Origin of the sequence: Amycolatopsis sp. NPDC058986 (assembly GCF_042741125.1) — a bacterium.
Classification (GTDB): domain Bacteria; phylum Actinomycetota; class Actinomycetes; order Mycobacteriales; family Pseudonocardiaceae; genus Amycolatopsis.
Genome location: NZ_JBHYJW010000074.1, coordinates 1 through 41,201, shown reverse-complemented (window position 1 = coordinate 41,201; position 41,201 = coordinate 1). Strand labels below are relative to the sequence as shown.

43 protein-coding genes are annotated in these 41,201 nt (G+C 70.8%); 22 read left to right on the top strand and 21 right to left on the bottom strand.

The annotated features are described in order from the left end of the window. Positions 1-42: 42 nt before the first annotated feature. The 3 genes from ACFW0G_RS39980 to ACFW0G_RS39970 all read right to left on the bottom strand — a co-directional run bounded on the left by ACFW0G_RS39980 (position 43) and on the right by ACFW0G_RS39970 (position 2,284). Entirely contained in the window at positions 43-498 is a 456-nt protein-coding gene (locus tag ACFW0G_RS39980) for a methyltransferase domain-containing protein (RefSeq protein ID WP_378330741.1), read from the bottom strand. A gap of 131 nt (positions 499-629) precedes the next feature. After that, positions 630-1,658 (bottom strand): L-glyceraldehyde 3-phosphate reductase, encoded by a 1,029-nt coding sequence (mgrA, locus tag ACFW0G_RS39975; protein WP_378330740.1) that lies wholly within the window; start codon positions 1,656-1,658, stop codon positions 630-632. Next, complete coding sequence (locus ACFW0G_RS39970; RefSeq protein WP_378330739.1) at positions 1,655-2,284, bottom strand: maleylpyruvate isomerase family mycothiol-dependent enzyme; 630 nt, start codon at positions 2,282-2,284, stop codon at positions 1,655-1,657. Before ACFW0G_RS39970 ends, mgrA begins: the two co-directional genes overlap by 4 nt. A gap of 137 nt (positions 2,285-2,421) precedes the next feature. Here ACFW0G_RS39970 and ACFW0G_RS39965 point away from each other — a divergent pair, with 137 nt between their 5' ends. From ACFW0G_RS39965 to dmpI, 4 genes are all read left to right on the top strand, one after another. Beyond that, positions 2,422-3,306: an AAA family ATPase gene (locus tag ACFW0G_RS39965; protein ID WP_378330738.1), complete on the top strand. Its 885-nt coding sequence runs from the start codon at positions 2,422-2,424 to the stop codon at positions 3,304-3,306. Between the two features lie 69 nt (positions 3,307-3,375). Further along, a complete protein-coding gene (locus tag ACFW0G_RS39960) occupies positions 3,376-4,746 on the top strand; it encodes a VWA domain-containing protein (RefSeq protein ID WP_378330737.1) in 1,371 nt (456 codons plus the stop codon). A 10-nt stretch (positions 4,747-4,756) separates the two neighbouring features. Then, complete coding sequence (locus tag ACFW0G_RS39955; RefSeq protein ID WP_378330736.1) at positions 4,757-5,650, top strand: LysR substrate-binding domain-containing protein; 894 nt, start codon at positions 4,757-4,759, stop codon at positions 5,648-5,650. A 100-nt stretch (positions 5,651-5,750) separates the two neighbouring features. Further along, on the top strand, positions 5,751-5,933 hold the full coding sequence (dmpI, locus tag ACFW0G_RS39950; protein ID WP_378330735.1) for a 4-oxalocrotonate tautomerase DmpI: 183 nt from the start codon (positions 5,751-5,753) through the stop codon (positions 5,931-5,933). A gap of 104 nt (positions 5,934-6,037) precedes the next feature. Here dmpI and add read toward each other — a convergent pair whose 3' ends face one another. Next, the gene (gene add / locus ACFW0G_RS39945) at positions 6,038-7,018 is read right to left on the bottom strand and encodes an adenosine deaminase (RefSeq protein WP_378330734.1); all 981 of its coding nucleotides are present in this window, start codon (positions 7,016-7,018) and stop codon (positions 6,038-6,040) included. Between the two features lie 129 nt (positions 7,019-7,147). On the opposite strand from add, the gene ACFW0G_RS39940 reads away from it, so the two are divergent. The 3 genes from ACFW0G_RS39940 to ACFW0G_RS39930 are packed head-to-tail and all read left to right on the top strand — an operon-like array spanning position 7,148 to position 8,217. Continuing rightward, a complete protein-coding gene (locus tag ACFW0G_RS39940) occupies positions 7,148-7,603 on the top strand; it encodes an SRPBCC family protein (RefSeq protein WP_378330733.1) in 456 nt (151 codons plus the stop codon). Then, positions 7,600-7,932, top strand: coding sequence for an ArsR/SmtB family transcription factor (locus ACFW0G_RS39935; protein ID WP_378330732.1), 333 nt, complete (start codon positions 7,600-7,602; stop codon positions 7,930-7,932). The genes ACFW0G_RS39940 and ACFW0G_RS39935 overlap by 4 nt, the downstream gene beginning before the upstream one ends. Positions 7,933-7,986: 54 nt before the next feature. Next, positions 7,987-8,217 (top strand): antitoxin, encoded by a 231-nt coding sequence (locus tag ACFW0G_RS39930; protein WP_378330731.1) that lies wholly within the window; start codon positions 7,987-7,989, stop codon positions 8,215-8,217. Positions 8,218-8,321: 104 nt separating this feature from the next. Here ACFW0G_RS39930 and recQ read toward each other — a convergent pair whose 3' ends face one another. Both recQ and ACFW0G_RS39920 read right to left on the bottom strand, forming a co-directional pair. Next, positions 8,322-10,151, bottom strand: a complete 1,830-nt coding sequence (recQ, locus tag ACFW0G_RS39925) for a DNA helicase RecQ (RefSeq protein WP_378330730.1) — start codon at positions 10,149-10,151, stop codon at positions 8,322-8,324. A gap of 60 nt (positions 10,152-10,211) precedes the next feature. Continuing rightward, the gene (locus ACFW0G_RS39920; protein WP_378330729.1) at positions 10,212-11,060 is read right to left on the bottom strand and encodes an SMI1/KNR4 family protein; all 849 of its coding nucleotides are present in this window, start codon (positions 11,058-11,060) and stop codon (positions 10,212-10,214) included. Between the two features lie 44 nt (positions 11,061-11,104). Between ACFW0G_RS39920 and ACFW0G_RS39915 the strand changes: the two genes are divergently transcribed. Further along, complete coding sequence (locus ACFW0G_RS39915) at positions 11,105-11,539, top strand: DUF6314 family protein (protein ID WP_378330728.1); 435 nt, start codon at positions 11,105-11,107, stop codon at positions 11,537-11,539. A 3-nt stretch (positions 11,540-11,542) separates the two neighbouring features. On the opposite strand, the gene ACFW0G_RS39910 is transcribed toward ACFW0G_RS39915, so the two are convergent. Both ACFW0G_RS39910 and soxR read right to left on the bottom strand, forming a co-directional pair. Further along, a complete protein-coding gene (locus tag ACFW0G_RS39910) occupies positions 11,543-11,914 on the bottom strand; it encodes an ArsR/SmtB family transcription factor (protein ID WP_378330727.1) in 372 nt (123 codons plus the stop codon). Between the two features lie 67 nt (positions 11,915-11,981). Then, positions 11,982-12,455 (bottom strand): redox-sensitive transcriptional activator SoxR, encoded by a 474-nt coding sequence (gene soxR, locus ACFW0G_RS39905; RefSeq protein WP_378330726.1) that lies wholly within the window; start codon positions 12,453-12,455, stop codon positions 11,982-11,984. A gap of 99 nt (positions 12,456-12,554) precedes the next feature. Here soxR and ACFW0G_RS39900 point away from each other — a divergent pair, with 99 nt between their 5' ends. Next, a complete protein-coding gene (locus tag ACFW0G_RS39900; protein ID WP_378330725.1) occupies positions 12,555-13,148 on the top strand; it encodes an NADPH-dependent FMN reductase in 594 nt (197 codons plus the stop codon). 108 nt (positions 13,149-13,256) lie between these two features. Here ACFW0G_RS39900 and ACFW0G_RS39895 read toward each other — a convergent pair whose 3' ends face one another. Then, positions 13,257-13,829: a TetR/AcrR family transcriptional regulator gene (locus tag ACFW0G_RS39895; protein ID WP_378330724.1), complete on the bottom strand. Its 573-nt coding sequence runs from the start codon at positions 13,827-13,829 to the stop codon at positions 13,257-13,259. 80 nt (positions 13,830-13,909) lie between these two features. On the opposite strand from ACFW0G_RS39895, the gene ACFW0G_RS39890 reads away from it, so the two are divergent. After that, positions 13,910-14,827, top strand: a complete 918-nt coding sequence (locus ACFW0G_RS39890) for an SDR family NAD(P)-dependent oxidoreductase (protein ID WP_378330723.1) — start codon at positions 13,910-13,912, stop codon at positions 14,825-14,827. Position 14,828: 1 nt separating this feature from the next. Here ACFW0G_RS39890 and ACFW0G_RS39885 read toward each other — a convergent pair whose 3' ends face one another. Continuing rightward, positions 14,829-16,091 carry an FAD-dependent oxidoreductase gene (locus ACFW0G_RS39885; protein ID WP_378330722.1) on the bottom strand — a complete coding sequence of 421 codons (1,263 nt, stop codon included), beginning with the start codon at positions 16,089-16,091 and terminating at the stop codon, positions 14,829-14,831. Between the two features lie 66 nt (positions 16,092-16,157). On the opposite strand from ACFW0G_RS39885, the gene ACFW0G_RS39880 reads away from it, so the two are divergent. Then, positions 16,158-16,796 carry a TetR/AcrR family transcriptional regulator gene (locus tag ACFW0G_RS39880; protein ID WP_378330721.1) on the top strand — a complete coding sequence of 213 codons (639 nt, stop codon included), beginning with the start codon at positions 16,158-16,160 and terminating at the stop codon, positions 16,794-16,796. On the opposite strand, the gene ACFW0G_RS39875 is transcribed toward ACFW0G_RS39880, so the two are convergent. From ACFW0G_RS39875 to ACFW0G_RS39865, 3 genes are read right to left on the bottom strand one after another with little or no spacing between them, the layout of a single operon-like run. Continuing rightward, the gene (locus tag ACFW0G_RS39875) at positions 16,744-17,244 is read right to left on the bottom strand and encodes a hypothetical protein (RefSeq protein ID WP_378330720.1); all 501 of its coding nucleotides are present in this window, start codon (positions 17,242-17,244) and stop codon (positions 16,744-16,746) included. The two genes, ACFW0G_RS39880 and ACFW0G_RS39875, sit on opposite strands and share 53 nt — an antisense overlap. Beyond that, positions 17,241-18,689 (bottom strand): ATP-binding protein, encoded by a 1,449-nt coding sequence (locus tag ACFW0G_RS39870; RefSeq protein ID WP_378330719.1) that lies wholly within the window; start codon positions 18,687-18,689, stop codon positions 17,241-17,243. Before ACFW0G_RS39870 ends, ACFW0G_RS39875 begins: the two co-directional genes overlap by 4 nt. Then, positions 18,686-19,369, bottom strand: coding sequence for a response regulator (locus ACFW0G_RS39865; RefSeq protein WP_378330718.1), 684 nt, complete (start codon positions 19,367-19,369; stop codon positions 18,686-18,688). The genes ACFW0G_RS39870 and ACFW0G_RS39865 overlap by 4 nt, the downstream gene beginning before the upstream one ends. Before the next feature lie 123 nt (positions 19,370-19,492). On the opposite strand from ACFW0G_RS39865, the gene ACFW0G_RS39860 reads away from it, so the two are divergent. From ACFW0G_RS39860 to ACFW0G_RS39850, 3 genes are all read left to right on the top strand, one after another. Beyond that, entirely contained in the window at positions 19,493-20,425 is a 933-nt protein-coding gene (locus tag ACFW0G_RS39860) for a phosphatase PAP2 family protein (protein ID WP_378330717.1), read from the top strand. A gap of 417 nt (positions 20,426-20,842) precedes the next feature. Then, the gene (locus ACFW0G_RS39855; protein ID WP_378330716.1) at positions 20,843-22,258 is read left to right on the top strand and encodes an APC family permease; all 1,416 of its coding nucleotides are present in this window, start codon (positions 20,843-20,845) and stop codon (positions 22,256-22,258) included. Positions 22,259-22,288: 30 nt separating this feature from the next. Continuing rightward, the gene (locus tag ACFW0G_RS39850) at positions 22,289-23,737 is read left to right on the top strand and encodes a gamma-aminobutyraldehyde dehydrogenase (RefSeq protein ID WP_378330715.1); all 1,449 of its coding nucleotides are present in this window, start codon (positions 22,289-22,291) and stop codon (positions 23,735-23,737) included. A 369-nt stretch (positions 23,738-24,106) separates the two neighbouring features. Here the strand turns inward: ACFW0G_RS39850 and aspS are convergent, their stop codons facing one another. The 3 genes from aspS to ACFW0G_RS39835 form a co-directional block, all read right to left on the bottom strand. Beyond that, positions 24,107-25,399, bottom strand: coding sequence for an aspartate--tRNA(Asn) ligase (gene aspS / locus ACFW0G_RS39845; RefSeq protein WP_378330714.1), 1,293 nt, complete (start codon positions 25,397-25,399; stop codon positions 24,107-24,109). A gap of 311 nt (positions 25,400-25,710) precedes the next feature. Next, positions 25,711-26,859, bottom strand: a complete 1,149-nt coding sequence (locus ACFW0G_RS39840) for a S8 family peptidase (RefSeq protein WP_378330713.1) — start codon at positions 26,857-26,859, stop codon at positions 25,711-25,713. A 189-nt stretch (positions 26,860-27,048) separates the two neighbouring features. Continuing rightward, on the bottom strand, positions 27,049-27,792 hold the full coding sequence (locus tag ACFW0G_RS39835) for an ABC transporter ATP-binding protein (RefSeq protein WP_378330712.1): 744 nt from the start codon (positions 27,790-27,792) through the stop codon (positions 27,049-27,051). Between the two features lie 95 nt (positions 27,793-27,887). Here ACFW0G_RS39835 and ACFW0G_RS39830 point away from each other — a divergent pair, with 95 nt between their 5' ends. The 5 genes from ACFW0G_RS39830 (at position 27,888) to ACFW0G_RS39810 (ending at position 33,487) form a co-directional block, all read left to right on the top strand. Further along, entirely contained in the window at positions 27,888-28,562 is a 675-nt protein-coding gene (locus ACFW0G_RS39830) for a TetR/AcrR family transcriptional regulator (protein WP_378330711.1), read from the top strand. 51 nt (positions 28,563-28,613) lie between these two features. Next, entirely contained in the window at positions 28,614-30,419 is a 1,806-nt protein-coding gene (murJ, locus tag ACFW0G_RS39825; RefSeq protein WP_378330710.1) for a murein biosynthesis integral membrane protein MurJ, read from the top strand. Positions 30,420-30,543: 124 nt separating this feature from the next. Then, positions 30,544-31,536, top strand: a complete 993-nt coding sequence (locus tag ACFW0G_RS39820; protein WP_378330709.1) for an aldo/keto reductase — start codon at positions 30,544-30,546, stop codon at positions 31,534-31,536. A 71-nt stretch (positions 31,537-31,607) separates the two neighbouring features. Next, positions 31,608-32,183: a cadmium resistance transporter gene (locus ACFW0G_RS39815; RefSeq protein WP_378330708.1), complete on the top strand. Its 576-nt coding sequence runs from the start codon at positions 31,608-31,610 to the stop codon at positions 32,181-32,183. 128 nt (positions 32,184-32,311) lie between these two features. Further along, entirely contained in the window at positions 32,312-33,487 is a 1,176-nt protein-coding gene (locus ACFW0G_RS39810; RefSeq protein ID WP_378330707.1) for a fumarylacetoacetate hydrolase family protein, read from the top strand. Positions 33,488-33,490: 3 nt separating this feature from the next. Here ACFW0G_RS39810 and ACFW0G_RS39805 read toward each other — a convergent pair whose 3' ends face one another. From ACFW0G_RS39805 to dinB, 3 genes are all read right to left on the bottom strand, one after another. Further along, entirely contained in the window at positions 33,491-34,330 is an 840-nt protein-coding gene (locus ACFW0G_RS39805) for an alpha/beta hydrolase (protein WP_378330706.1), read from the bottom strand. Between the two features lie 18 nt (positions 34,331-34,348). Further along, complete coding sequence (locus ACFW0G_RS39800; protein ID WP_378330705.1) at positions 34,349-34,645, bottom strand: hypothetical protein; 297 nt, start codon at positions 34,643-34,645, stop codon at positions 34,349-34,351. 122 nt (positions 34,646-34,767) lie between these two features. Then, complete coding sequence (dinB, locus tag ACFW0G_RS39795) at positions 34,768-35,964, bottom strand: DNA polymerase IV (RefSeq protein WP_378330704.1); 1,197 nt, start codon at positions 35,962-35,964, stop codon at positions 34,768-34,770. A 147-nt stretch (positions 35,965-36,111) separates the two neighbouring features. Between dinB and ACFW0G_RS39790 the strand changes: the two genes are divergently transcribed. Further along, positions 36,112-36,306, top strand: a complete 195-nt coding sequence (locus tag ACFW0G_RS39790) for a hypothetical protein (RefSeq protein WP_378330703.1) — start codon at positions 36,112-36,114, stop codon at positions 36,304-36,306. A gap of 146 nt (positions 36,307-36,452) precedes the next feature. On the opposite strand, the gene ACFW0G_RS39785 is transcribed toward ACFW0G_RS39790, so the two are convergent. After that, positions 36,453-38,000, bottom strand: a complete 1,548-nt coding sequence (locus ACFW0G_RS39785; protein ID WP_378330702.1) for a long-chain fatty acid--CoA ligase — start codon at positions 37,998-38,000, stop codon at positions 36,453-36,455. A 135-nt stretch (positions 38,001-38,135) separates the two neighbouring features. Here ACFW0G_RS39785 and ACFW0G_RS39780 point away from each other — a divergent pair, with 135 nt between their 5' ends. After that, positions 38,136-39,305 carry a TetR/AcrR family transcriptional regulator gene (locus ACFW0G_RS39780; RefSeq protein WP_378330701.1) on the top strand — a complete coding sequence of 390 codons (1,170 nt, stop codon included), beginning with the start codon at positions 38,136-38,138 and terminating at the stop codon, positions 39,303-39,305. A gap of 71 nt (positions 39,306-39,376) precedes the next feature. On the opposite strand, the gene ACFW0G_RS39775 is transcribed toward ACFW0G_RS39780, so the two are convergent. Next, complete coding sequence (locus ACFW0G_RS39775) at positions 39,377-40,279, bottom strand: hypothetical protein (RefSeq protein ID WP_378330700.1); 903 nt, start codon at positions 40,277-40,279, stop codon at positions 39,377-39,379. Positions 40,280-40,461: 182 nt separating this feature from the next. On the opposite strand from ACFW0G_RS39775, the gene ACFW0G_RS39770 reads away from it, so the two are divergent. Beyond that, a complete protein-coding gene (locus tag ACFW0G_RS39770) occupies positions 40,462-41,094 on the top strand; it encodes a maleylpyruvate isomerase N-terminal domain-containing protein (protein WP_378330699.1) in 633 nt (210 codons plus the stop codon). Positions 41,095-41,201: the final 107 nt, after the last annotated feature.

Sequence of the window (41,201 nt, the reverse complement as noted above, 5' to 3'; positions counted from 1 at the left end):
CCAAAGGGCTACGCCACATGACCCGAGACATCAACCGACCACTCACCCTGCTCGGCATCCACCCCTAACCCCACAACGACTTTGCCGGAACCCTGGCCTGAGCACCCGGGCGACCTCCGGCCAGGGGACGAACGTCGGATGGCGGGTCGTGACGAGGTCGAACGCGGCGTCGGGAAACGGCAGCGCGGCGTCGTTCGGGACCTCGTGGACCTCGCCGCCGAGCGGGGCCAGCGTCTCCCGCGCGCGGGAGACGTTCGGCGGCCAGCCCTCGGTGGCGGCGAGGACCGGCGGCGGCTTCGGGATCTCCGCCAGCACCTCGCCGCCACCGGTCTGCAGGTCGAGCGCCGCCGCCGCCCTCGCCATCCGCTCGCCGAGCAGCCGGGAGAACCCCCACGGCGGCCGTTCCTCGGTGGCGCGACCGGCGAACCAGGAGAAGTCCCAGCCCTCGGTCGGCTGTGCGGCCCCTTCGGCGATGAGGTCCTCGAACGTCGTGCTCACGCGATCGCCTCGCTTCGCGAGACAGTGTTGAATCCTTTTTGGCGCGCGATATCCATGATTCGCTCGCAAGCATCGCTCATGGCGTCATCGTCGACGCGGTGGCGACGACTCGCAACGGATTTCCGGGCGCTTCAGCCGTCGGTGGACCGCTTCCACAGGTTGATGCCGCTTTCGGTGGCGTACCGGTCGATTTCGGCCAGTTCCCCGGCGGTGAACTCGAGGTTCGCGAGCGCGCCGACGTTGTCCTCCAGTTGCTTGACGCTGCTGGCTCCGATCAGCACCGACGTCATCCGCGGATCCCGCAGCGCCCACGCGAGCGCGAGCTGGGCGAGCGTCTGTCCACGTCGGACGGCGATCTCGTTCAGCGCGCGCACCTTGGCGAGCGCCTCCTCGGTCAGCGTGTCCGGGTTGAGGGATTTTCCTTGCGCGGCACGGGAATCCGCTGGGATGCCGGCGAGGTAGCGGCCGGTGAGCACGCCCTGGGCGAGCGGCGAGAACGCGATGCAGCCCGCGCCGGCGGTCTCCAGCGTGTCGAGCAGCTTGTCGGTTTCGAGCCAGCGGTTGAGCATCGAGTACGACGGCTGGTGGATGAGCAGCGGCGTGCCCAGCTCGCGCAGCAGCCGCGCGGCCTCGGCCGTCCGCTCGGAGTTGTACGAGGAGATGCCGACGTAAAGCGCTTTCCCGGAGCGGACGGCCCGGTCCAGCGCGCCGACGGTCTCTTCGAGCGGGGTTTCCGGGTCGAAGCGGTGCGAGTAGAAGATGTCGACGTAGTCCAGCCCGAGCCTGCCCAGCGACTGGTCGAGCGAGGCGAGCAGGTACTTGCGCGAACCCCATTCGCCGTACGGGCCCGGCCACATGTCGTAGCCGGCCTTGGTGGAGATCACCAGCTCGTCGCGGTACGGCCGGAAGTCGGTGGCCAGCAGCCGTCCGAAGTTCTCCTCCGCCGAGCCGTACGGCGGGCCGTAGTTGTTCGCCAGGTCGAAGTGGGTGATGCCGAGGTCGAACGCGCGGCGCGCGATGTCGCGCTGCGTCTGCAAGGGACGGTCGTGGCCGAAGTTGTGCCACAGGCCCAGTGAGATCGCGGGCAGCTTCAGCCCGGAGCGTCCGCAGCGTCGGTAGGGGATCGATTGGTATCGGCCGGGAGCCGCAACGTAGGTCACGCGGCCGATGCTAACCCGGCACTTCCCGGCCCGGAGAGCTGCCCGACCAGTGCCTTCCGGCCGGTCACAAGCAGGAGCAGTGCCGAGATCGGGCCTTCGACCAGCGCACCCTCGCCGCCCGACCAGTCGACGTCGGTCGCCCGCAGCCGGTACCCGGCCAGCTTCCGCTGCGGATGGAAGGGAAAGCCCCGGGTCCACGCGCGCTCGGTCGCGGCCCGTGCCGCGGCCGGGGGCATCGCACGGGGCCTGCCGAGCGGGATCGCGATGTCCTGGCCGTGCACGAGCATGTCCATCAACCGGTCGAGGGGGACGGTGCTGGGCGGGCAGCGTCGTTGTCCGACCGTGCCGCGCAGCTGAGTGAGCAGTTCGGCCGGTGCCCGGCGCGCGTAGCGGACCGCCGAATCGCGGATCGCCCGGTTGAAGTTGCCCCGGGCACGGACGAACGCACCAAGGACGAAAGGCAGGCTGCCCTCGGTCGCGAGGACCACGTGCGCCACGACGTCTCGCACCCGCCAGCCGTCGCAGAGCGAGGCCTGCTCCCATTCGGCGTCGGAGAGCGTCTCCAGCAGTTCGATCAGGCTGCGGCGTTCCACGTCGACGGCCTGCCAGATCTCTTCGGCTTCCATCGTGCCCTCCTCCGGGAGGGCTCAACTATAGAACCGGGAGTCCCGTGGCAGCGGACAGTGACGCTCCCGATGTTGCGCAGGAGGGTGTTCATCGGCGAGTCTCGCAGGACAGGCGCTTGCGACAGGGTGGTGTGCACGTGACGGGGACGGGCTGTTTCGAATCGGTCGACGACGTGTCGGCGAAGCTGGCCGAGGTGGGTTATCTGGCCTCGCCCGCCGTGGCGACCACGGTGTTCCTCGCCGACCGGCTCGGCAAGCCGCTGCTCGTCGAGGGCCCGGCAGGCGTCGGCAAGACCGAGCTGGCCAAGGCTGTCGCCGAGGTCAGCGGCTCGCGGCTGGTGCGGTTGCAGTGTTACGAGGGCATCGACGAGGCCCGCGCGCTGTACGAGTGGAACCACGCGAAGCAGCTGCTGCGGATCACCGCGGGCCGGGACGAGACGTGGGAGCAGGCCCGCACGGACATCTTCGGCGAGGAGTTCCTGCTGCGCCGTCCGCTGCTGACGGCGATCTCCGGGACCGAGCCGACCGTCCTGCTCATCGACGAGACCGACAAGGCCGACATGGAGGTCGAGGGCCTGCTGCTGGAGGTGCTCGGCGATTTCCAGGTGACCGTCCCCGAGCTGGGCACCATCACCGCGACCCGCCGCCCGTTCGCGGTGCTGACCTCGAACGCGACGCGGGAGCTGTCCGAGGCGTTGCGGCGGCGGTGCCTGTTCCTGCACATCGACTTCCCGGACGAGGAGCTGGAACGCGACATCGTCCGGCTCAAGGTGCCGGGGATCAACGACGTCCTCGCCGATTCGGTCGTCCGGGTCGTCGCCGCGCTGCGGGCGATGGACCTGCGCAAACTGCCCTCGGTGGCGGAAACCATCGACTGGGCGCGCACGTTGCTCGCGCTCGGTGCGGACACGCTCGACGACAAGGTCGTCCGCGAGAGTCTCGGCGTGGTGCTCAAGCACCAGGACGACATCGCGAAGGCGGGCGCCGGGTTGCGGCTCGACGAGGTGGTGGAGGCATCATGAGCGACAATGGCGAAGCCCGCTCATGAATGCCGACCGGGCGCGGGTGTCCCGCAAGACACTGGACGCGTCGTGACCGCGGGTGTTCCGGAGCGGCTGACGGCGTTCGTGCGGGCGCTGCGGGGCCAGGGCATCCCGGCGGGGCCCAGCGAGACGATCGACGCGGCCGCCGCGCTGGAGGTGCTCGGCTTCGCCGACCGGGAGCTCATGCGGGAAGGCCTCGCGGCCGCGCTGGTCCGCCGCGGCGGGCAGCGCTCGGTGTTCGACGCGACCTTCGACGTCTACTTCCCGGCCGGGGTCGGCGTGCCCGAACGGGCTCGCGAGGACCGGCCCGAAAACCTCGAAGAGCTGCGTGACCAGCTTGCCGCCGCGCTCGCCGAGGACGACCGGCAGACCCTGGCGCAGCTGGCGGGCGTCGCCGTCGACATGCTGGGTTCCTACGGCGTCGCGTCCGGCCCCGGTGGTGGCTGGTCGGCGCACCAGACGCTGGACCGGCTCCAGCCGCAGACGCTGATCGTGCGCGTGCTCGCCGCGATCCGGGCGGGCGTCGCTCCCGGTGACGCGTTCACCGACCGGCTGGAGCGAGACGAGGTCCGGCGGCGGGTCGATGGGTTCCGCGGTCAGGTCCGCACCGAGGCGCGCCGTCGCGCGGCGGAGGTCCGCGGCCGCGAGCGGGTCGCGAAACACGCGATCCCGCCCGCCGCAGACCGCGTCGACTTCCTCATCGCCAGCCGCAGCCAGCTCGCCGAACTGCGTCGCACGATCCAGCCGTTGTCCCGCAAACTCGCGACGCGGCTGGCCGCGCGGCGGCGGGCGGCCGGCCGCGGGCAGATCGACCTGCGGCGCACACTGCGCCGTTCGCTGTCCACCGGGGGCGTGCCGGTGCGCCCCGCGTTCCGGCACCGGCGCCCGGTCCGGCCGGAAATCGTGCTGCTGTGCGACATTTCCGGTTCCGTGGCGGGCTTCGCGAACTTCACCATGTTGCTCGTGCAGGCGCTGCGCGACCAGTTCAGCAAGGTCCGCGTGTTCGCCTTCGTCAACTGCACCGACGAGGTCACCGGGCTGGTCACCGGCGGAGACGCGGATCCGGAACAGCTCGGCATGCGCATCCTCACCGAGGCCGAGGTCGCCCGCTGGGACGGGCACAGCGACTACGGCGACGCGCTGCAGCAGTTCGAGGAGGACTGGGCGGAGGCCGTCGGGCCGCGGACGTCGGTGCTGATCCTCGGCGACGCCCGCACGAACGGCGGCGACCCGAACCTCGACGCCCTCCGCCGGATCCGCGGCCGCGCGCGGCACGTGTTCTGGCTGAATCCGGAGCGGCGTGCACTGTGGTCCACAGGGGACTCGGCGGCGCTGGAATACGCCGAACTGGTGGAAATGCACGAGTGCCGGACCGTGCAGCAACTGTCCACTTTGGTCACCCGGTTGCTGCCGGTCTAGGCGGCGCGGCGTGGAACTGCGGCAGCTCAGGTACTTCGTCACGGTTGCCGAGGAGCTGCACTTCGGCCGGGCCGCCGAACGGCTGCACGTCGTCCAGCCCGCGGTGAGCCAGCAGATCCGGCGGCTGGAACGGGAACTCGGCACCGAACTGCTGGACCGCTCGCCCCGGCGCGTGCGGCTCACCGAGGCGGGGCGGGTGTTCCTGCCCGAGGCGCGGGCGGTGCTCGCGGCCGAGGAACGCGCGAAGGCCGTCGTCGCCGAGCTGACCGGCGGCCGCACCGCGACCGTCCGCCTGGGTACCAGTACCGGCCTCGGCGATCACCTGGACCGGGTGCTCGACGCGCTCGCCGAGCTGGCACCGGGGACCGGCGTCGAGCTGGTGTCCGCGGCGACGCAGGCCCGCCTGGATCGTGTCGCGAATGGACAGCTCGACGCGGCCTTGATCCGTGGTGCGCGGGAACATCCCGGCGTGCGGCTGATCCCGGTGTGGCAGGATCCGCTGGTGGTCGCGATTTCCGCCCGGCATCCCCTCGCCGCCGGTCCGGACGTGGCGCTGGCCGACCTGGCCGGTCTGCCGCTGCGGCTGGTTTCGCGGCGCGACAACGCCCCGCTCGTCGACCTCGTCGTTTCCGCCTGTCACGAAGCCGGGTTCACGCCCGCGTTCGACGGGCGGACGAGCAGCCTGCAGGACACGCACGCCGCGATCGGTGCCGGCGAGCCACTGTGGACGGTCATCTACGCCGCGCACGCGCGGCAGCTCGCCACCGGGCGGGTGGCGTTCCGGCCCGTGCGGGACGCGCGGCTGGTGATGCCGACCTCGCTGGCGGTGCGCGCGGACGACCCCACCCCGCACCTCGACGTGCTGCTCGCGGCCTGCGCCGCGCTGGACGATCACGATCGCTGATCGCTGCGCGTACGGACTGGATCTTGGTCGCGTGGCGGAATTCGGGTGGACTGGGGTCAGCCCGGCGAAGACCGGGGAACGATCAGGAAGTGACCCGATCATGCCCATCGTGACCGTCCAGCAGGGACCCCGCGACGTCGAACTCAAGCGGGAACTGGTCCGCCGTGTCACCGACGCGTTCGTCGACGCGCTGAAGGTCCCGGCCGAAAGCGTGCACGTGTGGATCCAGGAGGTGCCCGCCGACAGCTGGGGCGTCGGGGGCACGCTCACCGCGGACAAGTAGCGCCCCGCGCCGTCCTGGGGGCGGCGCGGCGGCGTCGCGAACGCTCCGTTGCCGACGATGAACGTCCCGAACGGAGCGTTCGCGACACGACTTCGAAGTGGCTGTCACGGTGTCGCGAGCCAGGCGTCGATGTCCGCGTGGGCGGCTTTTTTCGTTGCCGCAGGGGCGAAAGAGGCGTCGAAACTCGCTCGTGCCAGGTGCGCCAGCGTGGCGTCGTCATAGCCGAACGTGGTGCGGGCGCGGGCGTACTCGTCGGTGAGCGTGGTGCCGGTGACCGAGGGGACGTCGGTGTTGAGCGTGACCGTGAGACCCGCGTCGATCAGCCGGGGGAGCGGATGCTCGGCGAGCGACGGGACGAGCCCGAGCGTCACGTTCGAGGACGGGCAGACTTCCAGCGCGATGCCCTCGTCCCGGACGCGGGCGACCAGTTCGGGGTCCTCGAGGATCCGGATGCCGTGGCCGAGCCGTTCGGAGTGGCCGACGTCGAGCGCTTCGCGGATCGAGTCCGGACCGGCGTCCTCGCCCGCGTGGTGGACGAGGTGCAGCCCGGCCTCGTGCGCTTGGTCGCACACCGCGGCGAACGGGGCTATCGGGTACTTTTCCTCGCCCGCCATGCCGATGCCGAACACTCCTTCGTCCGCGTGGCGCAGCGCGAGATCGAGAGTGCGCTGTGCCCGCTCGACCGAGCGACGACGCGAGTGGTCCAGCAGGACCCGCCATTCCAGACCGTGCTCGGCACCGCCCTTGGACAGTCCTTTGAGGACGGACGCGAGGGGCATGTCCGGCTCGCCCAGACGTTCCGTGTGCGACGCGGCGGTGAACGTCACCTCGGCGTAGCGGGTGCCCTGCGCGGCCTCGTCCTCGCAGAACTCGCGGGCGATCCGCTCGAAGTCTTCCGGGCGGCACAGACATTCGCGCAGCAGCGCGTTGTAGTCGGCGAAATCACGGAAGCCGGTGAACGCCGGAGCTTCCCGGGGGACGTCGATGCCGTTGGCCGTTCCGATCTCCCACAGGGTCTCCGGCCGGATGGTGCTTTCGAGGTGGATGTGCAGATGAGCCTTGGGCAAGGTCGCGAGATCCCGCATGGCCGTGATCCTGCCCGATCGGGGCGGACGGGCGCGCGGGATTATCCGAGGCGCAACCCTGAGGTTGCGCCTCGTCCTCGTATGTGCAACTCTGGGGTTGCACTCGAACGTCGCAACGGAAGGAACGTCATGGTCAAGGACCGGATCGAGCAGGAGATCGTCATCGACGCGCCCGTGGAGCGGGTGTGGGCGGTGCTGACCGAGCCGGAGCACGTCGGGCAGTGGTTCGGGCACGGCGAGCCCCCGCCGATCGACCTGCGCCCCGGCGGTGTCATGCGGCTGGACCACGGGGAGCACGGCCAGTTCCCCACCGTGTTCGTCGAGGTCGAGCCGCCGCGGTACCTGTCCTACCGCTGGGCGAGCGGATTCCCCGGCGAGATGGCGACGGAGTCGAATTCGACGCTCGTGGAGTTCACGCTGTCGCCGGAAGGGGACGGGACCCGGCTGAACGTGGTGGAGAGCGGCTTCGCCCAGCGGCCACAGGCCGCCAACCCCACGCGGAACGACTCCTACGAGAGTCACGAGGGCGGCTGGTCGGAGGTCCTCGCCGCGGTACGGAAGCGGTCCGAGAAACTGGCGGTATGACGCGTCATCCCGGTACCGGCTCCGTCGAGGAGGTGCTCGCCGCGCTGGCCGACCCCACCCGGCGGCAGCTCCTCGACCGGCTCGCCGCGCACACCTCGGCGACGGCGACGCAGCTGGCCGGGGAGTTGCCGGTGAGCAGGCAAGCCGTGGTCAAGCACCTGGCGGTGCTCGACCAGGCCGGTCTCGTCACCGGACATCGCGACGGCCGTGAACGCCGCTACCAGGTCCGGCCGGACGCGCTCGCCGACACCGCGCGCTGGCTCGACCACCTCGCGGCGCGGTGGGCGAAGCGGCTGGACGCCATCAAGCGGATCGCCGAGTCCGGCTGAACCCACGCCGGGAACCCCGGACACCCCGCTTCGCGTTGGAGAGGGTGAGACGCGATGCAGGAGGAGACGATCACCGTGGGATTTCTGAAGAAGCTGACCGTCGTGGCGGGTGCGGCCACCGCGGCACGCGCGTATGCGAAGAAGAACCCGGAGAAGGTGAACCAGTTCGTCGGCAAGGCGGCCAAGTTCGTCGACGAGAAGACCAACGGCAAGTACCACGACCAGATCGGCGGCGCCGTCCGCAAGGTCAACGGCGTCACCGGCAAACCCGCGCACGAAGCCTGACCGCCTTCCCGAGGGTCGGCTCGCGTACCGGAAAGGTCGGCTCGCGTACCCCGGGAGTCGGATGACGAGCCGACTCCCGGGGTACGCGGACCGACCCCCGAGCCTCAGTCGGCGAGGGTGTCGAGGACCTGCTGGCCGTATTTGGCGAGCTTGTTCTCGCCGACGCCGTTGACCGTGCCGAGTTCGGCCAGGGTGGTGGGGCGGTCGGTCGCGATCTGGCGCAGGGTCGCGTCGTGGAAGATGACGTACGCGGGCACGCCCTGCTCCTTCGCGGCGGCGGCCCGCCAGGCACGCAGCCGTTCGAACAGCGGGGCGGCCTCGGCGGGCATCTCGACGGCCGCGGCGGCGCGGCGAGCCGGTTTCGCGGCCTTCGCGGCGCGCTCCGGCTCGCGGCGCAACAGCACCTCGCGTTCGCGGTTCAGCACCGACGCGCTGGCCTCGGTGAGCACCAGCGAACCGTAGTCGCCCTCGACCGCGAGCAGGCCCTGCGCCAGCAACTGCCGCACGACCGCGCGCCACTCCGGCTCCCGCAGTTCCGTGCCGATCCCGAACACCTTCAGCGTGTTGTGCTGGAACTGCTGGACCTTCGGGGTCTCCTTGCCGAGCAGGATGTCGATGATCTGGCCGGCGCCGAACTTCTGCCGCCGTTCGTTGCGCAGCCGCACCACCGTGGACAGCAGTTTCTGCGCGGGGACCGTGCCGTCCCACTTCTCCGGCGGGGCGAGGCAGGTGTCGCAGTTGCCGCACGGCCCGGCCTTTTCCCCGAAATAGCCGAGAATCTGCACCCGGCGGCATTCCACCGTCTCGCACAGCGCGAGCATCGCGTTGAGATGCGCGCCGAGCTTGCGCCGATGCGCGTCGTCGCCCTCGGAGGTGTCGATCATCTTGCGCTGCTGCACGACGTCCTGCAGGCCGTAGGCCAGCCACGCGGTGGACGGCAGCCCGTCGCGCCCGGCGCGGCCGGTCTCCTGGTAGTAGCCCTCGACCGACTTCGGCAGGTCCAGATGCGCGACGAACCGGACGTCCGGTTTGTCGATGCCCATGCCGAACGCGATGGTGGCGACCACGACCAGCCCGTCCTCGCGCAGGAACCGCGCCTGGTTGCGCGCGCGGGTTCGCGCGTCCAGCCCGGCGTGATAGGGCACCGCGGGAATTCCGTTGGCCACCAGGAAGTCCGCGGTCTTCTCCACCGAGTTCCGGGACAGGCAGTAGACGATCCCGGCGTCGCCCTTGTGCTCGGTGCGCAGCAGCTCCAGCAGCTGCCGCTGCGGCGAGTTCTTGCCGACGATCCGGTACTGGATGTTGGGCCGGTCGAAGCTCGCGACGAAGTGGCGGGCGTTCTCGAGCTTGAGCCGGGTGGAGATCTCCTGGTGCGTGGCCTCGGTCGCGGTGGCGGTCAGCGCGATGCGCGGCACGTCCGGCCAGCGCTCGTGCAGTGCGGACAGCGACAGGTACTCCGGGCGGAAGTCGTGGCCCCACTGGGACACGCAGTGCGCCTCGTCGATGGCGAACAGCGAGATCTTGCCGCGGTCGAACAGCCGCGCCGTCGACTCCATCGCGAGCCGCTCCGGCGCCAGGTACAGCAGGTCGAGCTCGCCGTTGACGAACGCGTCCTCCACCTGCTGGCGCTGGGTGAAATCCTGCGTGGAGTTGAGGAATCCCGCGCGCACGCCGAGGTTGCGCAGCGCGTCGACCTGGTCCTGCATCAGCGCGATGAGCGGGGAGACCACCACGCCGACGCCGGGGCGCACCAGCGCGGGGATCTGGTAGCACAGCGATTTCCCGCCACCGGTGGGCATCAGGACGAGCGCGTCGCCGCCGGCGACCACGTGCTCGACGATCGCGGCCTGGTCGCCGCGGAACGCGTCGTAGCCGAACACCCGGTGCAGGGTGTCCAGCGCTTCACTCGGGGGAGCCGTCTCGGGGAGAGCCACCCGGCAGATTCTAGGCCCGGGGCCCGACAAGGCGGCCCAGCCGGGTGCGGCGCGCCGCGTTCAGCGCGGGATTTCCCAGTCCAGCACGCCTTTTTCCACTTTCGGCGGGTAGCGGCCGAACGCGGGCCCGCCGGTTTCGAGCGCGGTGGCGGTCTGGTCGAGCAGGTCGGTCAGGCTGGCCGGCCAGCGATCGAAGTTCGCCGAGCCCTCGTTGTCGTGTTCGCCGAGCCGCCCGGCATGGCCCCGCTGGTCCAGGAACAGCGAGTTGCCGCCGCCGTCCTCGGCGAACGGCAGCCACTGGCCGTGCCACCACGAGCCGACGCCGGAATCGACGACCGGTTCGGCGAGCACGGTGCAGAGCGTTTTCGCGTTGCGGGCGATCTCGTCGATCGAACTCGGCGCGTAGAACGGCGGAAAAGTGAAAGTGCCACTGCCGATCTGCTCGAAACCACTGTGCCGACGCAATGACGCGACGAGTTCCGCGGGAAACGGCACCCCGATCTCCCGCTGCGCCGAGGCGAGACGGGTGAGATCCGCGGGCGGGCCGAGCCGGGTCGCGGGAGCGTGCGCGCCGAGCCAGCGCTCGATCCGTGCCCACGCCGCGTCCACCTTCGCCGACACGGCGGCGGGAACTTCGGGGAGCCGGTCCGGCCCCTGCCCGGCGTGGCAGCCGGTGTCCTGCGGGACCCGCGGCGGCGTCCGGATCGGCGCCGTCGGTACGCCGCTGGACGGATACCGCGTCGGTGACGGGGGTCCGGCTATCGCGCTCCGGACCGGTACCAGCAGGCCCTGCCCCGAACCGCCCGCGTGCCGTGTCGCGTTCTGCCGGACCACCGCGTACACGAGCCCGCCCGCGATCACCAGGCTCGCCGTGACCACGACGATGGCCTGTCCCCGCCCCCTGCGCATGGGCACCGACTATGCCGCGCCACGGCACCCCGCACAATGGCCGGGTGGACACCTCTCTTCCGGTCCCCGACCTGGCCGCCTACCTCACCGGGACCTGGCGGCTGACGCGGGACATCGTCACCACCGGCGGCGCGGACGCCGGTGCGGTCACCGGCACGGCCACGTTCACCCTGGCCGAAGACGTCCTGGTCTATGACGAAGAGGGCGAGTTGCGGCTCGGCGGCTTCGTCGGCCCCGTGACCCGCACGCTGCACTACCGCCTGACCCGGCCGGAGCGTGCCGACGTGCATTTCGACCACGGCGGGTTCTTCCACGATCTCGACCTGAGCGAGGGCCGGTGGTCGACCGACCACCCGTGCCGCGCCGATCGCTACCACGGCGAGTTCCACGTTTCCGACGGCGGGCACTGGCGCCAGGAATGGACCGTGACCGGACCGGCGAAGGACCACGTGATCGTCACCCGGTTCGCCCGGCTGTGACGCTTATCCGGCCTCTTCCGCGCCGGTGCTCCCGGCGTTTTCGGCGGCCAGCCTGCGCTCACGTTTGCCGCGGGCCAGTTCGGTCGCCAATGCGTCGAGCGGACCGGTCCAGAACCGCCGGTACCGGTCCAGCCAGCCGTCGATTTCCCGCAGTGGCGCGGGATCGACCGCGTACAGCCGCCGGGTGCCCTCGGCCCGCACAGTGGTGAAGCCGTTCTCCCGCAGCACGCGCAGATGCTGGGACACCGCGGGCTGGGAGATCCCGAACTCGGCCCGCACCACCGCGGTGACGTCGCCCGAACTCAGCTCGCCGTCGGCGAGCAGGTCGAGGATCCGGCGGCGGACCGGATCACCGAGGACGTCGAAAGCGTGCATCGGGCAATTCTAAAAGCCCGCGCTTATGTAAGTCAACGCCGTGGTGTCGTGAATCCACTGTGGACGGTCAGGTGTAGCCGTCGGTGCGGTGGTCGGGCAGTCGCTGCGGACCCGGCCCCTGCGTCCCGAGTTCGTCGCCGGGATTGGCGAGGCGGCAGCGGTTCAGCGACATGCAACCACAGCCGATGCAGTCGGTCAGCTGATCGCGCAGCTGCTCCATCGCCCGGATCCGCGCGGTGAGGTCCTTCTTCCAGCACTGGGAGATCCGGGCCCAGTCGGCGCGGTTCGGGGTGCGGTCCTCGGGCAGCAGCCCGAGCACCTCCCGGATGGCGGACAGTGGCATGCCCACGCGCTGGGACATCCGGATGAAGGTCACCCGGCGCAGCGTGTCCCGGCGGTAGCGGCGCTGGTTGCCCGCCGTTCGCTTGCTGCGGATGAGTCCTTCGTCCTCGTAGAACCGCAGCGCCGACGCCGGGACACCGCTGCGCCGGGAGAGTTCGCCGACGGTGAGGTCGGGCAGCTGGACGGTCGCGTTCGCCATGGGTCAGAGGATAACCCGGACCCGGGGCTTGACTTCAAGGGAGCTTGAAGTTCCACGCTGATGTGCAGATCGAGTTCCCTTGAGATTCAGGAGGTTCGTGTGTCCGAGGTTCCCGTCCGGCTCGCCGTCATCGTCGGCAGTGTCCGGGAAGGACGGTTCGCCCCGGTGGTCGCCGACTGGTTCGCCGCCGAAGCGGGCGCGCACGGCCGGTTCGAGGTCGACGTGGTCGATCTGGCCGAGCCGGATCTGCCCATGGTGCTGCCCGCGTTCGGCGCCGCGCCCACTCCCGAGGTTGTCGCCGAGGTCGCCAAGGTGACCACGCGGCTCGCCGCCGCCGACGCCTTCGTCGTCATCACGCCCGAGTACAACCACAGCTATCCGGCGTCGCTGAAGAACGCCATCGACTGGCACAACGCCGAATGGCACGCCAAGCCGATCGCGTTCGTCTCCTACGGCGGGATGTCCGGCGGGCTGCGCGCGGTCGAACATCTGCGTGGCGTCTTCGCCGAACTGAACGCGGTGACGATCCGCGAAACCGTCAGTTTCCACGGCGTGCACGGCCAGTTCGGGGCCGACGGCAGGCCGAAGGACGCCGAGACGACGTCGGTGGCCGCGAAGACGCTCCTCGACCAGCTGGAGTGGTGGGCGAGGACGTTGTCGGCGGGCCGCGCCGAACGGTCCTACCCGGCCTGATCGCCCGCCGTGTCCGCGCGGGCTGAAGGGGACCTTCGTCTCGTCGCATGCGAGAAAGGTCCCCTTCAGCTCGTCCTGCGCGAGGAAAGTCCCCTTCAGCTCACGGCGTCAGAGATCCGGCCAGCCGCGGCGCAGATGGGCGAAAGCGGTGTCCAGCGCCGCGACCGGGTCCGGCTCCAGCGCGGCGAGGTCGGGGATTTCGAGGACGAAGCGGGCCAGCACCCGCAACGAAAGGTCGTTCTCCTTGTGCCCGGTCTCCTCGGCGATGACGCGGGCGAGCGCCGGCTCGTTGTCCGCCCACAACGCCCTCGCGTGGGCGCGCAACGCCGGAGTGGCGAGCACGAGTTCGGTCCGGCGCCGGAATTCCGGTGCGGGGTCGGGGTCGAACGGACCGCGAGTGGCCAGGAAGTCGCGCAGCGCGCCGAGGATCGACATCCCTTCCGCGCGCTCCCGCACCGCCGCGATCAGCGCCGCCTCGCGTTCGCCGCCGTCACCGAGGACGAGGGCCTCCTTGCCGCCGGGGAAGTGGGCGAACAGTGTCGACACCGCCGTGTCCGCGGCCTCGGCGATCTCCGCGACCGTGACGTTGTCGAACCCTCGTGCCAGGAACAGCTTCAGTGCCGCGTCGGACAGTGCCTTGCGGGTCGCGGCCTTCTTGCGCTCCCTCCGTCCAGTCGTCATGTCCGCAGCCTACCTGAGTCGAGAGGGGTTCCGAAATCGGAATGATTGCGACTTCGGAGTCATTATGGCAATCTGGTGTCATGACATGGGACGTACGACGGCTGCCCGGCGCCGAGGGAAAGACCTTCCTGGTCACCGGGGGCAACGCGGGGATCGGGTATTTCGTCGCGGAACAGCTCGCGGGCACCGGCGCGACCGTCGTGCTCGGCAGCCGCGACGCGGCGAAGGCGGAGACGGCGCGAGGGGCGATCGAGGCGAGGGTGCCCGGCGCGCGGATCCGGCACGTCCGGCTGGACCTCGCCGATCTGTCGTCGCTCAAGGCGGCCGTGGACGCGCTGGAACTGAACACCCTCGACGCGGTCGTCCTCAACGCCGGGGTGCTGCTCGACGCACCGCCGCGCCGCGAGACCGGGGACGGTCACGAAATGATGTTCGGCACCAACCACCTCGGGCACTTCGCGCTGACGCGGTGGCTCATGCCGCTGCTGTCGGCCGCGCCGGGCGCCCGGATCGTCACCACCGGGAGCTTCGCGGCCAAGTCGGAGCACCTGGACCTCGACGACCTCCAGAGCACGCGGGACTACCGGCCGAAGCGCACCTACGGGCGGTCGAAACTGGCGCAGATGCTCTTCGGCCTCGAACTCGACCGTCGCCTGCGCGCGGCGGGGAGCGCGACGTCGAGTGTGGTGTGCCATCCCGGCGGCGCGCTCGACTCGCTCACCCCGGCGCGCCCGCCGGTGCACGCGCGGACGGCGGGGGAGCGGCTGCGCGGCCTGCCGCTCGCCCTTTTCGTGCAGGGCAAGGAAGCCGGCGCGTGGCCCGCGGTCAGGGCGGTCCTCGATCCGGCGGTGACCGGTGGGCAGCTGTGGGGTCCTCGGGTGTTCGGCCTGCGTGGCGAGCCGCGGCTCGAACCGGTCTGGGACAACCTCGGCGACCCCGAAGTCGCTGCGCGCCTGTGGACGGCCAGCGCCGAGCTGACCGGAACCGAGCCGGCCTGATCTACAAAGGACTGTCCACAGGAGACGCCGGACGGCGGGCGAACGGCGGCGCGTGCTCGGGCCGGAGCCCGATTCCGCCCAGGTAGGCGGTGAGCCCGGCCAGGAACGGCATCCGGCGCAGCAGGCGCAGCGGCAGAGGCAGCCGGTTCCCGTCGAGGGTGCCGTCGAGGGCGGGCTTGATGATCATCGCGTGTTCGCCCGCCTGGGACCGCTGGACCGCGGCCATCGGCAGCCACCGGCGCCGCCGGACGGCGGCCAGCTCGCGGGTGGTGACCCTGCCGCGCAGCAACGGTCCCGCGAGCAGCGCGGCGGTCGCGACGGCGTCCTGCACGGCGAGGTTGACCCCGACCCCGCCCACCGGCGACATCGGATGGGCCGCGTCCCCGATGCACAGCGCGCCGTCGACGTGCCACCGGGCCAGCCGTCCCATCCGCACGTCGAGGAACTTCACGTCGTCCCACGACTCGATCGCGGCCAGCTGCCCGGCGTCCCAGCCGAACAGCTCGCCGATCCTGGTCCGGAAGTCCGCCAGGCTTTCCTTGCGCAGCAAGGCGTCCTGGCCCTTCGGGATCAGGTACGAGGTCTGGTAGTAGTCGTCGCGGTCCATCGTGACCGCGGCGTGCCCGCCGCCGAACCGGCCGAAGACCCCCTTGTCCTGCTGGGGGTTCGTGCCCTTCGGTACCCGGACCTGCCAGACGTCCATCGGCACGTCGAGCTCGCGTAGCCGCAGGCCCATCGCCTCGCGCACCGTCGACCAGCGGCCGTCACAGCCGACCGTGAGCGTCGCGCGCAGCTCGTGAAGCTCACCGTCCTGATCGCGGTAGCGCACGCCGGTGACCCGGTCGCCTTCGCGGAGCAAATCCACGACGGCGCAGCCCATCCGCAGGTCGAAGGCCGGTTCGGCGGGCCCCGCCTCGGCGAGCAGGCCGAGCAGGTCCGCCTGCGGGACCATCGCGATGTGCTTGTGGCGCCCGGGAATCCGGCGGAAGTCGGCCACCGTGACCTCGGCGATCTCGGCCCCGCCGAGCCGCAGGTGCATCTGTTCGAGGATCCCGCGGGGGAGCCGGGCGAACCGCTCGCCCAGCCCCAGCTCGTCGAGCAGCCGCAGAGTGGAGGGATGCACGGTGTCGCCACGGAAATCGCGCAGGAAGTCCCGGTGCTTCTCCAGCACCACGACGTCGACGCCCGCTCGCGCGAGCAGCAGGCCCAACATGACGCCCGCCGGGCCGCCCCCGGCGACGCAGCAGCGCACTCGTTCTGTCATGGTCCCGACGCTAGCACAAACTTAGAGTCTCTCTAAGTTTAGAGTGACTGTAGTAACCTGACCGGTATGGCGGGACTGCGCGAGGCGAAGAAGGAACAGACCCGGCGTTCGCTCATCGGGGCGGCGCTGCGGTTGTTCGACGCACACGGCTACGAGCAGACCACCGTCGCCGACATCGCCGGGGCAGCCGGTGTTTCCCCGGCGACGTTCTTCAACTACTTCGCCACGAAGGAGGACGTCGTCTTCGCCGACCAGCACCGCTACGACGAAGTGCTGCACGAGATCTTCGCCACCGCGGACGGTTCGGAGCCGATCGCGGATCTCGTACCGCGCACCGTCCGGGCACTCGCGACGGCACCGGTGTGGAGCTTCCCGCTCGACGATCCGCTGACCGCTGTCCGTGCCCGGCTCATCGCGTCGGTTCCCGCGTTGCGGGCGGGTTTCCTGCTGCGCAACGCCGTCTTCGCCGACGGCTGGGCCCGCATGTTGCACAAGGTCTACCCGGACGTGCTCACCGAGGCCATGGCCGCGACGCTGACCGGTGCGGTGATGGGCGCGCTGCAGAGCGGGTTCGCCGTCTATTCCGGCGGAGAGCCACTGGCGGACGTCGTGACGCGGGCGGCCGAATACGTCGTGAGCGGGTTTCCGGCGGTCAGGACAGGCAGCCGCGCGAAGCGATCTGGCCGTCGGGGCCGATCAGGGTGACGTCGGTCCCGTAGTAGCTCGGCGACCTGGCCTGCTTCGCCGCGATGGTCGCGGTGCAGACCAGCTGGTTGACCGCGGTGGACGACAGCGTCGTCACCGCGAAAGGCAAGCTGATCACCATCCGGTCGGAGCCGGGGTCACTGCCGATCAGGCCCGGACCAGGCGGAGGCAGTTCGGTGCCGTAGCCGCGAGCGCGATCGTCCGGGTCGGGGCCCCGCAACAGGATCGAGAGCGCCGTGTTGACCGACACCGGGCCGCCCACCGAGCGGGCCACCGCGGCCGGGTGGCCGTCGAGGACGAAATACAGGATCAGCGTGCCCGACTCGGCTCCGGGGGTGGGCAGCGTCGGTGCCGGGCCGGCCGGGACGGCTCCATCGGTCGGCTGCACCCCGCACGCCGCGGTCAGCAGCAGGAGCCCGAGTGCGCACAGCCTCGCGAAACGCTTCATGACGATGCTCCCGTCGCCGCGTACCGGGGCAGCCACAGGGTGAACCGGGCCCCGGCGGAGGTGTTCGACGCGGTGATGTCGCCGCCGTGCAGCCGGGCGTTCTCGCGCGCGATCGACAAGCCGAGCCCGCTGCCCTCGGATCGCGCGCGGGACGTGTCGGCCTTGGTGAACCGGTCGAACACCCGGGGAAGCGTCTCCTCGGGAATACCGGGACCGTGGTCGGTGACGGTGAGTACCACGAGGTCCCGTCCCGCACTGTCCACTTCGGACCGTAGGCGGATCTCGACCGGCGGGGCGCCGTGCCGCAGCGCGTTGCCGACGAGGTTCGCCACGACGATGTCGAACCGCCGCCGGTCCAGCGTCGCGGTGAGCCCGTCCGGCAGATCGGCGACCAGATCCTCGCCCACCTGCCAGCCCCGCGCCGCGAGGCAGTCGGTGACCGCGGTGGCCAGGTCCCATTCCTCGAGCCGGAGTTCCGCCCGGCCCGCGTCGAAGCGGGAGATCTCGACCAGATCCTGCACGAGCCGGGTCAGCCGCTTCGTCTCGGCGGACACCAGGCGGGCGGCCACGGCGGTGTCGGCGGGCAGTTGCCCGGCGTCCTCGTCGAGCACGTCGGTGACGGCGTTCATCGCGGCCAGCGGGGTCCGCAGCTCGTGCGAGACGTCGGCGACGAACCGGCGCGCGTCGGCCTCCATCTCCCGCAGTGTGCCGACCGTGCGTTCCAGCTCCGCCGCGGTGTTGTTGAACGTGGTGACGAGCTGGGCCAGTTCGTCGGAGCCCTTGGCCCTGAGCCGGACATCGAGCTGGCCGTGCCCGAGCTGGCTCGCGGCCGTGTTCAGCGCGCGGACGGGCCGGAGCACCTGGCGCGCGGCGAGCAGGGCCAGCGCGATCGCGAACGGCAGGACCCACGCGGCGGTCCGCCAGGCCGACGTCGCGAGTTCGGCGATGGCGGCCTGCTGCTGGTACAGGGGCGCTGTGGCGTAGACCTCGACGCCACTGTGGACGGTCCGGCCGTCGGCGCCCTTCGTCATCAACGGAAACCCGACCGCGAACCGCGGCCCGCTGGGGGTCGCGACCCGCTGGAACTGGATGACGTTCTCGGCGGCGACGGCGGCACGGAGTTCGGGCGGGATTTCGCTCAGCTGCGGGCCGGTGGGGGAGCGCAGGTCCCGGTAGACCGCCACGGTGCCGGACGGCAACGTGTTCGCGAACGTGGTCAGCGACTTCTGGGTGGGTGGGGTGCTCAGGATGATCATGTTCGCCCTGACCCGTTCGAGCAGGGAGTCCATGGTCTGGTTCTGGACCCCTTCGAGGATGGTGTTGCGGCTCGTGACGTAGGTCGCCCCGGACGCCGCCGCGGCGCCGACGATGGTCACCAGTGCGAACGCGGCGGCCAGCCGGGGCCGCAGCCCGGCCAGCCACGACCGCAACCGGGGACGTTTCACGAGCGGCCGAACCGGTAGCCGAACCCGCGTACCGTCTGGATGTGCTCGGGTTTGGCCGGCACGTCCTCGATCTTCGCGCGCAGCCGCTGTACGCACGCGTCGACCAGCCGCGAGTCGCCGAGATAGTCGTGGTCCCACACTGCGGAGAGGATCTGCTGGCGGCTGTAGACCTGGCCCGGCGTGCGGGACAGCTCCAGCAGCAGCTTCAGCTCGGTCGGGGTCAGCGAGACCCGCTCGCCGTGTTTGGCGACCTCCATGGCGGCGCGGTCGATCACCAGGTCGCCGTGGCGCTCGGCGGAACCGGTGTCGCCGCGTTCGCTGACCACGCGGCGCAGCACCGCGCGGATCCGCGCGTCGAGAACGCGCGGTTCGACCGGTTTGACCACGTAGTCGTCGGCGCCCGCTTCGAGCCCGGCGACGATGTCGAAGTCGTCGCTGCGCGCGGTGAGCATGATGATCGGGATCTCGCCCGCCGCGCGCATCCGGCGGCAGGTCTCGAAACCGTCCATTCCGGGCAGCATGAGATCGAGGACCACCAGGTCCGGCTGCCGTTCCTTGAGCACGTCGATGCCGCGTTCGCCGGAATCCCCGGTGTACACCTCGTGTCCCTGCCTGCGCAGGGCCAGTTCGAGCCCTTCCCGCACGGACGCGTCGTCCTCGACCACCAACACCTTCGCCACCTCGGTCATTATTCGCGACAGGAGGGGGTGAGTGCGAATTCAGGCAACCCGGCGGGGCAGTTGTAGCAAAACCATGACATCACGCTGACGGAACGACGAAATCCCGAGCCGAGACTCGGGGACATGGCAGTGACGTTCTTCGAGGCACCCTTGACCACCCGGCCCGCGGCGGCGCGGCACGCACTCGCGGTGCGTGCCGCGTCACGCACCGCCGTGCTCGTGGCGAGCGCGGCGGGGTTCGCCATCGCCTTCGTGGTGGCGTACCTGCTGTTCGTCCGCACCGAGGCCGGGCAGCGCGCGGAGAACGGCGTCGTCCGCAGCGCCCATTCGATCGCGAAGTCCACTGTGGACTGGGCGACGCCGTTGCGGTCGACCGACCTCGTCGTGATCCTCGGCGGCACCGCGATCGCGCTCGTCGTGGTGGCGCTGGTGCGCCGCCGGTTCACCGTGGGGGTGTCCGCGCTGCTCCTGCTCGCCGCGCCGCTGGCGCTGGCCCAGCTGCTCAAGCTGTACGTGCTCGAACGGCCGGAGATCCGCGACGGGCTCGGTGTCGCCGGCCACAACAGCTTCCCCAGCGGGCACGTCAGCGCCGCCATGGCCGTGCTGTTCGCGATCGCCGTCGTGCTGCCGCGCAAGGCCCGGCTCCCGGTGTTGCTGGCAGGCGCGTTCGGCGCCGCGTGGGTGTCCGCGTCGACGATCGCGCTCGGCTGGCACCGGCTCAGCGACACGCTCGGCGGATGCACGCTCGTCGCCGCCGCGGTGTGCGCGGGGGCCGCGCTGATCTCCTCGCGGCGGCCGGACGGCACCCGGATCCCCGTGGTCCCGGTGCTGATCGGGCTCGTCACGCCGGTGGCGCTGGTGCTCGGCGGTTTCGCGGTGCTGAGCAGCGCGACCTCGGAGGCTGCCCGGTTCGTGGCCGCGATGGTGCTGGCGGCGGTCTCGGCGATCGTCGTGGTCGTGCTCGTCGCCGCTCCGCTGCACAAGGTCGGTTTCGACCGCAGGATCGGCGCGTCGGCACGGGACCGGGCGCTGATCGCCTCGGCCACCCGGCGGTAGCCCCGCGCCCTCCGCGGACCGTGAGTCCGCCTCGCGGGGGGTGCCTGAGTCCTTTGTGGACTGTGCTGCGACCTTGTCGCTTGAGTGCCTGACAGGAGGCGTCCCTCGACGCGATCGTATAACGACCTATACGGCGCGTCTCGCGGCGAGCGGATTCCGGCGCCGCTGTCAGGAAATTCCTCGAATCCGGCCGCGGCGTGCTGCGGATTTCGCACCGCGCGGAGCGAACCCGAGCGCCAGCCGCCGGTCGCGCCTGGCCACCCATGACCGTGGCGACCGTCGCATTCGGACATCAAATCCGGCCGCATGATCGCGTTTTGACAACGGATTTCGTTGCGAAGTGCCGGTTGACGACGCCGAATCCGTGCTGTTTCATGCGTCACAACCTGCGTCGGACCGGATCGATGGGAGCGCCCCATGGCGATGACAGCCGACCCGCCTCCGGCCGCCTCCGCAGCCGAGGGTGCGCGCTCGCCGGGCATCGAAACCGGGCCGGGCCCGCGGAAGCTGCCGCGCTCGATCGGCGTGTTCGGCGGGACGTTGCTGACGCTCAGCTGCCTGACGCCGGCGTCCTCGTTGTTCGTCGTCGTCCCGCCACTGCTCGCGCTCACCGGCACCGGCGCCGCGCTGACGATCGTGCTCGCCGGCGTGCTGTGTGTCGCGGTTGCCTTCTGCTACGCGGAAATGGGCACGCTCGTGCCGAGCGCGGGTGGCGAGTACGCGATGGTGGGCACGGTCGCCGGGCGGTTTTCCGGCTGGCTGATGTTCGCGCTGTCCTTCGTCGTCGTCCTGGTCATCCCGCCGATCTTCGCGGTCGGCACGGCCGACTATCTCGCGCCCGTCCTCGACGTCGACAAACGTGTCGTCGGTGTCGTGGTGATGCTGCTGGGCACGGTGATGGGCCTGCTCAACCTGCGCGCCAACGCCTGGATCACCGGGGTCTTCCTGTGTCTGGAGGTCGTCGCCGCCGGGGTCGTGGCCTTCCTCGGCTTCGCACACACCCAGCGTCCCGCGTCGGTGCTGGTCCAGCCGACGCTGGCCGAGCCGGGCCAGGGGAGCGTGCTCGGCCCGGTCACGATCATCGCCGGGCTCGCGGTCGCCCTGTTCGTGCTGCAGGGCTTCACCACCGCGATCTACCTCTCCGAGGAGATGCGCACGCCGCGCCGGACCGTGGTCCGGACGGTGCTGTGGACGCTGGCCGCGGGCGCGCTGGTGGTGCTCGTGCCGGTGGTCGCGATCGTCCTCGGGGCTCCGGACGCCGCCACGCTCGCCGCCGGTGACGTGGCGGCGATGGTGACCGGCTGGAGCAACTCGGCGGTCGGTGTGTTCGTCAGCCTTTCCATCGCGATCGCCATCGTCAACGCGGTCGTGGTGATGGTCATCCAGAACTCGCGCGTGCTCTATGCCTCGGCCCGCGATCGCGCCTGGCCGGACGGGGTGAACCGCGTGCTCGGCACGATCGGCGCGCGGTTTTCGTCGCCGTGGCCCGCCACCCTGGTGGTCGGCGTTTCCGGCGCCGTGCTGTGCCTGGTGCCGATCGCCACGCTCAACGGGGTGACCAGCGTGGTGGTCGCCGCGCTCTACTTCGGGGTGGTCGCGGCGACGCTGGCGGCGCGGCGCGGGAAGCACCGCCAGGCCGCGGCGTGGCGGATGTGGGGCTGGCCGGTGCTGCCGGTGCTGACCGCCGTCGTCCTGCTTTACGTGCTGTCCCAGCAGAAAGCGTCCGATCTGGTGATCACGCTCGCGGTCGTGGTGCTGGCCGCCGGATACTGGCGGTGCTACCTCCGGCCGCGCGCGGGCGAGCGTTGGGTGGTGACCGTTCCCGAGAACTAGCACCGCACCGCGCATCAGCACCCTTCGACCATGGAGAAAACACCAGTGAGTGACAAGGAAGTCTTCCGTAACTTCGTCAACGGGGAGTTCGCCGACGCCGCCGACGGACGCACCCTCGACATCGTGAACCCGGCGACCGGCACCGTCTACGCCACATCGCCGCTCGCCGGTGAGTCCGATGTGGACAGCGCGGTTTCCGCCGCCGCCAAAGCCTTCGAGACCTGGCGGGACACCACGCCCGCCGAGCGCCAGCTCGCGCTGCTGAAGATCGCCGATGCGCTGGAGAAGCGCGCCGACGAGTTCGTCGCGGCGGAGTCGGCCAACACCGGGAAGCCGCTGGCGCTGACCAAGAGCGAGGAGCTGACCGCGTCCGTCGACCAGCTGCGGTTCTTCGCGGGCGCGGCGCGCGTGCTGGAGGGCAAGTCGGCCGGTGAGTACATGCGGGGCTTCACCTCCTACGTCCGGCGCGAGCCGATCGGCGTCTGCGCACAGGTGACGCCGTGGAACTACCCGCTGATGATGGCGATCTGGAAGATCGCGCCCGCGCTCGCGGCCGGGAACACGATCGTGCTCAAACCGTCCGACACCACCCCGGCCTCCACCGTGCTGCTCGCCGAACTGGCCGGGGAGTTCCTGCCGCCTGGCGTGTTCAACGTCGTCTGCGGCGACCGGGACACCGGGCGCTCGCTGGTCTCGCACCGGATCCCGCAGCTCGCGGCGATCACCGGCTCGGTCCGTGCCGGGATGGCGGTCGCCGGCGCGGCGGCCGCCGACGTCAAGCGGGTGCACCTCGAACTGGGCGGGAAGGCCCCGGTCGTGGTCTTCGACGACGCCGACGTCGAGGCGGCGGCCGCGGCCATCGCCGAAGCCGGGTACTTCAACGCGGGCCAGGACTGCACCGCCGCGACGCGGGTACTGGTCGCGCCGGGCGTGCACGACGACTTCGTCGCCGCGCTCACCGAGCAGGCGCGTGCGACACGGACCGGCGGCCCCGAGGACGCCGAAGCCGCGTACGGTCCGCTCAACAACGCCGACCAGCTGGCCCGCGTCGCCGGGTTCATCGACCGGCTGCCCGGCCACGCGGAGGTCCACAATGGAGGGACGAGGGTCGGGGAGCGGGGCTACTTCTACGCGCCCACCGTGGTTTCCGGGCTGAACCAGGGCGACGAGATCGTGACCGACGAGGTCTTCGGCCCGGTCATCACCGTGCAGCGGTTCACCGACGAGGACGAAGCCGTCCGGTGGGCCAACGGCGTCGAGTACGGGCTCGCGTCCTCGGTGTGGACCCGCGACCACGCTCGCGCGCTGCGGATGTCGAAGCGGCTCGACTTCGGCTGCGTCTGGATCAACGCGCACATCCCGATCGTGGCCGAGATGCCGCACGGCGGCTTCAAGCATTCGGGCTACGGCAAGGATCTCTCGATGTACGGGCTGGAGGACTACACCCGCGTGAAGCACGTGATGTCCGCGATCGACTGAGCCACGAAGGGCCGAGCGAAGCCGTTCGGCTCACCGGTGCCCTTCACCTGCCCACGCCAGAAATCCCGGGTCACCCAGGGTTCAGGTGCCGGTAAGGCCACCTTGAGGGCGTCGGACGCCCTGTTGGACGCCCGTAAGGTGGCCTTACCGGCATCGCACTCCCCGCGAATTGCTCCGCTGTGCCGTATTGCCCGTTTCGCTCGCGCTGTAGCGCACGGACTCCCTGCTGCCCAGCCGCCATGTCGCGAACGACGCGTTCGAGACGATCAACGTCCCGTACGCGTCGTTCAGGACGCGCCCCGCGCCCGCGTACGGCGCGGAATGCCGTGAAGGCCTCCTGCACGGCGGTGAGCGCGGGGCCGCCTCCGGTTACGGGGTGAGGCGGTGGAGGTCGCGCGGGAAGAGCGTCGTACGGCGGACGTTGTCGTCGCCGGTCAGCCGTGCGGTCCACCGCTCGAGCCCGAGGGCGAATCCGCCGTGCGGCGGCATTCCGTGCGCGAACGCGGCCAGGTAGTCGTGGTAGTCCGCAGGGGACTCGCCCCGAGCTTCCAGTGCCGCGACGTAGTCCGGGTAGTGGTGCAGCCGCTGCCCGCCGGTGACCAGTTCGAGTCCGCGGAACAGCAGGTCGAAACTGCGCGAGTACGCGGGCTCCGCCGGGTCGGGATGTGTGTAGAAGGGCCGCTTCGCCATCGGATACCCGGTGACGAACAGGAATTCGGACCCGTGGACGCGCCGGGCCCAGCCGGAGAGCCAGCGTTCGTGCGCGGGCGCCAGGTCGGGTTCGCCACGAGGGTCCTCATCGGTGTGCCGGGCGAGGAGTTCCTGCGCGTCGGCGAACGTGATCTCCGGGATCTCCTCGGGGACCCGGGGCAGTTCCACGCCCAGCAGCCCGACGGCGTCGGCCGCCCGGACGGCGACGCCCTCGACCATGCCCGCGAGGACCTGCCGGAGCACGGCCATCACGTCACGATGGTCAGTGATGAAGCCGAGTTCGGCGTCCAGGCTCGTGTACTGCGCGAGATGCCGCGCCGTGTCGTGCGGCTCGGCGCGGAACACCGGCCCCACCTCGTACACACGCTCGAACACGCCGACGAGGGCCTGCTTGAAGAACTGCGGTGACTGCGCGAGATACGCGGGACGCCCGAAAAAGCCGATCTCGAACACGTTCGCGCCGGACTCCGTGGCCGTCGCGACGATCTTGGGCGTGTGGACCTCGGTGAACCCTTGCGTGGCAAGGGATTCCCGGAACCCGGCGACACTCGCCGCCGCGATCGTGAACCGTGCTTTCAGCAAGGGGTGCCGCAGGGCGACGGGCGCGTTGTCCAGGATCGTGGGCAACGATGCCGGAACGGTCGGCCGGTAGAGGTCGAACGGCGGCGGCCGGAGTGGTTCCGGCTCCGGGACCACGGCCGGTTCGGTGAGTTCGGCGCCGCCGGGTGCCTGCGCGTTCGCGGTCACCCTGCCGCGCAGGCGCACCACGGTTTCTTCCGGCAGCCGCGGGAATTCCGCCGGGTCCGCGACCACCTGCGCGAGCCCGGAGCGGTCCCGGATCACCAGGAACGTCACGGACTTCAGCGGGCGGCGTCGGTGTACCCAGCCGGCGATTTCGATGTGCTCGCCGACGTGCCGGGGCAGGTCGGCGGCGAGAACACGGTGGATCATCACACTCCTGAGTGGCTGTGCGCGATCCCTTGGGAGTGCGGGCGAGAAGGGAACTCGCGGTGCCACCGCACTTTCACCGCCGATGCGTGGCGGCCTCGTTCGCGGCCCGATCACGGGGGCCTGCCGGCGGGGCATGGGGCCGAAGCCGTTCCTCCCCGCACTCGGGAGGGTCTTCGCCTCGGGCGCGAGACCGCCTTCGCAGCTACCGGCGGCTCTCTCGGACTCGCGTGGTCCCTCGGCTACTTGTCTCCGTCATCGCGTTGCCGTGCAGCATAAGGGACCGGCCGCCACGGACGCGCGTGAATTTCCGGCTACCCCGGATTGACCATCAGGAGCCGGTTCGGTGAGCCCTGCGCGCCGGAGATCACGTTCTTGGTGGAGTCGTTCACCAGCGCGGTCGCGACCTGGGCCGGGGTCAGCGTGGGGTTGCGTGAGAGCACCAATGCCGCCGCGCCGGACACGTGCGGTGTCGCCATGGACGTGCCGGACAGGTTGGCCGAGTCCGTGTCGCTGCCGTTGTACGCCGAAGTGATGCTCTCGCCCGGCGCGAACAGGTCGACACAGTTGCCGTAGTTGGAGAAGTACGAGCGCGCGTCGGAGGAGTCGCTCGACGCCGCGGTCAGCGCCTCGCGTACCCGGGAAGGCGAATGACGGCAGGCGTCGTCGGATTCGTTGCCCGCCGCCACGACCGTCACCACGCCGTCGGCGATCGTCCGCCGGACGGCGTCCTCGATGACCTTGTCGGGGGCGTCGCCGCCGAGGCTCATGTTCGCCACGGCCGGGCCGGACCTGTGGTCGGCCACCACCCAGTCCAGCGCCGCGGCCACGTTTTCGCTGCTGCCCTCGCCGCCGCAGTCGAACACCTTCGCCGAGACCAGCCGGACACCCTTGGCCACGCCGTAGCGCCGGCCGCCGACGGTGCCTGCGACGTGCGTGCCGTGCCCGTGGCAGTCCTCGTTCTGGTTGTCCACGGTGTTCGTGCCCCACACGGCACGGCCGCCGAAGTCCTGGTGCGTGACCCGCACGCCGGTGTCGACCACGTAGACGGTGACGTCGGAAGCCGTGGTGGGATACCGGTAATGGCCGTCCAGCGGCAGCTGTCGCTGGTCGACCCGGTCCAGTCCCCACGACGGCGGATCGGGCTGGTCTCCGGCGACCTTCACCCGCTGGTTCTGCTGTACGTAGGAAACCGCCGGGTCGGCGGCGAGCCGTCGCGCCTGGTGTGCGGTCATCCGCGCCGAGAAACCGTGGAACACATGGGAAAACGTGCGGACGACGGTGGCAGGGTACCGGGCGGCCAGGTCACTCGGCGCGGATTCTCCCTTCAGCACCACGACGTAGCTGCCTTCGATCGCGCCGGGCGCGCTCGCGCCCAGCACGGCGGCCTCGGCGGCGGGCGTGACGCCCACCAGGCCACCGGCCGTCATCGCCACGGCCGCCAACCACGTTCCCGTCCTCATCACGCCTCCCGTGCGTGCGCGCCGACCATCGCAGGCTAAGGCGAACCGGCCACACCGCGATCGGGTCGGCGCGCCGATTGCTCCGTGCCGCCGGGAAAAGGCGCCGAACGGCCGCCCTACCTTCGTCGGTTCACGGGCGAACGGCGGACGTGTTTTTGTCCACTGTGGAATGTTGTCGCGTCCGCGGGGTCACGGTTCCCGGCCCTTGTAGGCCGCGAGGACGTCGTCCAGTGAGCCGTGCCCGCGTATCCGGCCCTCGTCCATCCAAAGGGCGGTGGTGCACAGCTCCCGCAGCAGTTCGTCGGCGTGCGAGGCGAACACCAGCACCCCGGAGCGGCGGGCGAGGTCGACCAGCCGCCCGCGTGCCTTGGCGAGGAACGCCGAATCGACCGCGCCGAGGCCCTCGTCGAGGATGAGGATCTCGGGGTCGATGGTGGTCACCACGCCGAGTGCGAGCCGTACTCGCATACCGGCGGAGTAGGTGCGCAACGGCAGGCGCAGATAGTCGCCGAGTTCGGTGAACTCCGCGATGTCGCCGACCCGTTTTTCCATCTGCCTGCGGTTCATGCCGAGGAACAGGCCCCGGATCAGGATGTTCTCGTAGCCCGAGACCTCGGGGTCCAGGCCGACGCCGAGGTCGAACACCGGCGCGATCCTGCCGATGACCCGGGTGCTGCCCCGGGTCGGTTCGTAGATGCCGGACAGCAACCGCAGGAGCGTGGATTTTCCGGCGCCGTTGTGCCCGACCAGGCCGACCCGGTCGCCCTCGCTCAGCGACAGGGTGATGTCCCGCAGCGCCTCGATGACCGGGACCCTGGCCCCGGTGCCGATCTTGCCGCCGGCCTTGCCGAGCATCTGCTTCTTCAGCGACCGGGTCTTGGCGTCGAAGATCGGGAAATCGACAGAGGCACCCCGCACCTCGATGCTCACCATGCTGCCACCCTTCAAGCCGTCAGATGCGAATGCAAGTTATCATTCGCATCTGGCCGGCGTCCGGGTGCCTGCCGGTGGGAGGTAACGTGCGGCCAGTGCGTCAGCAATCCGTCGAGCAGGGTTTTCGCCCGCCGCAGCAAGCTCGCAGCCGGGAGTCCCTGCAGAAGGTGCTGGCCGCCGCCGAGCACGTGCTCGCGGACGGGGGCATCGAGGAGTTCACCGTCGCGGCGGTCGCCGAGCGGGCGGGGATGTCGGTGGGCGCGATCTACCGCCGGTTCTCCGGCAAGGACCAGCTGCTGTACGCCGTGAAGGACCAGTTGCTCGGACAGCTGGAGACCGCCGTCGGCGAAGCGCTTCGCTCACCGGCGCCCGGGCTGGACGGCGTCGTCGGAGCGTTCGCCCATGCGCTGGCGCGCACCTTCACACGCCACGACCGGATCTTCCCCGAACTGCTCGACGGCCAGCGTGCCGAGGGGCGGGACCGTGGTCTCCAGGCGCTGGCCGCGATCCAGGACGCTTTCGTCGAAGCGGTTCAGCCCTGTCGCGAGGAGGTCCGCCGCCCGGATCGCGCGCGGGCCGTCCGGATGGCCGCCCGCACCATGATCGGCTCCTGTGTGCACCGCGCCGCCACCTGCCGGTTCTGGTCCGACGGCCTGAGCTGGACCAGATGGGCCACCGAAACGACCGAGATGACGCTCGCCTATCTGGGCGCGCCGGAAGATGCGGAAGGGGAGCGCGCGGTGGTGAGGGGTTCGGCGAAGAAGACGTGACGTCCTCGTCGGCGCCCCGCCCGGCGTCCTCGCGCCTGGCAGGCTAGGGGCATGGCTGACGAGCACCGCGGAAACCGGACTGCCCTCGGCGGGGACCCCGCCGAGGCGGAAACGGTCCTGCTTCCGCGTTATCCGGCGAGCGGGGCGATCGGGTGGCCCACTCGCGACCTCGACGCCGGGCGCCCCTATGACGAGCTCGCCACCCGGGTCATCGCCCGCATCCCGGCGGACGTCGTCGAGCCGGTCACCCCCGGCCGCTCGCTGGCGCGGTCCAGCGGCCGGATCGCGGTGGCTTCGATGGCCAGCCGGGTCACCGGCTTCCTCGGCAAGGTCCTGCTGGCCGTCGTGGCCGGGACGGGCGCGGTGAACGACTCGTTCAACATCGCGAACACCCTGCCCAACATCGTGGTGGAACTGCTGCTCGGCGGCGTGCTGGCGAGCGTCATCGTCCCGCTGCTGGTCCGGTCGCACGACGATCCGGACGGTGGGCAGGCCTACGCGCAGCGGCTGGTGACGATGGCGCTGGTGGTGCTCTCGCTCGGCACGGTCCTGGCCGTCGCGGCCGCACCGGCGTTCACCGCGCTGTATGTGGACCGGTCCGCACCGGAGGCGAACCCGGCACTCGTCACCGCGCTGGCTTATCTGCTGTTGCCCCAGATCCTCTTCTACGGTTTGTTCGCGCTGATCTCGGCGATCCTGAACGCGAAGAACGTCTTCGGGCCGCCCGCGTGGGCGCCGGTCCTGAACAACCTGGTCGTGATCGTCACCTTGACGGTGTACGCGCTGATGCCCGGCGAGATCTCGCTGGATCCGGTCCGGATGGGCGACCCCAAACTGCTGGTCCTCGGCGTCGGCGTGACACTGGGCATCGTCGTGCAGGCAGTGACACTGCTGCCCGCGCTGGCCCGCAGCGGGTTCCGGTTCCGCTGGCGGTGGGGCCTCGACCCGAGGATGAAGGAGTTCGGCGGCCTCGCCGCGTGGATCGTCGGCTACGTCGCCGTCAGCCAGGCCGGTTTCGTGGTCACGACCCGGGTGCTGACCCGCGGTACGGAGGGCGGAGTCACCGCTTACACCTATGCGTGGCTGCTTTTCCAGCTGCCCTACGGCGTGCTCGGCGTCTCGCTGCTCACCGCGATCATGCCCCGGATGAGCCGATCCGCCGCCGACGGCGACACCCGGCGGCTGGTGGGCGATCTGTCCTTCGCCGCCCGGCTGTCCACCGTCGTGTTCGTGCCGGTGTCCGGGGTGCTCGCCGTCGTGGGCGCGCCGATCGGGATCGTCGTCTTCGCCACCTGGGGCACCAGCAGCATCGCGAACGCCGACCGGCTCGGCCAGACGCTCGCCATCGCGGCCTTCGGCCTGCTGCCCTTCGCGCTGGTGATGTTGCAGCTGCGGGTGTTCTACGCGATGAAGGACGCCCGCACCCCGACGTTGATCATGCTGGTCATGACGGCGGTGAAGATCCCGTTGCTGTTCCTGTGCCCCGTGCTGCTGGACGGCGAGCACATCGCGCTCGGCGCGATGCTGGTCAACGCCGCGGCCTATTTCGTCGGCGCCATCCTGGGCCAGATCTGGCTCTGGGTGCGGCTGGGGCACCTGCGCAGCAAACGTGCCCTGCGTGTCGTCCTGTACGCCTGCGGCGCCAGCGTCCTCGGTGCGGCGACCGCGGTACTCGCCGGATTCGCCGTCCCCGGGGCGCTCGGGCCGGTGCTCCAGGCGTGGATCAGACTGCCACTGGAGTGCCTTGTGGGACTCGCCGTGTCCTTCGGGGTGCTGGCCGCGCTGAAGATCCCGGAAATGCACCCGATAACCCGCAGGGCCGCCCGGTTCCTCCCGGTGCTGCGCACCCGTACCTGACCATCGAACATCCCCGTGCCGGTCCTCCGGCTTGACCTGGTGCGCGCTCCAGGTCCTAGCGTCGGAAACGTTCGTCAGCCCTCGAGGTACCGCCCGGCCGGCCGGGCAGGAGGAGTATCCGCGCATGATCACCCGAACCACGCTCGGCTCGCCCGGTCTCGCTGTCAGCGCGATGGGCCTGGGGTGCATGGGGATGAGCGAGAGCTACGGCGCCGCCGACTGGGACGGCGGCCTGGCCACCATCGACCGGGCCCTGGAACTGGGCATCACGTTCCTGGACACCGCCGACGCCTACGGCACCGGGCACAACGAGGTGCTGGTGGGCCGGGCCGTCCACGGCCGCCGCGAGCAGGTGCAGCTGGCCACCAAGTTCGGCATCGACCGCAGCGCCGGCGACCGGGCACGCCGCATCCGCGGTGCCCGGGACTACGTGCTGCGCGCCTGTGACGCCTCGCTGCTGCGGCTGGGCGTCGAGGTGATCGACCTGTACTACGCGCACCGGCCGCCCCAGGACGTGGAGATCGAGGAGACCGTCGGGGCGATGGCCGAGCTGGTCGAGGCGGGCAAGGTCCGCCATCTGGGCCTGTCCGAGGTCGGCGGCGAGCTGCTGCGCCGGGCGCACGCGGTGCACCCGATCACCGCGGTGCAGAGCGAGTACTCGCTGTGGACCCGAGACGTCGAGGCGGTCACTCCGGTGATGGCCGAGCTGGGGGTCGGGCTGGTGCCGTACTCGCCGCTGGGGCGGGGGTTCCTGACCGGCACGCTGGACCGCTCCACGCTGGGCGAGAAGGACTTCCGGCGCACCAACCCCCGCTTCGCAGGCGAGGCGGGCGAGGCCAACGAGAAGATCGCGCGGACCGTGCGCGAGGTGGCCGACCGGCTGGGTGCCACTCCGGCCCAGGTGGCGCTGGCCTGGGTGTACGCCCAGGCCGAGCGGCTCGGGGTGGCGGTGGCGACCATTCCGGGCACCCGCAGCCCGGCCCGGCTGGAGCAGAACGCGGGCGCCTTGGAGCTCACCTTGGACGCCGAGGCGCTGGCCGCGCTGGACCCGCTGAGCGACCAGGTGATGGGCGAGCGCTACATCCCCGCGCACACCGCTGAGGTCGCTCGGGGTTAGCCGGTGGGCTCGACGACGGGCCCGTCATCCTGTCCGGGCGTCGTACCGGAAACGACGGTAGGAAGGACGGCGTGGGGCAGCTCGGTCCGGCCGCGGGTGTGTTCGCGGTGACCAATGTGGACGATCTCGTGCTCCTGGCGTTGTTCTTCGCCAAGGCGGCAGGGGAGCGCGGTGGCGCCGTCCGGGTGGTGGCCGGGCAGTATCTGGGGTTCGCCGCGATCCTGGCGGTCTCGATCTGCGGCGCGCTGGGCGCCGATCTGTTGCCGGAGCGGATGATTCCCTGGCTCGGGCTGCTGCCGTTGCTGATCGGCCTCCGCGCCGGGTGGCTCGCGTGGCGCGGGCGTCACGCCGAGGACGACGCGCCACCGGCGGATCGGGTGGCGATTCTGTCCGTGGCGGGAGTGACCGTTGCCAACGGCGGGGACAACGTCGGGGTGTACGTGCCGGTGTTCGCCGCGGCGGGAACCAGAGAGCTGGTCGTGTACGCCGTGGTGTTCCTGGCGCTGGTGGCGGTTTGGTGTGGCGCGGGCCGGTTTCTCGCCACACGTCCGCCGATCGCCCGCGTGCTCGCCCGCTGGGGGCACGTCGTGCTGCCGGTGGTACTGATCGGGATCGGCCTGCTGATCCTGTGCACTCCCGTCCACTGATCGGGACCGGCGAGGTGGTCCCGTGAAGGAGATATTGGCGGCGGTGAACTTCGGCTGAGCCGCCTCGTTGACCCCGTGGCGTGATCGGATTACGTTGAGCACGGCTCGGACGGCGAAGGGCACCCGGATTGCTGGTCACCGCAAGGGAAACGCTTCCCGAGGACGCGTGGCGCGCGACGCTGGTCGGGCGCGTGCACGATCCCGGGCAGGGCGGGCCGTGCGTCGTCGCGGTGCGGGGCGACGAACTCGCCGACCTCACGCCCGTCACCCCGACACTCGCCGATCTGACCGAGTCCGCGGATCCGGTGGCACTGGCCAGGACCGCGCCCGCCGCGCGGTCGTGGCCGCTGGCGGACGTCCTCGCCGCGAGTTTCGCCACGGTGCCGTCCGAAGCGGTACCGCGACTGCTCGCGCCCGCCGACCTCCAAGTGCTCAAGGCGGCCGGGGTCACCTTCGCCGGCAGCCTCACCGAACGGGTCATCGAGGAGAAGACGGGCGGGGACCCGGCCCGCGCCGCCGCGGTCAGGGCGGAGGTCGAACGCGCCATCGGCGGCACACTGTCCACAGTGGTCCCCGGATCGCCGGAAGCCGCCGCGGCCAAGGAATGGCTGCGCCGTGAGGGATTGTGGTCGCAGTACCTGGAGGTCGGCATCGGCCCGGAGCCGGAGGTGTTCACCAAGGCGCCGCTGCTGGCGGCGGTCGGCCACGGCGCGCGCATCGGCGTCGCCGCGGTGTCTGCCTGGAACAACCCGGAACCGGAGGTCGTGCTCGCGGTCACCGCCGCGGGCCGGATCGTCGGCGCCACCCTCGGCAACGACGTCAACCTGCGGGACATCGAGGGACGCAGCGCGCTGCTGCTACCGAAAGCCAAGGACAACAACGCTTCCGCCGCGCTCGGGCCGTTCCTGCGGTTGTTCGACGATCACTTCGGCATGGCCGACGTCCGCACCGCCGAGCTGCGCCTGCGGGTCGCAGGCGAGGACGGGTTCGTCCTCGACGGCGCGAGTTCGATGCGGTACATCAGCCGCGACCCGCTGGAGCTGGTGGCCAGTGTGATCGGCCCGCATCACCAGTACCCGGACGGGTTCCTGCTCTACACCGGGACCCTGTTCGCGCCCACCGAGGACCGGGACACTCCGGGCGGCGGCTTCACCCACCACCTCGGCGACGTGGTGCGGATCGCCTGTCCGGCTTTGGGAACGCTGGTCAACACGGTGACGCACGCCGAGACCGCGGAGCCGTGGACGTTCGGGGTGCGGGCGCTGATGGCGAACCTCGCGCGCCGCGGGCTGCTGCCCGGCTGACCTCTACTGTCCACTCAGGACGGAGTGGAAGAAGGCGAGCGTCGACGGGATCAGCGGCTCCCGCTCGTGGATCGCGCCCGGCACGACTTCCAGCCGCACCGCGACCCCGTGCCGTTCGAAACTGCGGGCCAGCGCGGTGATCCGGTCGATCCGGTTCGCGCCCTGCAGGTCCGCGCCGGGCTGATAACGCGGGCTGTCCGGCGTCACCGTGATCTCCCAGGTGTCGGTGTCCGCGCCGCCGACGACCATGTGCACCGCCACGCGGCGCAACGCGGCCAGGTCGAGCGGCGTGCCGAACCGCTCTTCGAGATCGCCGACACCGACCCACCACGGGTGGTCCGCGTCGAGCAGGGTCACCACGCCGGGGGCGCCGATGGAGACCGCGCGCAGCCGGCCGGGATGCAGATAGGTGAACCGGTGGACGAACTGGCCACCGCCGGAGAAACCGGTGAGGAGGAAGCGGTCGTCATCGACGCGCCAGATCCCGGCGATCTCCTCGATCATCGCGAGCAGGACGTGGTCGTACCGGATGCCGCGGTAGGAGATGTACTTGTAGTTGCTCAGCTCGCCGGGTTCGCCGATACCGCAGGGGAACAGGGGAGCGAGCACGATGCAGTCGTGCTCCTCGCAGAACCCGGCGAACTCGTCGCGGCAGGTCTGCACGGTGCGGGCCGTCCCGTGCACGGCGACGACGAGCGGATACCGGCGATCGTCGTCCTCGGAATAACCGCGCGGGACGTGGAGACAGTAGGAGAACCGTTGGTCGTACTGGGAAGCGAAGAGCGCCGTGCTGCCGAACTGGTAGTACGACAGCCGTTTCCCGTCGCCCGGTACGTCACGCACATCCGGACTCTAGCGGGTTCAGGCCGCCGCGTGCCCCGGCGCGACCAGTGCCCGGCCCGCCGCGGTCAGTACCGCGGGCACCCGCTGGCCCACCGCGCCGGGCCGCCCCGGCCGCGGCAGTCCCTGATGGGCCAGCGTGTGCGCGGTGAACTGATCGCAGCACGGGACGCCGTCGACGAACAGGTCCGGCTCCTGGCTCAGCGTCAGCTGGGCACGCCCGGCGCCGACCGCGCGCAGCATCGCCATCCCCCGGTGGCTCACCGGCGGTTCCGGCGTTCGCCTGGCCCGCAACTCGGTGACGGTGGTCGTGTTCATGGCCCGTTCCCCTTCCGGTGCCGTGGGCGCTTCGTGCGCCTCCTACTAAGAGGTCGAACACGTAGTGCTGGATTCGACATCGGCCTGGGTTTTTTGGGTGATTTTTCCGGCCGGACGGCCGGTCAATCGGGCAGCAGTGGCACCGTGGGCCCCTCGTCCCGGCCCAGCTGGACGGCGCGGGTGATCGCGGTACGGCCGAACCGGTCACGGAGGGTGTCGAGCGTGGTGTCCAGCGCGGTCGTCTGGTGCTGGTCGAACGGCAGCGTCAGCTGGACCGCGTCGTCGTGGGAGAGGTTGGACAGCGCGAAGCCGAGCAGTGTCAGACCGCGCGTATCGACCAGGGGAGCGGCCGTGGCCAGCAGGCCGCGCGCCGCGGACAGGACCGTCTCGGTGTGGTCGGTCGCCTCGGTCAGCGTCCGGGACCGGGTCGCCCGGCTGAAATCGGCGAACCGCATCCGGAGCGTGACGGTGCGGCACACCCGCCGTGCGGCGCGGAGGCGGCGGGTGAGCCGATCGACCAGCGCGATGAGGATGACGTCGAGCTCGGCGGGGGAGCGTTCCCGGCGGCCCAGCGCGCGCTGGGCGCCGATCGAGCGGCGACGGCGCCCGACCTGCACCGGGCGCGGGTCGCGGTTGTGCGCCAGCGCGTGCAGATGCCGCCCGGTGGCGCGGCCGAGCATCGAGGTGAGATCCACCTCCGGCAGTGCGGCGACCTGGCCTACGGTCCTGATGCCGCGCTCGCGCAGCTTGGCCGCGCTCACCTTGCCGACGCCCCAGAGCCGCTCCACCGGCAGCGGGTGCAGGAAGGCCAGCTCCCCGTCGTGCGGGACGACGAGCAGCCCGTCCGGTTTGGCGACGCCGCTGGCGACCTTCGCGAGGAACTTCGTCCGCGCGACGCCGACCGTGATCGGCAGCCCGACCCGCTCGGTGACCTCCCGCCGCAGGCGCGCGGCGATCGCGCTCGGAGTGCCCGCGATCTTGAGCAGGCCGCCGACGTCGAGGAACGCCTCGTCGATCGAGAGCCCCTCGACCAGCGGAGTCGTGTCCTCGAACACCGCGAACACGGCCTTGCTCGCCGCCGAGTAGGCCGACATCCGGGGCGGTACCACGACGGCGTGCGGGCACAGCCGCCGCGCCTCCCCGCCGCTCATCGCCGTCCGCACGCCGAAGGCCTTCGCCTCGTAACTGGCGGCCAGCACGACGCCCCCGCCCACGATCACCGGGCGGGATCGCAGGCTGGGATCGTCACGCTGTTCGACCGACGCGTAGAACGAGTCGAGGTCGGCGTGCAGGATGGGGCCCTCGTTCGTCACGAACATATGTTCGCATGACCCACCGACAGTTCCCGGCGCGGCGAAGCGCGGCGGCTGGTGCCATCCTGGCTTCATGAGCGAAGCTTGCGAGCGAATCATGGACATCATGCGCCAAAAAGGATCGAACACTGTGTCGCGGAGCGAGGCGATCGCATGAGCACTCAGTACGCGCTACTCCAGGCCATGGCCGTCGCACAGGACATCGAGGCCAAGGGCTTCCTCGGCACGGTCGGCAAGATCGCCGCCGCCACGGTCATCTTCTTCATCGCGATCGGCCTCATCGTCGGCCTGCTCATCGGCTTCTTCATCGGCCGGGCGGTGGGCCGGAACCAGGGGCCCCGTCGCTGACGTCGCCGCTCGTCGGGCACACCGATGTCGCGAACGCTCCGTTCCGGACGTTGATCGTCGCGAACGGAGCGTTCGCGACACCCGCCGCTCCGCAATCCACAAAGGACACACCAGGCGGTCACGGCCACCGCGCCACTCGGCGTCGTTCAGTGGACCTGGCGATCCGCGTCGTCCCAGTACTTCCGGCGCAGCTCGCGTTTGAGGATCTTGCCCGCGCCCGACACCGGCAGCGCGTCGACGAACTCGGCCGTGCGCGGGGCCTTGTAGCCCGCGATACGGGTCTTGGCGTGTTCGCGGACCGCTTCGGCCGTCAGCGTGTGGCCCTGCTTGAGCACGACGACGGCGTGGACGCGTTCGCCCCATTCCTCGTCGGGCACTCCGATCACCGCGCAGGCGGCCACGGCGGGATGCTGCGCGACGGCGTTCTCGACCTCCGCGGAGTACACGTTCTCGCCACCGCTGACGATCATGTCCTTGATCCGGTCGACGACGAACACGTAGCCCTCGTCGTCCATGTAGCCGCCGTCGCCGCTGTGCATCCAGCCACCGCGCAGCGCGTCGGCGGTCTCGGCGGGCTTGTTCCAGTAGCCGAGCATGACGTGCCCGCCGCGTGAGCAGATCTCGCCGACCGTGCCCCGGGGAAGCTCGACGCCGTCCGGGTCGAGGATGCGCACTTCGGAATGCGGTGCCGCCCGTCCCGCCGAGCGCAGCAACGATGTCTTCCTGTGATCCTCCGGGCCGAGCAGCGTGGTGACGGGGGCGAGTTCGGTCATGCCGTACGCCTGAGTGAACGCGGCGTTGGGGAACGCCTTCATCGCCCGTTCCAGCACGGCCTGCGGAATCGGGGACGCGCCGTAGACGATCCGGCGCAGGCTCGTGGTGTCGTACTCGGCGAGCGCCGGATGGTCGACCACCAGCTGGATCATCACCGGCACCAGCAGGGTGTCGGTCACCTGATGCGTGGCGACGGCCTCGAGCACCGCGACCGGGTCGAACGCCGGGATCATCACGTGCGTCGCGCCGAGCAGCATGGCGGCGCCCCACGCCGCGAGGTCGGCGGCGTGGAACATCGGCGCGGCGTGCAGGTAACGGGCCTCGGGGGCGAGCACGCACCCGCTGGCGACCGAACCGAACGACGACGTGAGCAGGTTGGTGTGCGAGAGCATCACGCCCTTGGGGAAGCCCGTCGTGCCCCCGGTGTAGAACAGCCCGGCCAGCTCGTCACCGCCCCGCCGCGCGTCCTCGATCGGCTCGGCCGCCGCGATCAGGTCCTCATAGGACAGTGTGCCCTCCGGCGCGGGCCCGTCACCGCAGTGGATCACGGTGCGCAGCCCGGAATAGGCGTCCGTCAACGCGGGGAGCATCTTCGCGAACGCGTCGTCCACGAGCAGCACGTGACTGTCGGAATCGTCTAGGGAGTAGGCGATCTCGGCCGGGCTCCAGCGGATGTTCACCGGGTTCAGCACCGCGTTCGCCCACGGCACGGCCAGCAGGTATTCGTGGTACCGGTCGGAGTTCAGCGCCAGCATCGCGACCCGGTCGCCGTCGCCGACCCCGAGCCCGCGCAACGCGCTCGCCAGCCGGGCGACCCGGTCGGCCGTCTCGCCGAACGTGCGTTTCCGGTCGCCGAAGACGGTCATCGCCGCGTCCGGGGTTTGCTGGACGGCGCGGTGCAGCCCCTGCGTCAGGTACATGACACGTCTCCTCCAACAGGACCGGCACGGGTCGTTTGTGAATCCCGGCAAGTGACATTCGCCTCACGATGACCTCGTGAGCAGGCTCTGTCAAGCGGTGTTGTGAGTCAAGTGAATGACCGATAGTCTCGGCTGGTGGAAAAGAGCGCGCTGGCGCGGGGGAGCAGGCCGCGGAACCGGCGTGCGCTCATCGTCGCCGCGGCCGGTGACCTCTTCGCCCGCCGTGGCTACGCGCGGGTCGGGATGAGCGAGATCGCGGAGGCGGTGGCCATCGGGCCGTCCGCGCTGTACCGCCATTTCTCCGGCAAACAGGACCTGCTGCGGGAGGTGATCACCGAGGGGCTTGTGCCGATCCGGGACACGCTGTCGGCGCCGGACCGCCGCGGCAGGGCCGCGCTGCGTGCGCTGGCCGCGCTCGGCGTCGAGCACCGGCCGCTCGGCGTGTTGTGGCAGCGCGAGGCCCGGCACCTGGCCGACGGCGACCGCGCGCGGCTGCGGCGTGAACTGCGGGAGATCGGCGCGCTCGCGGCCGGGCACGTCCGGCTCGCGCGCCCCGGGCTCGACGACGGAGCGGCCGCGCTGCTGGCGTGGTCGGTGGTCGCGGTCGCCGCGAGTGTTTCCTTCCACCGCGTCGATCTTTCCCGCCTTCCCGCCGCGGACCTGCTCGCCGGGCTCGTCGACGCCGTGCTGGACACCGAACTTCCGGGTCCCGGCGAACGCTCGCCGGACGCTCCGGCGGCGGGGATCGTGCCCGCGTCGCGGCGGGAGGCGTTGCTCATCGAAGCCGTCCGGATGTTCGCCGAACGCGGTTACACCGGCGTGGCCATCGAAGACATCGGCGCGGCCGTCGGCATCGCGGGGCCGAGCGTTTACCACCACTTCCCGACCAAGCTCGACGTGCTGACGACCGCGTGCCGTCGCGGGATCGGCCTGCTGTACATGGATCTCACCGCCGCCTACACGGCCGCGTCGAGCGCGCCGGACGCACTCCGCGCGCTCATCCGGTCCTACACCCGCTTCACCCGGGTCCACCCCGCTTTCGTGACCCTGCTGATCAGCGAGATCGGCCACCTGCCAGGGGACGAACGGCACAGCGTGCGGCAGGCGCAGCACGACTACGTCAGCGAATGGGTGCATCTGCTGGGGTTGACGCGCCGGGACATCGATCCGATCGCCGCCAGGATCCGGGTCCACGCCGTGCTTTCGGTGGCCAACGACGTGGCGCGCACTCCGCGGCTGCGTCGCGGGCGCGGAACCCCGGCGGCGCTGGAACGCGTCGCCGCCGGGATTCTCGGGATCGCCTGAAGCCGGGCGCGTGCCGCGGGCAGACCGCGCCGGACCGGTGGCGGCCGGGTCCGGGCCGCCACCGTCGGGGATCAGGCGTTCTGTGCTCCGTTGTAGACCTGCCAGGCAACATCCCGGTAATAGGCGAAGTACGAATCGCCCCAGCTGCCGAAATAGCTGGCTGTCTGCACGGAGGAACCGTCGTTCTGGTAGTTCACGATGAACGCGCCGCCGCTCGCCCCGCCGGACAGGCCGTTGCAGTTACGGATCTGGACGCCGCCCTGCGGCCCGTCGTAGGGCTGCCCTTCGCACCACACGGCGTAGTTCTTGTCGCCGGGGAGGCCGATTCCGTGCGCGTAGCCGTTGGTGGCCCAGTTGAACCCGATGCCCGAGCCGCCGACGACGTCCTGCACGTGCCGGTTCCCGTTCCCGCCGGTGCTCAGCACGATGAAGGCGTTGTCACCACCGGCGCCCTTCTCGTCGATCCGCCAGCCCATCGACCGCCAGTTCCACCAGCCGTAGGGCGCGGTTCCCTGGTTGTAGGCCGGTGCGAAGCGGAAATTGGTGTAGGTCTGCCCGGTGCCGATGTCCATGACGCAGTGCCGGCCGGTCGAGATGACGTCGTGGTTGTTGCTGGTGACGACGTTGGCGGAACAGATGAAGTCGCCCTTGCCCGGCACGGTGAAGGCGAGTCTGCCCATGGTCACCCAGATGCTGGCCGCCGCCTGCGTCCCGGATCCGGGCTGGGGCGGGGTGGCGTGCACGAATCTGGGCGTGCCACCGGGTTCGGCCTGCCGGGTGGCCCCGGTGGCGGCGGGCGGGTCGATCGGTTTCGCGTTCGCGAGCCGTTCCGGGGTCCAGTAGGAGTCGAGCCGGGCGGCGGAGGTGTGGTTGACCGCGGTCTGGACCACCGAGGTCGCCGCCTGTGCCTGTGCGGCCGGGACGAGTGCCGTGAGGAGGGCCGCGCAGGCGGCCACGAGCGTGATTCGGCGCATGATGGTTCCCCTTGGGAATGTGAGGAGCGATCGATACGGGACGAACCGTGCCGGCGCCGGACGGCGAGCACATCGTGACACGGGGGACGCGGTCCCACGATATTCCCTCGACATTCCTGTCCGGAAACAGACAACGTTGTCCCCCAAGAGGAAGAACTACGACGGCCGAAAGGAAACCACAGATGACCGGAGACGAGTTCCTTGCCGCGGCGCGCATCGCCGCGCGCCTGCTGCGCGAGCCCGCGGTCGCGGCGGCCTGGGACGCGCCCAGCGCGCTGCCGGAGTTCAGCGTCGGCGGCCTCGCCGGGCATCTCGCCTATCAGGTCTTGGCCGTGCCGGAGGCATTGTCGGGGCCGGTGCCCGAAGAACCGGTGATCACCCTGCTCGACCACTACGGCCGGGTGGAGTGGATCGGCGCGGGGCCCGAGGCCGAGATCAACGTCCGCATCCGTGCCGGGGGCGAGCGCGTCGGCGCCGAAGGGCCGGAAACGCTGGCCGAGCGGATCGATGCCACCGTCGCCGAACTGGCGGACGCCTTCGCGGTGGGGGAGGACCGGCCGGTGCGGATTCCGTTGTGGGGACCGTGGTCGCTGCGGCTCGGCGATCTGCTGGTCACCAGGACGATGGAACTGGTCGTGCACGCGGACGATCTTGCTGTCAGCGTGGGAGTCCCGACACCGGAGTTCTCCGACGGCGCGGTCACCGCGGTGGTCGCCCTGCTCTCGCGGCTGGCCGTGCGCCGGCACGGCGGGACGGCCGTGGTGCGCGCGCTGAGCAGGGCGGAGCGTGCCCCGGCGACGATCGCCGCCATCTGAACGCGCTCCGAAAAAACACGACGCGCGGTGTTGCGTGGGGGCGCGACACCCGCCCGGGGGGGTTTTTTTATATGAGGGCGAAGTGGCCCGCCCGGGGGGCGCCCGGG

Coding starts and splice junctions, on each gene's coding strand:
- ACFW0G_RS39970 (WP_378330739.1), bottom strand. CDS start 2,284: ATGGAAGCCGAAGAGATCTGGCAGGCCGTCGACGTGGAACGCCGCAGC.
- dmpI (WP_378330735.1), top strand. CDS start 5,751: ATGCCCATCGTGACCGTCCAGCAGGGACCCCGCGACGTCGAACTCAAG.
- add (WP_378330734.1), bottom strand. CDS start 7,018: ATGCGGGATCTCGCGACCTTGCCCAAGGCTCATCTGCACATCCACCTC.
- ACFW0G_RS39940 (WP_378330733.1), top strand. CDS start 7,148: ATGGTCAAGGACCGGATCGAGCAGGAGATCGTCATCGACGCGCCCGTG.
- ACFW0G_RS39935 (WP_378330732.1), top strand. CDS start 7,600: ATGACGCGTCATCCCGGTACCGGCTCCGTCGAGGAGGTGCTCGCCGCG.
- ACFW0G_RS39930 (WP_378330731.1), top strand. CDS start 7,987: ATGCAGGAGGAGACGATCACCGTGGGATTTCTGAAGAAGCTGACCGTC.
- ACFW0G_RS39920 (WP_378330729.1), bottom strand. CDS start 11,060: ATGCGCAGGGGGCGGGGACAGGCCATCGTCGTGGTCACGGCGAGCCTG.
- ACFW0G_RS39910 (WP_378330727.1), bottom strand. CDS start 11,914: ATGCACGCTTTCGACGTCCTCGGTGATCCGGTCCGCCGCCGGATCCTC.
- soxR (WP_378330726.1), bottom strand. CDS start 12,455: ATGGCGAACGCGACCGTCCAGCTGCCCGACCTCACCGTCGGCGAACTC.
- ACFW0G_RS39895 (WP_378330724.1), bottom strand. CDS start 13,829: ATGACGACTGGACGGAGGGAGCGCAAGAAGGCCGCGACCCGCAAGGCA.
- ACFW0G_RS39890 (WP_378330723.1), top strand. CDS start 13,910: ATGACATGGGACGTACGACGGCTGCCCGGCGCCGAGGGAAAGACCTTC.
- ACFW0G_RS39885 (WP_378330722.1), bottom strand. CDS start 16,091: ATGACAGAACGAGTGCGCTGCTGCGTCGCCGGGGGCGGCCCGGCGGGC.
- ACFW0G_RS39880 (WP_378330721.1), top strand. CDS start 16,158: ATGGCGGGACTGCGCGAGGCGAAGAAGGAACAGACCCGGCGTTCGCTC.
- ACFW0G_RS39875 (WP_378330720.1), bottom strand. CDS start 17,244: ATGAAGCGTTTCGCGAGGCTGTGCGCACTCGGGCTCCTGCTGCTGACC.
- ACFW0G_RS39860 (WP_378330717.1), top strand. CDS start 19,493: ATGGCAGTGACGTTCTTCGAGGCACCCTTGACCACCCGGCCCGCGGCG.
- ACFW0G_RS39855 (WP_378330716.1), top strand. CDS start 20,843: ATGGCGATGACAGCCGACCCGCCTCCGGCCGCCTCCGCAGCCGAGGGT.
- ACFW0G_RS39850 (WP_378330715.1), top strand. CDS start 22,289: ATGGAGAAAACACCAGTGAGTGACAAGGAAGTCTTCCGTAACTTCGTC.
- aspS (WP_378330714.1), bottom strand. CDS start 25,399: ATGATCCACCGTGTTCTCGCCGCCGACCTGCCCCGGCACGTCGGCGAG.
- ACFW0G_RS39840 (WP_378330713.1), bottom strand. CDS start 26,859: ATGAGGACGGGAACGTGGTTGGCGGCCGTGGCGATGACGGCCGGTGGC.
- ACFW0G_RS39835 (WP_378330712.1), bottom strand. CDS start 27,792: ATGGTGAGCATCGAGGTGCGGGGTGCCTCTGTCGATTTCCCGATCTTC.
- murJ (WP_378330710.1), top strand. CDS start 28,614: ATGGCTGACGAGCACCGCGGAAACCGGACTGCCCTCGGCGGGGACCCC.
- ACFW0G_RS39820 (WP_378330709.1), top strand. CDS start 30,544: ATGATCACCCGAACCACGCTCGGCTCGCCCGGTCTCGCTGTCAGCGCG.
- ACFW0G_RS39800 (WP_378330705.1), bottom strand. CDS start 34,645: ATGAACACGACCACCGTCACCGAGTTGCGGGCCAGGCGAACGCCGGAA.
- dinB (WP_378330704.1), bottom strand. CDS start 35,964: ATGTTCGTGACGAACGAGGGCCCCATCCTGCACGCCGACCTCGACTCG.
- ACFW0G_RS39790 (WP_378330703.1), top strand. CDS start 36,112: ATGAGCACTCAGTACGCGCTACTCCAGGCCATGGCCGTCGCACAGGAC.
- ACFW0G_RS39785 (WP_378330702.1), bottom strand. CDS start 38,000: ATGTACCTGACGCAGGGGCTGCACCGCGCCGTCCAGCAAACCCCGGAC.
- ACFW0G_RS39775 (WP_378330700.1), bottom strand. CDS start 40,279: ATGCGCCGAATCACGCTCGTGGCCGCCTGCGCGGCCCTCCTCACGGCA.
- ACFW0G_RS39770 (WP_378330699.1), top strand. CDS start 40,462: ATGACCGGAGACGAGTTCCTTGCCGCGGCGCGCATCGCCGCGCGCCTG.